The organism is Mycobacterium tilburgii, from assembly GCF_902168065.1.
GTDB classification, from domain to species: domain Bacteria; phylum Actinomycetota; class Actinomycetes; order Mycobacteriales; family Mycobacteriaceae; genus Mycobacterium; species Mycobacterium tilburgii.
In genome coordinates this window covers 1-57171 of sequence record NZ_LR655694.1, presented here as the reverse complement: position 1 = coordinate 57171, position 57171 = coordinate 1, and the positions used below count along the sequence as shown (strand labels likewise).

The 57171-nt window shown below is 64.6% G+C and carries 35 protein-coding genes, 1 tRNA gene and 38 pseudogenes (1 of these 74 only partly in view); 42 read left to right on the top strand and 32 right to left on the bottom strand.

Translation table 11 applies throughout. The features are described 5' to 3' along the window. On the bottom strand, nucleotides 1-742 hold the 5' portion of the coding sequence (locus FQ389_RS04045) for a phosphoribosylaminoimidazolesuccinocarboxamide synthase (RefSeq protein ID WP_144206120.1). The gene continues 164 nt to the left of window position 1, outside the view; only the first 742 of its 906 coding nucleotides appear in the window; the start codon lies at nucleotides 740-742; its stop codon lies off the left edge, out of view. A 62-nt stretch (nucleotides 743-804) separates the two neighbouring features. On the opposite strand from FQ389_RS04045, the pseudogene FQ389_RS04040 reads away from it, so the two are divergent. After that, nucleotides 805-1418, top strand: a pseudogene (locus FQ389_RS04040) (hypothetical protein). On the opposite strand, the pseudogene FQ389_RS04035 reads toward FQ389_RS04040, so the two are convergent. The 3 genes and pseudogenes from FQ389_RS04035 to purB form a co-directional block, all read right to left on the bottom strand. Then, nucleotides 1415-2391, bottom strand: a pseudogene (locus FQ389_RS04035) (tellurite resistance/C4-dicarboxylate transporter family protein). The pseudogenes FQ389_RS04040 and FQ389_RS04035 overlap by 4 nt on opposite strands. Then, nucleotides 2372-3370: pseudogene (locus FQ389_RS04030) on the bottom strand (cytochrome P450). Before FQ389_RS04030 ends, FQ389_RS04035 begins: the two co-directional pseudogenes overlap by 20 nt. Then, the gene (gene purB, locus FQ389_RS04025; protein WP_144206119.1) at nucleotides 3367-4785 is read right to left on the bottom strand and encodes an adenylosuccinate lyase; all 1419 of its coding nucleotides are present in this window, start codon (nucleotides 4783-4785) and stop codon (nucleotides 3367-3369) included. The pseudogene FQ389_RS04030 and the gene purB overlap by 4 nt, the downstream one beginning before the upstream one ends. A 92-nt stretch (nucleotides 4786-4877) precedes the next feature. On the opposite strand from purB, the pseudogene FQ389_RS21120 reads away from it, so the two are divergent. Further along, nucleotides 4878-5708: pseudogene (locus FQ389_RS21120) on the top strand (DUF429 domain-containing protein); the annotation flags it as partial. 6 nt (nucleotides 5709-5714) lie between these two features. On the opposite strand, the pseudogene FQ389_RS18980 reads toward FQ389_RS21120, so the two are convergent. Further along, nucleotides 5715-6123 (bottom strand): annotated as a pseudogene (locus FQ389_RS18980) (TetR family transcriptional regulator); the annotation flags it as partial. Between FQ389_RS18980 and FQ389_RS04015 the strand changes: the two are divergent. Together FQ389_RS04015 and FQ389_RS04010 are read left to right on the top strand one after the other, a co-directional pair. Further along, nucleotides 6123-6644, top strand: a pseudogene (locus FQ389_RS04015) (hypothetical protein); the annotation flags it as partial. The pseudogenes FQ389_RS18980 and FQ389_RS04015 sit on opposite strands and share 1 nt — an antisense overlap. After that, the gene (locus FQ389_RS04010) at nucleotides 6641-8224 is read left to right on the top strand and encodes a gamma-glutamyltransferase family protein (RefSeq protein ID WP_144206118.1); all 1584 of its coding nucleotides are present in this window, start codon (nucleotides 6641-6643) and stop codon (nucleotides 8222-8224) included. The pseudogene FQ389_RS04015 and the gene FQ389_RS04010, both read left to right, overlap by 4 nt. On the opposite strand, the gene purD is transcribed toward FQ389_RS04010, so the two are convergent. Then, entirely contained in the window at nucleotides 8221-9489 is a 1269-nt protein-coding gene (purD, locus tag FQ389_RS04005) for a phosphoribosylamine--glycine ligase (RefSeq protein ID WP_144206117.1), read from the bottom strand. The genes FQ389_RS04010 and purD overlap by 4 nt on opposite strands. A 198-nt stretch (nucleotides 9490-9687) precedes the next feature. Here purD and FQ389_RS04000 point away from each other — a divergent pair. From FQ389_RS04000 to FQ389_RS03990, 3 genes and pseudogenes are all read left to right on the top strand, one after another. Continuing rightward, nucleotides 9688-10000: pseudogene (locus tag FQ389_RS04000) on the top strand (alcohol dehydrogenase); the annotation flags it as partial. Between the two features lie 159 nt (nucleotides 10001-10159). Beyond that, nucleotides 10160-10581, top strand: a pseudogene (locus FQ389_RS03995) (ketosteroid isomerase family protein). 37 nt (nucleotides 10582-10618) lie between these two features. Continuing rightward, nucleotides 10619-11023, top strand: coding sequence for an HIT family protein (locus FQ389_RS03990; protein ID WP_144206116.1), 405 nt, complete (start codon nucleotides 10619-10621; stop codon nucleotides 11021-11023). A gap of 3 nt (nucleotides 11024-11026) precedes the next feature. Here FQ389_RS03990 and FQ389_RS03985 read toward each other — a convergent pair whose 3' ends face one another. Both FQ389_RS03985 and FQ389_RS03980 read right to left on the bottom strand, forming a co-directional pair. Next, nucleotides 11027-12478, bottom strand: coding sequence for a sensor histidine kinase (locus FQ389_RS03985; protein ID WP_260860481.1), 1452 nt, complete (start codon nucleotides 12476-12478; stop codon nucleotides 11027-11029). A gap of 35 nt (nucleotides 12479-12513) precedes the next feature. After that, complete coding sequence (locus FQ389_RS03980) at nucleotides 12514-13233, bottom strand: response regulator transcription factor (protein ID WP_144206153.1); 720 nt, start codon at nucleotides 13231-13233, stop codon at nucleotides 12514-12516. 156 nt (nucleotides 13234-13389) lie between these two features. Between FQ389_RS03980 and FQ389_RS03975 the strand changes: the two genes are divergently transcribed. From FQ389_RS03975 to FQ389_RS17710, 3 genes are all read left to right on the top strand, one after another. Then, nucleotides 13390-14112 (top strand): hypothetical protein, encoded by a 723-nt coding sequence (locus FQ389_RS03975; protein ID WP_144206115.1) that lies wholly within the window; start codon nucleotides 13390-13392, stop codon nucleotides 14110-14112. A gap of 28 nt (nucleotides 14113-14140) precedes the next feature. Beyond that, nucleotides 14141-14215 (top strand) — tRNA-Thr (locus FQ389_RS03970). A 317-nt stretch (nucleotides 14216-14532) separates the two neighbouring features. Further along, nucleotides 14533-14703: a hypothetical protein gene (locus tag FQ389_RS17710; protein WP_186296257.1), complete on the top strand. Its 171-nt coding sequence runs from the start codon at nucleotides 14533-14535 to the stop codon at nucleotides 14701-14703. A 48-nt stretch (nucleotides 14704-14751) separates the two neighbouring features. On the opposite strand, the pseudogene FQ389_RS03965 reads toward FQ389_RS17710, so the two are convergent. The 5 genes and pseudogenes from FQ389_RS03965 to FQ389_RS23045 form a co-directional block, all read right to left on the bottom strand. Continuing rightward, nucleotides 14752-15153 (bottom strand): annotated as a pseudogene (locus FQ389_RS03965) (amidase family protein); the annotation flags it as partial. A 427-nt stretch (nucleotides 15154-15580) separates the two neighbouring features. Further along, nucleotides 15581-16060, bottom strand: coding sequence for a Kelch repeat-containing protein (locus FQ389_RS22050; protein WP_186296264.1), 480 nt, complete (start codon nucleotides 16058-16060; stop codon nucleotides 15581-15583). Next, on the bottom strand, nucleotides 15976-16260 hold the full coding sequence (locus tag FQ389_RS22045) for a Kelch repeat-containing protein (RefSeq protein ID WP_144206112.1): 285 nt from the start codon (nucleotides 16258-16260) through the stop codon (nucleotides 15976-15978). Before FQ389_RS22045 ends, FQ389_RS22050 begins: the two co-directional genes overlap by 85 nt. 179 nt (nucleotides 16261-16439) lie before the next feature. Further along, complete coding sequence (locus FQ389_RS22040) at nucleotides 16440-16640, bottom strand: Kelch repeat-containing protein (protein ID WP_407662748.1); 201 nt, start codon at nucleotides 16638-16640, stop codon at nucleotides 16440-16442. Between the two features lie 492 nt (nucleotides 16641-17132). After that, nucleotides 17133-18052 (bottom strand): annotated as a pseudogene (locus tag FQ389_RS23045) (serine/threonine-protein kinase); the annotation flags it as partial. Nucleotides 18053-18339: 287 nt separating this feature from the next. Between FQ389_RS23045 and FQ389_RS03945 the strand changes: the two are divergent. Further along, the gene (locus FQ389_RS03945; protein WP_144206111.1) at nucleotides 18340-19170 is read left to right on the top strand and encodes an arylamine N-acetyltransferase family protein; all 831 of its coding nucleotides are present in this window, start codon (nucleotides 18340-18342) and stop codon (nucleotides 19168-19170) included. A 194-nt stretch (nucleotides 19171-19364) separates the two neighbouring features. Here the strand turns inward: FQ389_RS03945 and FQ389_RS03940 are convergent. From FQ389_RS03940 to FQ389_RS03930, 3 pseudogenes are all read right to left on the bottom strand, one after another. After that, a pseudogene (locus tag FQ389_RS03940) lies at nucleotides 19365-20593 on the bottom strand (pyridoxal phosphate-dependent aminotransferase). Further along, nucleotides 20590-21523, bottom strand: a pseudogene (gene ipdE2, locus FQ389_RS03935) (acyl-CoA dehydrogenase IpdE2). The pseudogenes FQ389_RS03940 and ipdE2 overlap by 4 nt, the downstream one beginning before the upstream one ends. 34 nt (nucleotides 21524-21557) lie before the next feature. After that, nucleotides 21558-21936 (bottom strand): annotated as a pseudogene (locus FQ389_RS03930) (acyl-CoA dehydrogenase family protein); the annotation flags it as partial. On the opposite strand from FQ389_RS03930, the pseudogene FQ389_RS03925 reads away from it, so the two are divergent. Continuing rightward, a pseudogene (locus FQ389_RS03925) lies at nucleotides 21924-22209 on the top strand (SDR family oxidoreductase); the annotation flags it as partial. The pseudogenes FQ389_RS03930 and FQ389_RS03925 overlap by 13 nt on opposite strands. 48 nt (nucleotides 22210-22257) lie before the next feature. On the opposite strand, the pseudogene ipdA reads toward FQ389_RS03925, so the two are convergent. After that, nucleotides 22258-22512, bottom strand: a pseudogene (gene ipdA, locus FQ389_RS03920) (cholesterol ring-cleaving hydrolase subunit IpdA); the annotation flags it as partial. A gap of 47 nt (nucleotides 22513-22559) precedes the next feature. Beyond that, nucleotides 22560-23320: pseudogene (gene echA20 / locus FQ389_RS03915) on the bottom strand ((7aS)-7a-methyl-1,5-dioxo-2,3,5,6,7,7a-hexahydro-1H-indene-carboxyl-CoA hydrolase). Nucleotides 23321-23422: 102 nt separating this feature from the next. On the opposite strand from echA20, the pseudogene FQ389_RS03910 reads away from it, so the two are divergent. Further along, nucleotides 23423-23744, top strand: a pseudogene (locus FQ389_RS03910) (SDR family NAD(P)-dependent oxidoreductase); the annotation flags it as partial. Nucleotides 23745-23769: 25 nt separating this feature from the next. Here FQ389_RS03910 and FQ389_RS03905 read toward each other — a convergent pair. Continuing rightward, complete coding sequence (locus tag FQ389_RS03905; protein ID WP_144206110.1) at nucleotides 23770-24156, bottom strand: hypothetical protein; 387 nt, start codon at nucleotides 24154-24156, stop codon at nucleotides 23770-23772. A 7-nt stretch (nucleotides 24157-24163) separates the two neighbouring features. Next, nucleotides 24164-25316, bottom strand: a pseudogene (locus FQ389_RS03900) (steroid 3-ketoacyl-CoA thiolase). Nucleotides 25317-25420: 104 nt separating this feature from the next. Between FQ389_RS03900 and FQ389_RS18970 the strand changes: the two are divergent. Further along, a pseudogene (locus FQ389_RS18970) lies at nucleotides 25421-25629 on the top strand (hypothetical protein); the annotation flags it as partial. Next, nucleotides 25622-26219 (top strand): annotated as a pseudogene (locus tag FQ389_RS03890) (thiolase C-terminal domain-containing protein); the annotation flags it as partial. The pseudogenes FQ389_RS18970 and FQ389_RS03890, both read left to right, overlap by 8 nt. A 298-nt stretch (nucleotides 26220-26517) precedes the next feature. Here the strand turns inward: FQ389_RS03890 and FQ389_RS18965 are convergent. Then, nucleotides 26518-26913 (bottom strand): LysR family transcriptional regulator, encoded by a 396-nt coding sequence (locus tag FQ389_RS18965; RefSeq protein ID WP_260860488.1) that lies wholly within the window; start codon nucleotides 26911-26913, stop codon nucleotides 26518-26520. A 39-nt stretch (nucleotides 26914-26952) separates the two neighbouring features. Between FQ389_RS18965 and FQ389_RS03880 the strand changes: the two are divergent. From FQ389_RS03880 to FQ389_RS03870, 3 pseudogenes are all read left to right on the top strand, one after another. Next, a pseudogene (locus FQ389_RS03880) lies at nucleotides 26953-27474 on the top strand (hypothetical protein); the annotation flags it as partial. Next, a pseudogene (locus FQ389_RS03875) lies at nucleotides 27468-28252 on the top strand (SDR family oxidoreductase). The pseudogenes FQ389_RS03880 and FQ389_RS03875, both read left to right, overlap by 7 nt. Further along, nucleotides 28252-29099: pseudogene (locus FQ389_RS03870) on the top strand (sulfotransferase family protein); the annotation flags it as partial. The pseudogenes FQ389_RS03875 and FQ389_RS03870, both read left to right, overlap by 1 nt. Nucleotides 29100-29105: 6 nt before the next feature. Here FQ389_RS03870 and FQ389_RS03865 read toward each other — a convergent pair. After that, nucleotides 29106-30108: pseudogene (locus FQ389_RS03865) on the bottom strand (Rieske 2Fe-2S domain-containing protein); the annotation flags it as partial. 114 nt (nucleotides 30109-30222) lie between these two features. On the opposite strand from FQ389_RS03865, the gene FQ389_RS03860 reads away from it, so the two are divergent. Beyond that, the gene (locus FQ389_RS03860) at nucleotides 30223-30747 is read left to right on the top strand and encodes a gamma carbonic anhydrase family protein (protein ID WP_144206109.1); all 525 of its coding nucleotides are present in this window, start codon (nucleotides 30223-30225) and stop codon (nucleotides 30745-30747) included. Here FQ389_RS03860 and FQ389_RS03855 read toward each other — a convergent pair. From FQ389_RS03855 to FQ389_RS03840, 4 genes and pseudogenes are all read right to left on the bottom strand, one after another. Continuing rightward, nucleotides 30744-31152 (bottom strand): annotated as a pseudogene (locus FQ389_RS03855) (nuclear transport factor 2 family protein). The gene FQ389_RS03860 and the pseudogene FQ389_RS03855 overlap by 4 nt on opposite strands. Further along, nucleotides 31152-32339: a thiolase domain-containing protein gene (locus tag FQ389_RS03850; RefSeq protein WP_144206108.1), complete on the bottom strand. Its 1188-nt coding sequence runs from the start codon at nucleotides 32337-32339 to the stop codon at nucleotides 31152-31154. Before FQ389_RS03850 ends, FQ389_RS03855 begins: the two are co-directional and overlap by 1 nt. Then, on the bottom strand, nucleotides 32339-33403 hold the full coding sequence (locus FQ389_RS03845; RefSeq protein ID WP_144206107.1) for a thiolase domain-containing protein: 1065 nt from the start codon (nucleotides 33401-33403) through the stop codon (nucleotides 32339-32341). Before FQ389_RS03845 ends, FQ389_RS03850 begins: the two co-directional genes overlap by 1 nt. A gap of 15 nt (nucleotides 33404-33418) precedes the next feature. Continuing rightward, nucleotides 33419-34417: a Zn-ribbon domain-containing OB-fold protein gene (locus tag FQ389_RS03840; RefSeq protein WP_144206106.1), complete on the bottom strand. Its 999-nt coding sequence runs from the start codon at nucleotides 34415-34417 to the stop codon at nucleotides 33419-33421. A 45-nt stretch (nucleotides 34418-34462) separates the two neighbouring features. Between FQ389_RS03840 and FQ389_RS22030 the strand changes: the two genes are divergently transcribed. From FQ389_RS22030 to FQ389_RS22015, 5 genes and pseudogenes are all read left to right on the top strand, one after another. After that, nucleotides 34463-34864, top strand: a complete 402-nt coding sequence (locus tag FQ389_RS22030; protein ID WP_407662745.1) for an LLM class flavin-dependent oxidoreductase — start codon at nucleotides 34463-34465, stop codon at nucleotides 34862-34864. Further along, nucleotides 34771-35100: an LLM class oxidoreductase gene (locus tag FQ389_RS22025; RefSeq protein WP_407662744.1), complete on the top strand. Its 330-nt coding sequence runs from the start codon at nucleotides 34771-34773 to the stop codon at nucleotides 35098-35100. Before FQ389_RS22030 ends, FQ389_RS22025 begins: the two co-directional genes overlap by 94 nt. Beyond that, nucleotides 35087-35212 carry a hypothetical protein gene (locus FQ389_RS22020; protein WP_407662743.1) on the top strand — a complete coding sequence of 42 codons (126 nt, stop codon included), beginning with the start codon at nucleotides 35087-35089 and terminating at the stop codon, nucleotides 35210-35212. The genes FQ389_RS22025 and FQ389_RS22020 overlap by 14 nt, the downstream gene beginning before the upstream one ends. A gap of 44 nt (nucleotides 35213-35256) precedes the next feature. Further along, nucleotides 35257-35977 (top strand): annotated as a pseudogene (locus tag FQ389_RS03830) (acetoacetate decarboxylase family protein). An 85-nt stretch (nucleotides 35978-36062) separates the two neighbouring features. Beyond that, nucleotides 36063-36998 (top strand): annotated as a pseudogene (locus FQ389_RS22015) (cytochrome P450); the annotation flags it as partial. Between the two features lie 33 nt (nucleotides 36999-37031). Here the strand turns inward: FQ389_RS22015 and FQ389_RS03820 are convergent. Continuing rightward, nucleotides 37032-37262 (bottom strand): annotated as a pseudogene (locus tag FQ389_RS03820) (enoyl-CoA hydratase-related protein); the annotation flags it as partial. Nucleotides 37263-37433: 171 nt separating this feature from the next. Between FQ389_RS03820 and FQ389_RS22010 the strand changes: the two are divergent. From FQ389_RS22010 to FQ389_RS03765, 13 genes and pseudogenes are all read left to right on the top strand, one after another. Then, nucleotides 37434-37574 (top strand): annotated as a pseudogene (locus tag FQ389_RS22010) (AMP-binding protein); the annotation flags it as partial. 122 nt (nucleotides 37575-37696) lie between these two features. Further along, nucleotides 37697-38016: pseudogene (locus FQ389_RS22005) on the top strand (AMP-binding enzyme); the annotation flags it as partial. Between the two features lie 58 nt (nucleotides 38017-38074). Beyond that, nucleotides 38075-38182, top strand: a pseudogene (locus tag FQ389_RS22000) (fructosamine kinase family protein); the annotation flags it as partial. 263 nt (nucleotides 38183-38445) lie between these two features. Further along, nucleotides 38446-39210 carry an MlaE family ABC transporter permease gene (locus tag FQ389_RS03810; RefSeq protein ID WP_144206105.1) on the top strand — a complete coding sequence of 255 codons (765 nt, stop codon included), beginning with the start codon at nucleotides 38446-38448 and terminating at the stop codon, nucleotides 39208-39210. A gap of 7 nt (nucleotides 39211-39217) precedes the next feature. Further along, nucleotides 39218-40060, top strand: coding sequence for an MlaE family ABC transporter permease (locus tag FQ389_RS03805; protein WP_144206104.1), 843 nt, complete (start codon nucleotides 39218-39220; stop codon nucleotides 40058-40060). Nucleotides 40061-40085: 25 nt separating this feature from the next. Continuing rightward, nucleotides 40086-41288, top strand: coding sequence for an MCE family protein (locus FQ389_RS03800; RefSeq protein ID WP_144206103.1), 1203 nt, complete (start codon nucleotides 40086-40088; stop codon nucleotides 41286-41288). Continuing rightward, the gene (locus tag FQ389_RS03795; RefSeq protein WP_144206102.1) at nucleotides 41288-42340 is read left to right on the top strand and encodes an MCE family protein; all 1053 of its coding nucleotides are present in this window, start codon (nucleotides 41288-41290) and stop codon (nucleotides 42338-42340) included. Before FQ389_RS03800 ends, FQ389_RS03795 begins: the two co-directional genes overlap by 1 nt. Beyond that, entirely contained in the window at nucleotides 42330-43394 is a 1065-nt protein-coding gene (locus tag FQ389_RS03790; RefSeq protein ID WP_144206101.1) for a virulence factor Mce family protein, read from the top strand. Before FQ389_RS03795 ends, FQ389_RS03790 begins: the two co-directional genes overlap by 11 nt. Nucleotides 43395-43407: 13 nt before the next feature. Further along, entirely contained in the window at nucleotides 43408-44811 is a 1404-nt protein-coding gene (locus FQ389_RS03785; protein ID WP_144206100.1) for a virulence factor Mce family protein, read from the top strand. Next, nucleotides 44808-45959 (top strand): virulence factor Mce family protein, encoded by a 1152-nt coding sequence (locus FQ389_RS03780; protein ID WP_144206099.1) that lies wholly within the window; start codon nucleotides 44808-44810, stop codon nucleotides 45957-45959. Before FQ389_RS03785 ends, FQ389_RS03780 begins: the two co-directional genes overlap by 4 nt. A gap of 12 nt (nucleotides 45960-45971) precedes the next feature. Continuing rightward, entirely contained in the window at nucleotides 45972-47639 is a 1668-nt protein-coding gene (locus tag FQ389_RS03775; protein ID WP_144206098.1) for a virulence factor Mce family protein, read from the top strand. Continuing rightward, the gene (locus FQ389_RS03770) at nucleotides 47636-48319 is read left to right on the top strand and encodes a mammalian cell entry protein (RefSeq protein ID WP_144206097.1); all 684 of its coding nucleotides are present in this window, start codon (nucleotides 47636-47638) and stop codon (nucleotides 48317-48319) included. The genes FQ389_RS03775 and FQ389_RS03770 overlap by 4 nt, the downstream gene beginning before the upstream one ends. Continuing rightward, nucleotides 48319-48810: a mammalian cell entry protein gene (locus tag FQ389_RS03765; RefSeq protein ID WP_144206096.1), complete on the top strand. Its 492-nt coding sequence runs from the start codon at nucleotides 48319-48321 to the stop codon at nucleotides 48808-48810. The genes FQ389_RS03770 and FQ389_RS03765 overlap by 1 nt, the downstream gene beginning before the upstream one ends. A 33-nt stretch (nucleotides 48811-48843) precedes the next feature. Here FQ389_RS03765 and FQ389_RS03760 read toward each other — a convergent pair. The 3 genes and pseudogenes from FQ389_RS03760 to FQ389_RS03750 form a co-directional block, all read right to left on the bottom strand. Next, nucleotides 48844-49316, bottom strand: a pseudogene (locus FQ389_RS03760) (hypothetical protein); the annotation flags it as partial. Nucleotides 49317-49405: 89 nt separating this feature from the next. After that, nucleotides 49406-50899: an alpha,alpha-trehalose-phosphate synthase (UDP-forming) gene (locus tag FQ389_RS03755; protein ID WP_144206095.1), complete on the bottom strand. Its 1494-nt coding sequence runs from the start codon at nucleotides 50897-50899 to the stop codon at nucleotides 49406-49408. Next, on the bottom strand, nucleotides 50900-51064 hold the full coding sequence (locus FQ389_RS03750) for a hypothetical protein (protein WP_144206094.1): 165 nt from the start codon (nucleotides 51062-51064) through the stop codon (nucleotides 50900-50902). A 66-nt stretch (nucleotides 51065-51130) separates the two neighbouring features. Between FQ389_RS03750 and FQ389_RS03745 the strand changes: the two are divergent. Together FQ389_RS03745 and FQ389_RS03740 are read left to right on the top strand one after the other, a co-directional pair. Next, nucleotides 51131-51747 (top strand): annotated as a pseudogene (locus tag FQ389_RS03745) (SDR family oxidoreductase); the annotation flags it as partial. Nucleotides 51748-51761: 14 nt separating this feature from the next. Next, nucleotides 51762-52544 (top strand): annotated as a pseudogene (locus FQ389_RS03740) (SDR family NAD(P)-dependent oxidoreductase). Between the two features lie 17 nt (nucleotides 52545-52561). Here the strand turns inward: FQ389_RS03740 and FQ389_RS03735 are convergent. Together FQ389_RS03735 and FQ389_RS18950 are read right to left on the bottom strand one after the other, a co-directional pair. After that, complete coding sequence (locus tag FQ389_RS03735) at nucleotides 52562-54136, bottom strand: LCP family protein (protein ID WP_144206093.1); 1575 nt, start codon at nucleotides 54134-54136, stop codon at nucleotides 52562-52564. Nucleotides 54137-54510: 374 nt separating this feature from the next. Next, a pseudogene (locus FQ389_RS18950) lies at nucleotides 54511-54780 on the bottom strand (hypothetical protein). Nucleotides 54781-54839: 59 nt separating this feature from the next. Here FQ389_RS18950 and FQ389_RS03725 point away from each other — a divergent pair. From FQ389_RS03725 to FQ389_RS03715, 3 pseudogenes are all read left to right on the top strand, one after another. Further along, a pseudogene (locus tag FQ389_RS03725) lies at nucleotides 54840-55548 on the top strand (SLAC1 family transporter); the annotation flags it as partial. Nucleotides 55549-56241: 693 nt separating this feature from the next. Next, nucleotides 56242-56602, top strand: a pseudogene (locus FQ389_RS03720) (DUF732 domain-containing protein); the annotation flags it as partial. 156 nt (nucleotides 56603-56758) lie between these two features. Next, nucleotides 56759-57171, top strand: a pseudogene (locus FQ389_RS03715) (FAD-binding oxidoreductase); the annotation flags it as partial.

Here is a 57171-nt window from a genome sequence, read left to right as displayed (position 1 = left end):
GGACGAATTGCTTGTCGAAACTGGTCTGCACCACGCCGACTCGGTAATCCTCGGCCGGCCAGTACCGCGACGAGTCCGGAGTGAAGATCTCGTCGGCCAGCAACAGATTGCCGTCCTTATCGGTGCCGAATTCGAACTTGGTATCGGCGATGATGATTCCCCTCGTCAATGCGTGCTCGGCGGCGTGGACATAGATCTGCAGCGTGCGGTCCCGCAGCTGATTGGCACGATGCTCACCCACCAGCTCGATCACCCGGCCAAAGGTGATGTTCTCGTCGTGGTCGCCCAACGCGGCCTTGGTGGCCGGCGTGAACAGTGGCTCGGCGAACTTGCTGGCCTCGACCAGGCCGGACGGTAGCTCGATGCCGCAGACCCGTCCGGTCGCCTGGTAGTCTAACAACCCGGAGCCGGTCAGATATCCGCGAGCCACGCATTCGACTGGCATCATCTCGAGCTGCCGTACCACCAGCGCGCGGCCCAGCACCTCGTCGGGGATGCGCGGATCATCCGGCGGTCCGACCAGGTGATTGGGGACGTCCGTACGTCCAGCGACGAGGCCGAAAAAGAACACGCTCATCGCGGTCAGGATGCGTCCCTTGTCCGGGATGGTGCTGTCCAGGACTAAGTCGTACGCGGAGATCCGGTCGCTGGATACCAGCAACAGATGGTCGTCATCGACGCGATAGAGCTCACGGACCTTGCCCCTGGCCAAGTGCTGATAGTCGGACAGTGCAGGGCGCATCGGGCCAGCCTATCGGGCGTCGCCACGACCGCCGGGGCGGGAGCTGTGCTGGGATCGAGGTCATGAAATCGCGCTTTCTGTCCTACGCCACCACGCCGGTCAGGGGCTGCTGGCCCAGTTGCTCAGCGACCGCCGTCATCGTCGTGTGGACGGCGATCTGGTTGCTGGTCGGCACCGCCGTTATGACGCCATCTCGACCATCGCCGACGCGGGCCGGCAAGTCGAGAACGGTGCCCACACCATCGCGGACAACCTGAGCTCGGCAGGCCGTGGCGCGCAACATACTCCGGTCGTCGGAGACACCGTCGGCAAGCCGCTCGACACGGTCGGCCAGGCCGCCGTCGACGGCGCCCTGCACGAGCTGGAAACCACGGCCAGCTGGCTGGTGGTGCTGCTCGCTCTCGCCGTCGTCGCGGCACTGATCCTGGTAGCGGCCGTGCCGTGGCTTTATCTGCGGCTGCGCTTTTCCGGCGCAAGTTGACGGTCACGGCCCTGGTCGTGACCCCGGCGTGTGAACGGCTCCTGGCCTTGCTCGCACTGACCAATCGCTCACCGGCCAAGCTGACCGCGGTCAGCTTGGCCGGTGAGCGATTGGCGTCGCGAGGATCCCGTTACGATCCGCGCGTTGGCGGCTCTGGAACTACGCGCAGCCGGCATCGCACTTCGCGCGCGCTAACCGCTGGACAGTACAACGCGACGCACCCGCAGCAGGCCGGCGACCACCACAATCAGCCACGCCGCCAACGCGTCCCAGAAGAAAACGAGCGACAACGTGACCAGCGATCGATCTCCGAGTTCTGCCGCCATCGTGTAGCTCGCCGTCGAGTACATGCCCAGCGGGAAGACGAAGGTCCACCACACACCGGCGAAGTGCAGCATTTCAGGGCGACGACGGATGCGGTGCAAGCCGAAGTAGATCAGCGGCGGTATCCACAGCGTGGCCGCCGCCCACGTCGCCACGGTGACTACAACGACCGGCCCCACCAGCCAGCCCGGTGCCTGCAGGTAAATGTTCTCACCGGCCAGCGTCGCAATCGCCGACCCGCCCATCAAGATCCAGGTGTCAGGCTCGAATCCGTCCCGGTCCTGGCGCTCCGTCACGGTGCGCCACAGGATGAGCCAGGTCATCAATCCGTAGACGCACAATGCCGTCGCCCACACCGGCACCGCTATCCCGAACCACCAACTCTGCGATGTGGACCGAGCGACCTTAAGACGACGATCGCCAGACCAGAGGTTCCGACGCTGGCCAATTCCCACGCGTCGTGCGCCTGGTCCCGCAACACCGGCCACGGGCGCGCGGAAAAATTGCGCACGCTGAAGGCGACCAGTAGCAGCCAGGACGTCAATGCCGCTGTCCCCAGCACCCATACCAGGACAGGGTGGGTTGCCAGCCGACTGTCCAGCACCGCACAGGCGGTGACAAGGGCGAACAGCCGCAACGTGACATCGGGATCGCGCAGGTTCCACCGCGCCAGTCGCCGAGTCACGATGACCAGTGCCACCAGCCCCACCGACGCGAGGGCGCCCAGCGCTTGGCTGAGCCTCCAGTAGTGGTGGTTGGCCGCAGCGATGGACAGGATCCCGGTCGCCATCACCGCGGCGAACACATCGGGTGATGGCTCGAGGTCAGCGAGCCGCAACCTCACCGGTCCTCGAGGAGTTCCACAATGAGGTGCGGATGCCGGTGTGGCGATTGCTTCGCGTCCATTCGACGGGGCCGACCACTCGAACGGCGCCGAACCGAGACAGCAGCTCCTCGAACAGGACCCGCAGCTCCAGACGCGCCAGATTGGCGCCCAGGCAGTAGTGCACTCATTGGCCGAAACCCAAGTGCGGGTTGGGTTTCCGGCGAATATCGAACTCGTTTGCACGGTCGAACACGGGCGCAGGCACTGAACAGCAGGCTGAAGAAAAGGTACAGCTCGAGATCCGACGACGCGGGCGTGTCCGCGTCGTCGAGGACGGCGTTGGCCACGACCGACAGCATGTCGTCGGTGGGCTCGGCGCGCTTGGCCGCGATCAGCTCCTGGCCGTAGGCGTACATCCGCGACCCGGCGTCCTACACCGACAGCTGCGTCAACGCGGCCTTGCGCGAGCCACCGAAGTCGAGCTGTGGCTCGGTAGCCTGGAATAGCCAATGTCGTTCGGATTCCGGCACTCCCAGCAAAATGCAGATCATCTGCATGGGCAGCTCTGCGGCGATGTCGACCAGGAAGTCGAACGGCTCACCGGGAACCACGTCGTCGAGCAGCCGGCGCGCCCGCATCCGCAGATCGTGTTCCACCAAACCGTTCATGCGCGGCGTGAGCCCGGAGCTGACCAGCCGCCGGATCCGGGAATGCCGGGGGTCGTCCATCATGTTGAGCACCTGGCCCGCGGTGGACAGGTCCTGCAGCAATGTCCCGCCGAACGGTCGCGCGCCGCCGGTCACCGACTAGTACGTGACCGTATCCTTCAGCACCGCAAGGGTTTCGGCATACGTCGCGACGGACCAAAAGCCCTCACCGTCGGGGGTGTTGTCGGTGGGCTCGTGCCAATAGACCGGCGATGCACGGCGAACAACCCGTCGGCGAAGTTGTCCAAATCGGTGAAGTCGATCCGCGACAACGGCAATGCGAGCGTCACAGGATCGCCCCCGGCGTGTATTTGGCGGCATCCGGGTAGCTGCTGACCAGCGTGTCGACCGCCGCCGCCACTTCATCGACCTGATCGGCGGCCGCACCGGTGAACGCCTGCTTGTCGGCCAGCGCGGCGTCCAGCGCGGCGCGGTCCAGCGGCAGCCGCTCGTCGGCAGCCAGCCGGTCCAGCAGGTCGGACTCGGCGCCGTGTTCCCGCATCGCCAAAGCCGTTGCCACCGCGTGTTCCCGGATCACGTGGTGGGCGGCCTCGCGTCCCATGCCGGCGTGTACTGCCGCGATCAACACCTTGGTGGTGGCGAGGAACGGCAGGTAGCGATCCAACTCCCGTTCGATCACTGCCGGGTAGGCGCCGAACTCGTCAAGGACCGTCAGGAATGTCTCGATCTGGCCGTCGACCGCAAAGAAACTGTCCGGCAACGCGACCCGGCGCACCACCGAGCAGAACACGTCGCCCTCGTTCCACTGGGCACCGGCCAGTTCGGCGGCCATCAACGCGTAACCGCGCAGCACCACCTGCAGCCCGTTGACCCTTTCACAGCTGCGGGTGTTCATTTTGTGCGGCATCGCCGAGGATCCGACCTGGCCCGGTGCGAACCCTTCGGTGACCAGCTCGTGGCCGGCCATCAACCGAATGGTGTGCGCCATCGAGGACGGCCCGGCGCCCAGTTGAACCAGGGCGGAGAGCACATCGTGGTCCAGCGAACGCGGATACACCTGCCCGACGCTGGTCAAAACCGTTGTAAAGCCCAGGAATTCAGCAACCCGACGCTCAAGCTCGGCCAGCTTGACCGCGTCGCCGTCCAACAGGTCGAGCATGTCCTGCGCGGTACCCATCGGACCCTTGATACCGCGCAGCGGATAGCGGTCGATCAATTCGAGCAGCCGCGTCAACGCGATCAGCGTTTCCTGCGCCGCCGAGGCGAACCGCTTGCCCAGCGTGGTGGCCTGGGCAGCGACATTGTGGCTGCGCCCCGCCATCACCAGATCGCGATAGGTCACCGCGCGCTCAGCTAGCCGTGCGACGACGGCAACCCCGTGCGCGAACACCAGCTCCAGCGACCGCCGGATCTGCAGCTGTTCGACGTTCTCGGTGAGGTCGCGACTGGTCATCCCCTTGTGCACGTGCTCGTGCCCGGCCAGCGCATTGAATTCCTCGATGCGGGCCTTGACGTCGTGGCGCAGCGCGCGTTCCCGTTCCGCGATCGAGGCCAGGTCCACATTCTCGAGCACCCGCTCGTAGTCGGCGACCGCTTCCGCAGGCACCGCGACGCCGAGTTCCTCCTGGGCCCGCAACACGGCCAGCCATAAGTGGCGTTCGGCGACGACCTTGGCCTCGGGCGACCAGATCGCGACCATCTCGGCGCTGGCGTACCGGGCAGCCAGCACGTTTGGAATGCTCACCGGGTCAGCTTATCGACCGCGACACTGTGACTGGCAACGCGTTTCCCGAGTAGGCACGTCGGTAGTTGCAGCCTCGCGGGACACTGTGGCTCATGTACTTCGCCGGTGTCGACCTGGCCCGGGACGTCCGCAACCCGACCGACGTCGCGATCGTCGACTCCGACGGCCGCCTGGTGTGGAGCCCACGCGGTCCGCGACGACGACGAAATCCTCGACGAATTGCGGCCTTACCTGCACGGGCCACTGCGTGGTCGGATTCGACGCGCCGCTGGTGGTCACTAACCGCACGAGCACCCGCCCGGCCGAGGCCGCGCTCAACCGCGACTTTCGCCGGTTCGAGGCTGGCCGCCCATCCCGCCAACACCGGCAGACCCTAATTTGCCAACGGCCCGCGTGGGGGCCGAGCCTAAGCCGGGCATCCGACATGGCCATGCTGGTTCCGCTGATGGTGTTGTAGCGGGTGGCCGCGACGCTGGGCCTCGACCTGGATCCGCGCTCGCCCGGTCTACGGCGCGCAATCGAGGTCTACCCGCACGCCGCGACCGTCGCGCTATTCCGCCTGCACCTTGAAATACAAGCCAAGACCGGCCCGGCCGCTGGAGCGGCTCCGCTCCGAGCTGTTGCTGCTGGGCTGTTGCTGCTGATGGACGGTGTGGAGCGGCTCGCCGATGCCGAAGTTCGGCTGCACGTCGCCGATCACCGCGACTGGGGCGGGCTGCGCGCACAGGTCACGACCGCCCGGCACAAAAGCAAGCTGCGCCGCGCCGAGGATCCGGTCGATGCGGTGGTCTGCGCGTACGTGGCGCTGTACTCAGTGCGTTGCCCGGCGCGCGTCACGATCTAACGGCGACGCCGACACCGGGCACATCGTGACGTTGTCGCTGCCGCCCGAAACTACTCGGGCGGTGACGGATCAGAGCCGAGCCGGCCCGTTCGATGGGTGCCAGCACGTCGATGATGTCGATCACCGTGCCCATCGCCGCGGTACACGGATCGCAGCCCTCGGCCAGCGCCGAAACCACCAACCCGTCGACCGCACAGATCAGCTCGATCCGCACCACCCGGCCGGAGCGCTCAATCGCCTCCGCGACGGCGTCGGCACGCTGGCGCAGGCTGCGGCACATGGTCTCGCGCAGCGCGGTCAGCCGGGTGCACGCGATGTTTGCGCTCGTACCGCGAGATCAGCTGCTCGACGAGAGTCTGATCGGACAGATCGCCCACTAAAAGGTCGACCAACACCTCGGCGGTGGTCTCGGGTCCGCGGCGGCGGGACAGCGCATTGACGCGAGAGCGCAGCTAAGCCACCTCGATCATCGCGATGTGTTCGACCGCGCGGGCACAAGCGAGCTTCCGGCGCGGACTCCGGGGCGATGGTGCTCAACGAATTGCTGCCGATGCTCGACACCCAGCGGCCGGACACCTCGCGGGTGGCGGTGGCGTTCCTGGGGTGGTCGATGGGATACGGCGCCTTGCTGCTCGGCGGCCGGCTGGGCGCCGCGCTCACCGCGGCGATCTGCGCGGTGATCCCGACGCTGTGGCTGTCGTCGGGAGCGGCGGCGCCCGGCGCGTTCGACGGGCCCGGCGATTTCGCGGCGAATTCGGTATTCGGAATGCCTGCGTTGGCATCCATTCCGATCAGAATCGACTGCGGCGACAGCAATCCGTTCTACGACGCGACCAAACAATTCATCGCTCAGCTGCCCAATCCACCCACGGGCGGTTTCTCCCCCGGCGGCCAAAATCCCGCGTTCTGGAGTTCGCAGCTACCGGCCAAGTTGACTTGGCTGGCGCCGCTGCTTACGGTCCAGACCGGCACGGACCAGCCGAAATCGGCGGTAGCGCTACGCTCGCGTGCGTGAACGCACCTTTCGACTGGAACTTCCCTTACGCCTGGCCGCGCAAGCCTGTGCTGGGCGCCAACGTCGTGTGCACCTCGCAACCGCTCGCAGCCCAGGCCGGACTTCGGATGCTCGCTGAGGGCGGCAACGCGGCCGATGCCGCGGTCACCACCGCGATCGCGCTGACGTTGGTCGAGCCGGTGTCCAACGGCATCGGCTCGGATGCCTTCGCCATCGTGTGGGATGGCAAGCGGCTGCACGGCCTGAACGCCTCCGGCCGCTCCCCGGCAGCGTGGACACCAGAGTACTTCGGTGGCAACGCAATTCCGCTGGTCGGCTGGAATTCGGTGACGGTTCCGGGCGCGGTGTCGGCGTGGGTGGAGCTGCACGCCAAATTCGGCAAGCTGCCCTTCGAGAAACTTTTCGAGCCGACCATCGCCTATGGCCGAGACGGCTTCTTGGTCTCCCCGACCATCGCGCAGCAGTGGGCCGCGCAGGTTCCAATGTTCGAATCGCAGCCGGGATTCGCCGAGGCGTTCCTACCCGACGGGCGAGCACCGCGAGCCGGCGAGCGGTTCCGTTTGCCCGACCATGCGGCCACGCTGGAAAAGATCGCCACCACCGGCGGGGCGGCGTTCTATCGCGGAGAGCTGGCGGAACGACTCGAAGCGCACGCGACGGCGACCGGCGGCGCGATGAAGGTCAGTGACCTCGCCGCGCACCGCGCCGACTGGGTGGGCACGATCAACGGCGGGTACCGCGGTTACACCGTCCACGAGATACCGCCCAACGGTCAAGGCATCGTGGCGTTGATCGCGCTCGGCATTTTACAACACTTCGACATGGCTTCGCTGCCAATCAATTCCGCGGACAGCGTGCATCTGCAGATCGAAGCGCTCAAGCTGGCCTTCGCCGACGCACACGCCTGCGTCTCCGATATCGAGCACATGTCGGTCCGCCCCGAGGACCTGCTGGACGAGGGGTATCTGAAGCAACGGGCCGGGCTGATCGACCGCGACGAGGCCAACGCCGCGACGCCGGGCACCCCGGGCGGAGGCACCGTCTACCTCACCGCCGCCGACGCATCGGGCGTGATGGTGTCGATGATCCAGTCGAACTACATGGGCTTCGGGTCAGGCGTGGTGGTGCCAGGCACCGGGATCTCGCTGCAAAACCGCGGTGCGGGTTTCGTTGCCACACAGGGTCATCCGAATCAGATCGGAACCAACAAGCGGCCATTTCAGACGATAATCCCCGGCTTTGTCACCAAGGACGGCGCGCCGGTCATGAGCTTCGGGGTGATGGGCGGCCCGATGCAGCCCCAGGGCCACGTGCAGATGATGGTGCGCATCGCCGACCACGGCCAGAACCCGCAAACGGCCTGCGACGGACCGAGATTTCGCTGGGTGGACGGCTTGCAGATCAGCTGCGAGCAAGGGTTTCCGTCGTCGACGCTAGAGGAACTGCGTCGGCGCGGGCATGACCTGCTCACCGTTGACGACTACAACGCATTCGGCAGCTGCCAGGCAATCTGGCGTCTTCAGGACGGATACGTAGCGGCCAGCGATCCTCGTCGCGACGGTCAGGCCGTGGCGTTCTAGACCTGGATCTGGCCCTCTTGCGCCCGCAGTCCGATGTCGGTTCGGAAATGGCTGCCCGGCAACCGGATTGAATCCAAGATGTGGTAGGCATGCGCGCGCGCCGCGGCCAGGTCGGCGCCAGTGCCGACCACCGACAGCACCCGCCCCCCGGACGAGACGATGGCTCCGTCGTCGCGAACCGTCGTCCCGGCGTGTAGCACGCCCTCGGCCTCGGACCCGACTATGACGTCGCCCACCCGGGGCCGCCCCGGATAGTTCTCGGCAGCCAGCACCACCGCCACCGCGGCGCCGTCTCGCCAGCGCAGCTCACCGAAGTCGGCGAGCGTACCGTTCCCGGCCGCGTAGAGCAGCTGGCCGAGCGGCGTGTCCAGCAGGGCCAGCACAGCCTGGGTCTCGGGATCGCCGAATCGGCAGTTGAATTCGACGACAGCCGGCCCCTTTGCGGTGATGGCGAGCCCCGCATACAGCAGACCGGAGAACGGGCATCCGCGCCGGACCATCTCGGCCGCAACCGGTTCCACGATCCCTGTGAGCACCTCTCGGTACACCTGGTTGGGCAGCCACGGCAGCGGGGCGTAGGCCCCCATGCCGCCGGTGTTGGGACCGGTGTCGCCGTCGCCCACCCGCTTGAAGTCCTGCGCGGGCAGCAACGGCACCACCGTCGCACCGTCGACGATGCAGAACAGCGACACCTCGGGCCCGTCCAGGAACGATTCCAGCAAGACCGGATGCCCCGACTCGAGCAGGCCGGCGGCGTGGGCCCGGGCGGCGTCGCGATCCGGTGTCACCACCACGCCTTTACCGGCGGCCAGCAAATCGTCCTTGACCACCCACGCCGGGTCACCCGCCGGTGGGCCGAAGCGATCGAGCGCCGCATCCAAGTGCCCCGGATTGTCAATGATCTCGCTGGACGCCGTCCGAACCCCCGCGGCCGCCATGACCTCTTTGGCGAACGCCTTCGAACCCTCGATTTGGGCCGCGCCCTTGCTGGGCCCGAAGCAGACGATGCCCGCCGCCCGCACGGCATCGACCACGCCAAGCACCAACGGAACCTCGGGACCGATGACAACCAAGTCGGCGTCCACCGCGCGGGCCAGCGCAACGACGGCCTCACCGGAGGCGATGTCGACGTCGTGTTGCTCGGCGAGCCGACCGGTGCCGGCATTGCCCGGGGCGATCACCAACCCTGTGACCTGCGGATCCCGGCTCAGAGCCAGGAGCAAGGCATGCTCACGGGCACCGGAACCGATCACCAGAACGCGCACGACACGTCAGACTAGCCGCGCACCAACCGGACGCCTACGGCAGGTATGTGACGGTGGTCACGACGCCGCGATCCCCGCCCAGGCCGTCGCCGCGAAGTGTTTCCAACATGTTACGTAAGTGAGGTATACGATACGTCGACGTAATACATCAATAACCATTCAGCAACGACTGGTGAGTAGTCGGCATACAGTATTCAATACCTCAACATCACCCAAAAGGGCGGCACCTGCGTGCTGACCGCGACCGGCAGCCTGCTGGACACCAACGTCACCCTGAACCTGGCGATGCTGACGCTGATGCAGAAGAACCTGCAGGGCACCATCTTTGGCGGCGGTAACCCCGCAGTACGACATCCCGCAGCTGCTGTCGATGTACAAAGCCGGCAAGCTCAACCTGGACGACATGATCACGCGCCAATATCGGCTCGAGCAGATCAACGACGGCTACCAGGACATGCTGGACGGCAAGAACTTTCGCGGCATGATCCGCTACACCGACGCCGACCGGTAACCCTGCAGGCACGTCCATCAAGTGACATGGAGCCGAGGCAGGGCGTTGCGTTCGCGCCCGCTGGCGGGACAACCCGGGAACTGCCGGCCGACAGTGTCGTGATCGCCGGCGCGGTCCGGCCCGACACCGCGCGTTCGACGCATTGAAGGAGTGATGATCATGACCCAAACCGCTCAATCCCCGGCACTGACCGCGTCGCAGTCGTCGTGGCGATGCGCCCAGGCCAAAGACCGCGACGGGTGGCTGGCGCTGATGACCGACGACGTAGTCATCGAAGATCCCATCGGCAAGTCGGTCACCAACCCTGACGGCTCGGGGGTGCGCGGCAAGGCGGCCGTCGGCGAGTTCTTCGACAACAACATCGCCAAGAACCAGCTCACCATCACCTGTGAGAAGACCTTCTCTTCCAGCTCTCCCAATGAGATCGCTCATAATTTTGGTGTTGCAGAGCAGGTTTGAAGGCGGTATAAATAACAAGGTCCGCGGCGTGTTCCTCTATGAAGGTCAACGACGCGGGCCTGATCACCAACATGCGCGGGTACTGGAACCTCGACGTGATGGAGTTCGGCCAAGAGGACTGACGCAGGGTTGCCGGATCGTCGGCCCTATGCTGGGGCCATGCCGTCGATCTTCACCAAGATCATCACCCGTGAGCTACCCGGCCGATTCGTTTATGAGGACGACGACGTCGTCGCATTCCTCACCATCGAGCCGATGACGCAGGGGCACACTCTGGTGGTGCCCCGCGAGGAAATCGATCAGTGGCAAGACGTCGACAGCGCGGCCTTCGGCCGGGTGATGTCGGTGAGCCAGCTGATCGGCAAGGCCGTCTGCAAGGCATTTCGCGCCGAACGGGCCGGCCTGATCATCGCGGGGCTGGAGGTGCCACACCTGCATGTGCATGTCTTCCCCACCCGCAGCCTGAGTGACTTCGGCTTCGCCAACGTCGACCGCAATCCGTCGCCGGAATCTCTCGACCAGGCCCAGGCCCGCATCAAGGCAGCGTTGGAACAGCTGACCTGAGCTTCAGCTGACCTGAGCGACGACATCGCTGACCCGCGGCAGCGTGACGCGGAAGCAGCAGCCCTTGCCGGGCGCGGTTTCCACGGTCACGGTGCCGCCGTGAGCATGCACCAGCGATGCGACGATGGACAGGCCGAGCCCGGTCCCACCGCTGGCCCGGGCACGCGACGAGTCGGTGCGGTAGAACCGCTCGAAGATGCGCGACGCGTCCTCCTGACTCATGCCCGGCCCCGTGTCGGCCACCTCGATCACCGCGTCGTCGGCTGAGGTACCGACCCGGACAATGACGCCCGCGGCGGCGGGGGTGTGCTGCAAGGCGTTGGCCACCAGATTGCTCAACACCTGACGGATGCGTGGTTCGTCGCCGACGACCTCGGGGGTGCCGGGCCCGTCCAGGACTTCCATCGAAATGCTGCGCTTGGGATCGATCGCCTGCCCATCGTGCACGGCATCGCTGGCCAGCGCCAGCAGGTCGACCCGATGGTGTTCCAGTGGCCGTTGCACGTCGAGGCGTGCCAGCAGCAGCAGGTCGTCGACCAGGAGTCCCATTCGGCTGGCTTCGTTCTCGATGCGCGAGAGCAGCATGGCGACGTCGCGGGCGGCGCCCTGCCGATACAGTTCCGCGAAACCGCGGATGGTGGTGAGCGGGGTGCGCAGCTCGTGGCTGGCGTCGGTGATGAACCGGCGCATCCGATCTTCGGAACCCCGGGCCTTCTCGGCCGAAGACTCCGACGACGCCACCGCCTGCTGAATCTGCGTGAGCATACCGTTGAGCGCCAACGACAGCCGACCCACCTCGGTTCGCGGATCACGTTCTGGCACACGGCGATCCAGCTGCCCGGCGGCGATCGCCGCGGCGGTCTGCTCAACCTCGATCAACGGCTGCAGGCTGCGATGGACCACCGCGAAACCGACGATACCCACGACCACCAGCACCGCCACCCCGATGCCGACCTGCAACCACACCAGCGACCGCACCGTGTGATCAACGTCGGAGAGATCGATCGCCACGGTCGTCAGGCCGTTGGGTCCGCGCACCGAGACCGCCCGCCACTGAATGTTTGAACCGTTGACCGATTCCAGCGTTGTCGGATTCGGGCCGACGTCGTTGCCCGGTGGCAGGGCCGGCTCGGCGTTGCGGTCATTGATGGCGGTGAACGGCTTGCCGTCGGGACCGACACTGCGCACGTAGTACTTCGACGGCGGCCGCCCCGGATCCGGGCCCTCGTAGGGCGACGCCGGGACCTGCCGCCGCGGCGCGGACGCCCAGCCACGGGAGGCCTCCAGCAGCGTCTGGTCGATGCGGCTGATCAGGCTGTGCCGCAGAATCGAGGTGACCATGACACCCGAGGCCGCCAGACCGCAGGCCACCAACACCAGGGTCGCCGCGACCAGGCCCACCCGCAGGGGCAATCCGCGCCGAACCGGTGTAGGCGTCTCCGTAGTTTTCGCCACCGATCGCTACTTTCGCCGACTGGCAGAGGGTGTACTCAGCGCGGCTCCCGCAGGACGTAGCCCACTCCACGCAGAGTGTGCAGCAGCCGCTTCTCCCCAGTATCGATCTTGCGACGCAGATAGGACACATAAGACTCGACGACGTTGACGTCGCCGCCGAAGTCGTAATGCCAGACGTGGTCGAGGATTTTCGGTTTACTAAGCACCGTTCCCGCGTTGATCACGAAGTAACGCAGCAGGGTGAATTCGGTGGGAGACAACGACACCGGTACGCCGGCCTTCCACACTTCGTGGGTTTCCTCGTCGAGTTCGATGTCGGCGAATGTCAGCCGGGCGTTGTGTGCTTCCGTGGTGCCCTTGCCGGCACGGCGCAGGATGACGCGCAACCGGGCGACGACCTCCTCCAGGCTGAACGGCTTCGTCACATAGTCGTCGCCGCCCAGCGTCAATCCCGCGATCTTGTCCTGCAGCGAGTCACGGGCGGTCAGAAACAACGCGGGCGCATCGATGCCGTCCGCACGAAGGCGGCGCAGCACCCCGAACCCGTCCATCCCTGGCATCATGACGTCGAGAATCACGGCTTCGGGCCGGGTTTCGCGCGCACGTTCGAGGGCTTGGGCTCCGTTGGTCGCCGTGGCGACCTCAAAACCCTGGAACTTGAGGCTTACGGAGAGCAATTCGACGATGTTGTCCTCATCATCCACGACGAGAACACGTGCTTCCGGTTTGGTTTCGTTTACGGTCGGAGCTGTCATCTGCTTAACTTCCGCCTTGTTGTACGTTGCCTTGGCAATTATTGTGCAAATCCTGGTAATCAGTTGAAAATTCCCTGTTTGTATTCTGCCAGGAATCATCGCGTCGGCTTGGGCCGGTTCCCCTTTTGCAGGTCGTCCCGTACCTAGACTCGGTTTATGAATCTCGCCAAAAGCATGGTTTACGCGGCGACGGCGCCCGCGCGAGTAGGCCTTGCCGCCGCGGAGGCGAGCTTGAACCTTGCCACCGCGGCGGTTGCGGTGGCCAAGCGGTCGCTGGGTGAAGGGGAAACCGGAAACAACGCCGTGACATCCATGCTGGGGCTCGACGACGCCATCAACCGGGCCAATCGGCTGGCCCGGTTGATGTACGACGACGCGCCGCTGGGACGGGCGATGGCACCAGACGGGCCACTCGATCGGCTACTTCGCCCCGGTGGCATCGTCGACCTGCTGATGTCCGAGGACGGTCTGGTCGACCGGTTGACTGCCGAGGGCGGCGGCCTGTACCGGGCGCTGCAGCCCGGCGGCCTGGCCGATCAGCTACTAGCCGAAGACGGCTTGATCGAGCGCGTCCTCTCGGAGGATGGACTGGCCGAACGGCTGCTGTCCGAAGGCGGCCTGATCGACAAACTCACCGCCAAGAACGGTCCGCTCGACCAGCTTGCCGATGTCGCCGACACGTTGGCGCGGCTGACGCCCGGCATGGAGGCGCTCGAGCCGGCCATCGCGACGCTGCAAGACGCGGTGGTCGCGCTCACCATGGTCGTCAACCCGTTGAGCAGCATCGCCGATCGCATCCCGCTGCCCGGCCGGCGCACGGGGCGCCGTGCGCCGTCGCGTCCGGTGCCGTCGCAGCGCATCATCGAGGGCGAGGCGTGACCGGCTAAGCTGGCAGCCGACTTACCCGGCCTCCTTAGCTCAGTGGTAGAGCACTCGCCTTGTAAGCGAGCGGTCGTCAGTTCAATCCTGACAGGGGGCTCCACACACCGGCTCGGCGCCGTCCAACGCCGCTACAGCACATCGAAAGTGGGGCCTGGTTACCGGTTCTGCACAAGCTGTGGCACAACGTACTCGGACGGCAGCGCGGCAAGCAGTGCCAGGATGGTTTCGTTGGCGCCCAACCGGCCCCAGATCTGGATGCCCACGGGCAGGCCGGATCGGCCCAGCCCGGCAGGACCACCGAGATGGGAACACCGACCATGCTCGAGAGCGTCGACAGCGCCGGCGAGCCGGTGTTCGTAAGCGTTTTCGGCGGCGACGAGTCGCAGCGGGCATGATCAACGCATCGATCCGATCGAAATGGCTGTCCACCCGCGCCCGGATCTCGGCCACCGCCTTGGCTTCACGTTCCTCGACATCGGTCGTGTCGCGTCCGCGCTGCAGAATCTCGACGGTCTTGGGTCCAAGATGATCGATGAGATCGGGGGCGAGCAGGCCTTGATGCAGGCGATAGAGTTCCGGCGCCAATAATTCCATAATACGCATCAAATGTATTGGGCGCTAACACCTCTGGTAGGCTTACCGGCTCGACGGTGTGACCGGCTTCCGGAGTTGCCCGACGTAGGTGGTGAACAGTTCCAGCACCTCGTCGTCGACGTCAACCAGATCTTGCAGGTCGACGACGCCAAGGCGATAGCTGGAAAGGGCATCGGGCACCTGGAAGCCGCCGGCGACTTCCGCCAGTTTGATCACGGTCGCCGCGTCGCGGGCAAAGAACCCAGTGTGGTCGAAGGAATCACTGATCCGCGACATCCCGGTGATGTCGACCCGGTCGTGGCCTGCCTTGTACGCAAAGAGTCTGCAGTAGCTGGCGGGCCTGACCACCGAGACGTTGGTCTGGCTCCCGATCGCCGCGGTCACCATGTTGGCCGCGACGGCGGCAGCGGACCCACTCGAGGACCCGCCGGGTGTGTCGCCGAGACCATGCGGGTTTCACGTGAGAGTTGGCTGATACCAACAGAGTTCCGTAGATCTCGTCATACCCGAGACGATCGCGCCGGCGTCGCGCAGCAGCCGGATGAGGGGAGCGTCGTCCTCCGGGACTTTGCGCGGCAGCATGTCGAAAACCGCGCGATTCCCGTTGCCCGATGTGCGACCGCTCAGCTCGAAGACGTCTTTTACCCGAGCGTCACGCCGCGCAACGGCTAGTCGTCGACTCCGGAATCTTGTCCCTCCAAGAGCTCAGCCTGTGCCATCGCGTCATCGGCAAAAAACCTCTTCGAACGCCAGAACTTGTTCATCGAGCCGGCGGATCTCCGCCAACGATGTCGACACCGATGTCCGGACGTTGGGAGCCTGACTTGGTTCGCACAGGCTTGCCGTAATCAAGAGACAGACTACGGCCGATTCAAGGAACAGAAATCCGGCGGTGTACGTTCCGGTGACGGCGATCGTCCAACCGATCACGATGGGTAACACAAACCCGGCAATCTGGCCCGCGAAGTTGATCAATCCCGCCCGCGCCCATCAGTAAACTCGGCAGGAGTTGCATCAGCAGCGACCAGAACGGCCCGTATATGGCGGGCAGAAAGAAGCCGACGCCGACGACTGGCCGCCGGCTTGGCTGCGGTTTCTGGGCTGCAACCCGCGGCATCACAGCCTGGCCTTCATGCCCGGGCAGACCGCCAGCGGCCCCGACCGCACTCGATCCGCCGATCGCGTACACGAACTTCTTCACCGCCGCGACGGCCACGCCGTGCCGCGGGGTCGACATGTCCGGCAACTCGCCCAACGTCCTGGCCGTCAGGTCGAACACCGAGACGCTCTTAAGGACCTGGCCGCCGGACACGCCGCCCACGGCCACCAGCTGGCCGTCGACGATGGCCACGCCGAAATCGAGCGCGCCTGGGGAAGTGGGGGCAACGTCGTCCACGATTTGGCGACGGGGTCGTAGGCCTCGACGTTCAACTGGTCGGAGTCCCCGGTGGTGCCGCTGACGGTGTAGAGCAGCTTGCCGTCCGGGGCGCCGGCCAGCAGCTGTCGCGGTGTCGGGATGGTGCCCAGGCTCCACGAGTTGCCGTCGAACACCTAAGTGGTATTCAGCAGCGCGCCGTTGGCGTCCACGCCGCCGGTGACGATCAGACGGTCGCTGACCACCCCGCCACCGCTGCCGCGCGCGGCTGCAGCAGATGCGGCAGCTCCACCCAACGGCTGTTGACAACACGCCAAAACTAGTTTGTCGCAACATTTTTGGCGCCGACCTTCTTTCAGCCGCCGAGCACGACCGGGTTTCTCTGCCAGTTGACCGCCATCGCGCGCTGAACGCCGACGGGTAGGTCGTCGGCACCCTTCCAGCTGTCGATGACGGGGTCGTAACACTCCTGCAGTGCGGTGACCGCGCCGTCGCAGCGGATCCCGCTGAAGATCCAGATCGTGCTGTCGACCTGTGTCGTGGCCGTCTCGTGCACTACGCGGTCGTTCGTGATCGGCTTCCACACCACCGGGGCCGGCGGGGGCGGGCCCGGTGGTGTGTTTCTGGGCCTTGTCGGGGAAGAGGCCGAAGTACAGCCCGCTCACGACCAGCAGCACGACCACCACCGCGGCGCCGGCGACCAACGCCACGTGCTTGCGCTTCTGGCCCGGTTCCGCGAACCACTCCCGCGTCTTCACCAGCAACGACTTGCGCCAGCGGCGGGACCGACCCGGCTGCGGACGGCTGGCCGCAGGAGATGTTCGCGGCCTTGGAGAACTCGTCCGTCTCCGGCGGCCCCAGGCATGGGGAAGCGCCGCCGATGACGTCACTGCCCGCCTGGGTGGGGCCTGGGTCGGCCGCGGGCGACGGGGTTTGGGAACAGTCGAGGTGGTGCCGTCAGGCGTCGCGGCGACCGTGGCGGGCGAAGCGGCCGCCGGTGCGACGGTCGACGTCGGGCTCGCTGTCCGGGCCGGGTCCGGCGCAGGGCTGGTGATCACCATCGAATCGGGCCGTAAGCCGTTCAGACGCTGCGCGGACTGCAATTCGCGGCCGAATTCCGCCGCGGAGGACGGCCGGTCCGCCGGGTCGATCGCCATCGCATGCTCGATCGCGGCGCACACCGCGTCGGGGATTCCCCTCGGGCGCATGTCTGGGATCCGCGTCGTGCTTGATTCAGCAGGTACTGCGCGACCAGGTCTTCGTCTTTCTTGCGTTCGTGGGCGGCCCCGCCGGCGATCAGCGCATAGATGGTGGCGTCCAGTGAGTACAGGTTGGACGCGACCGTCGCCGGATTGCCGGTCATCATCTCGGGCGCGGCGTAGTCTATTGTTCCGGAGAAAACCGTCTATTGTTCCGGAGAAAACCCGGTCGCCGTCTCATAACCGCCTTCGATGTGGGCGATGCCGAAATCGCTGAGCAGCGGGTCACCGTAATCGCTGACCAAAACGTTGGCGGGCTAGATGTCGCGGTGCAAGGTGCCCGCTTTGGTGGGCCGTTTCCAATGCCCCGCAGAGCTTTACGCCGATTCGCAATGCCTCGGGCTAGGGGCCGGCCCTTCGCGGCGCAACCGGACCGCCAGAAAGTCTGAGGACATGTACGGCATCACGATGTATGGCCGGCCGCTCTCGGCGACCCTGACCCGCAGGATGTTGACGATGTTCGGATGTCTTGACAGGCCGTCCATCGCATAGCCTTCGCGCAGAAAGCGTTCCCGGCCCTCGTCGTCGATATGCGAGGGCAACAGCTTGATCGCGACGTTACGACCGAGCGTCGTTTCGTAGGCCAGTAGATAACTCCGGCCCCCGTCCCTGGCCACCTGACGTGCATCCTCAAGTCTGTCGCAGCCAACTCGGCGATGATGCCGCTCGGCGCCGGCGCCGACGCTTTGTAGGGGACCCCATCACCCATATTTGTGACGCTCTACTTCCCCGCGATTGTCGAATTCTCGAGTTCAAGAGTATCCCTCGGCAACTCTCCCGGGGCGCAATTCGACCACGATCAATGCGACGGTAAAATCGTGGTCGGTGCCGTTGCTGAGCGGAATTCGCGGATTGGGAGCGGCGGCCGTTGCCCACAGGACGATCTCCCGTCGACCGGGCATCCCGCGCCGCGACCGGGGTCGCGCCCGGGTCGTCGCCAAATGCCTTTGAACGCCGCGTATTTCCCGGGCACCGACCCTCGGTCACAATGGACACATGCGACTGGACCTGGCCAGCTACTTCGACCGCGTCGGCTACCGTGGTCCCGCCGAGCCGACGCTAGGGGTGCTGCAGGACCTGATGACCGCCCACATCGGGACCATCCCGTTTGAGAACCTCGACCCGGTGCTGGGCGTGCCGGTCGGCGACCTGGGGCCCGGGGCGCTGTTCGACAAGCTGGTGCGCCGGCGCCGCGGTGGTTACTGCTACGAACAGAACGGGCTGATGGGCTACGTGCTGACCGAGCTCGGGTTCCGGGTGCGCCGGCTGGCCGGGCGGGTAGTCTGGATGCTGCCGCCCGACGCGCCGGTGCCGCCGATGACCCACACCGCACTGGCGGTCACGTTCCCCGGCTCGCAGGGGTCGTACCTCGTCGACGTCGGTTTCGGCGGCCAGACCCTGACGTCGCCCATCCGCCTCGAAACCAGCACCGTCCAGCACACAACGCACGAACCCTACCGGTTGCAGGACCGCGGCGACGGCCTGGTGCTGCAGGCCCAGGTGCGCGATGAGTGGCAGTCGCTCTACGAATTCACCGCCCAGACCCAACCGCAGATCGACCTCACGGTCGGCAGTTGGTACGTCTCGACCAATCCCGGCTCGCACTTCGTGACCGGCCTGATCGCCGCGCTGGTCACCGAGGACGCCCGGATCAATCTTTCCGGCCGGCACCTGGCAATTCACCGCGCCGGCGGGACCGAGAAGGTCGTCCTCGACGATGCGGCCTCGGTCATCGACACCCTCGCCGGCCGGTTCGGCATCGACATCGACGGCGTCGCCCCCCGCGATCAGCTCGAGGCGCGGATCGCAAACGTGCTCGACGGTTGACCGGCCTGACGCGTTTGCCCGCCCGCCGCTCGCGGGGACGGGAAATGAGCCGAAAGTGCGCCCAAAATGGGAACTTGGCAAATCATTTCCCCAGCGCTCCACCGGATTTATCACGGCATGCGCAGCGCCGAAAGACCTCCGGGGTGATCTGCGCCATAGCGAACCGGTGCGGCAAATAAGACGTGCGCCTATGTCTACTCCTGTTCCACGACATGGGCCTGATGATGATCATGTTCACGGCGTTCTTCGGGGCGCACACGACGATCATGGATCCAATGGCCTTCCCGACGCAGGGCCTCTTCGATGTCGCGCGTTGGTCCGGCGAGGGAGAGCCGGACGAACTTGTGTCCCTGCCCGGTATAGAAGTCGATACACGGGGCTATCGCAACACCGGTGTCGGCTAACAACTTCGAGCAGAACGCCAGCGAGTCCTCGGTGTGCTCCGACACGTCGGCATAAACGTAGAACGCGCCGTCGGTGGGCGCCAGTCGGTCGAGGCCGATTCTGCGTAGGCCGTCCAGCAGCAACGTCCGGTTCACCGCATAGTGGTCCAGATTACCGTCGGCCTCCGCGGTCGCCTCCGGGGTGAAGGCGGCCACCGCGGCGATCTGGGAGAGCACCGGCGGGCAGATGGTGAAGTTCCCCGTCAGGCAATCCACCGCGTGGCGCAGCTCCGGCGGTACCAGCAGCCAGCCCAGCCTCCATCCGGTCATCGCGTAGTACTTCGAAAAGCTGTTGACCACCACGGCATTTCGCGAGGTATGCCAGGCGCAGCTGGTCTGCGGAGCGCCGTAGTAGACCAGGCCGTGGTAGACATCATCGCTTATCAACCGCACCCCGGAGGCGTCGCACCAGGACGCTATAGCCGCCAGTTCCTCCGGCGGTATTACCGTTCCGGTGGGGTTGGCCGGGCTGGCAACGACGACACCGCGTACCGGCGGGTCGAGTTCGGCGAACATCTGTGCGGTGGGCTGGAATCGGGTCTGCTCGCCGCAGAGGAGCTCGACCACCTCGCATCCCAACGCGGACAGGATGTTCCGGTAGCACGGGTAGCAGGGACTGGCCATCGCGACCCGATCGCCGACGTCGAAGCACGCCAGGAATGCCACAAGAACCCGCCCAACGAGCCGGTCGTGATGACCACCGTGTCGGGGTCGACGGAAATTCCGTGTACTCGTTGATAATGCATGGAAATAGCGGCGCGCAGCTCGAGTATGCCCAAGGCTACGGTATAGCCCAGCTGGTTGCGCTGCAGGGCGGCGGCCGCGGTCGCGCGCACGGGTTCGGACGCGCCCACATTGGGCTGGCCGGCGGACAGGTTGACCAGATCGCCGTGGCTGCGTTGACGTTCAGCAGCCGCCAGCCAGACGTCCATCACGTGGAACGGCGGGATGCCGGCGCGCAGTGCGACGGAGTCGTTCACGAGGTTTGGAACACCTCGGATTCCAGTCGGCGCAGCATGTCTCGGGGTGTGCCGAGCAGCTGGGCGCTTTCGTGCGCGCGTTTGAAATACAAGTGCACGTCGTGCCCCCAGGTAATCGCGATGCCCCCATGCAGCTGAATGCCCTCGCCCGCCTCAGTACACAGCGCCTCGGTGGCGGCCAGCCGAGCGGTGGCCGCGGTGGTGGGGGTGGGGTCGGTGCAGGCCTCCGACACCACGGCCTTGGCGCCAGCGGGCATGACGTACAGGTCGGCCGTCCGGTGTTTGAGCGCCTGGAAACTACCGATAGGCCTGTCGAATTGCACACGGCTCTTGGTGTAATTCGACGGTCAGCTGCAGGCAGTGCTCGGCGCCAGCAGGATCGCCGCGGTGTCGGCCAGCCCGGGGGTCGGGGCCCAGCGCTACGGTGCCCTGCGGCCGCAGGGCGGCCAGCCGGCAGGTGGGGTCCACCGTCGCCGCAGGCTGGGCGCTGAACTGGGTCCACCGGCTCAACCGCCCGTCTTCGGCGGCGGCGACAAAGTCGGCGGTGTCGCCGTTGACCACATAGTCGGTATAGAGCACGAGCGCCCCGATCGAGGTTCCGGCGGCCAAAGATTCCAGCGTTTCGGTGTCCGGCTCCGGCGCGGCCAACAACGTCAGCTCCGCCCACGTGGTACCCAGCAGCGGCGAGGGCCCCAGGGACCGGCCGATATCCTGCAAAACCGTTGCGGCATAATATAATTCACCGACAGCGACGCCCAGTTCCTCGGGAATCACCAGGGCGGCGGCGCCGACCTGCTCACACAGCAGGTGTTACAGCCCGTCGTCGTAGCCGCGCTCGGATTCCATTGCCGCGCGGACCGCGGCCGGGTTGGCGTGTTTGGCGACCAGCGCGGCGACGGTCTCGCGCAACAGTTCCCGTTCGTCGGTCATCAGCGCCGCTCCTCCGCATCGTAGACCCCGCGGTTCACAGTGCCTCCAGCACCCGGCGCTTGTGCGCTTCCTGCGTGCCCCAGGCCGATCGCAGCGCCTGTACCCGCAGCAGCCACAAAGAGAGGTCGAGTTCCTGGGTGAACCCGATGGCGCCGTGGGTCTGCAACGCCGCACGAGCGGCCAGCAGGCCGGCGTCGGCGGCCGCGGCCTTGGCCGCGCTGACGTAGCGCGTCGCGGCGCCCCGGATCGTCAGCCAGCGCCAGCGCCGCGCCGTACACCAGCGGGCGTGCCAGTTCGACGGCGATGTGCACGTCGGCCAGCTTATGTTTAATCGCCTGGTACGAGCCGACGACCAGGCCGAACTGGATGCGCTGCTTGGCGTAGGCGACGGTGTCGGTCAATGGCGCTGACCCGTTGCAGCGCAATCGAAGCCGCCGAATACGGGGTCCGTATCAACGCGGTGTCACCGAGCATCGCGGCACAAGTTTCTGGAAAAGACGTCGTCGGCCGAACTGCTGGTCCCGTTGGCCGCCGGGGAGGCCTTCGGTCGCGCCGCCGAGCCGTGGGGAGTCGCGGCCACCATCGCGTTCCTGGCCAGTGAGTACTCGAGTTACCTCACCGGCGAGGTAATCTCGGTGTCCAGCCAGCACTCGCTATCCCAACTAGCCAAGCAATCGCTTGGTTGATATTCTGATCGGATGGACCGTGTGACCGGTCAGGTCAATAGCCGACGCCCACGGGTCGTAGAAGGGTGGCGAATCCAGCGAGACGAAGCCGTAGTAGACCCGCTTGACCTTGCCCACCGCGCACAGCAGGCCGAGGTCCGGACCGCTGTAAGTGACCACGGTGAGGTCTTTGACGTCGGTGCGCAGGATGGCGTGCACGAACGCCATCGGCTTGCGCCGGGATCCCCAGCCCCCGATGCCGATGGTCATGCCGCTGCGCAATTGCGCGACGGCCTCGTCGAGAGTGGTCCTCTTGTCGGCCACTAGGCGCCTCTCCTCTTCATCACTTCGGTCTGCATCGTTGCAGGCGGCTAGGACTTCTCACCCTTCGCCGTGCCGGCGAAGGCGTCTCGGTGCTCGTCGAACACCCCGGCGAGGTTCAGTTCGAACGTAAAGCCTTGTTCCATGCGGTAACTCGAGTTGACGCGCTGCACGTCGATGAAGTTCAGCGCTTCCTTGGCGGCTCAGATGAACCGGGTGTCTTTCGCGGCGATGTCCTGGGCAACCCGAAGTGCGGCCTCGTCGAGCTCGTCGCGCGGCACCACCTCGTGCACCGAACCGAAGTGGTGCCGGGTCACGGCATCCACGGTGGCGGCGGTGAAGAACAACCGGCGCATCATGTGCTGCGGCACCAGCCGCGACAAATGCGTTGCCGCGCCGAGCGCGCCGCGTTACACCTCCGGTAACCCGAAGGTGGCGTCGTCGGAGGCCGACGATTACGTCGGCATTGCCGACCAGGCCGATACCGCCGCCGACACCAGAAACCGTTCACCGCCGCGATGACGGGCACGGCGCATTCGTAGACGGCGCGAAAGGCGGCGAAGCAACTTCGGTTGGCGTCGATCAGCGCGGTGAAATTTTCGGTGCGCTGCATCTCCCTGATGTCGACGCCGGCGTTGAACCCGCGGCCCTCCGCCCGCAGAATCACGGCGTGCGTCTCGGGATTGGCGCCCGCAGCCGTGATCGCGGCGGCGAGTTAGAACCAGCCCTGCGACGGGATGGCGTTGACGGGTGGATAGTCGACGGTGACCGCGACTATGCCCGGCTCGGTGCTTGTGTATGTGATCGTCAATTGGCACTTCCTGGAGAAATCGCGGCCGACTACCTAAGCAATCATTTGCTTGGTACATTAGCACAGTGACTCGCGCCGAGGCAGGCTCCCTGTCGGGGGGCCATCAATCTGGGACTGGCCGGGCGGGTCGTTTTGGTGACCGGCGGGGTCGGCATCGGCATCAGCGCGGTTTTCGCGCAGCAAGGCGCGACCGTGATCGCCTGCGCCCGGCGCGCGGTTCGAGGGACTGCCGTTGAGTTTCTGCGATGTTCGCGACGAGGAAGCCGTCAAGACGCTGATCGACACGATCGTTGAGAGGCACGGTCGGCTCGACGTTGTGGTCAACAACGCCGGCGGCTCGCCGTACGTGTTGACCGCGGAGTCCAGCCCGAAGTTCAACCGCAAGCTTATCGAGCTTAACCTCATTGGCGCACTGCTGGTTTCTGGGATTTTCCATGAATTGCGGCTTTCTAGCGCTGAATGAACGGATAAAACCGAACCTTGATGTGCTGGATTTCGGCTTGCCCGGTTGGGCTTTCGGCGGGGATCAGAAATGTCTCGTCGACCCGGGCGGCCAGCCGACGGCCGCCGGACGCCGCCTTGGTCAGCACCACGTAGTCGGCGCGCACCTCGTCGCCGACGATGGAATAGTCCGGCGGTGTCGTCTCGGCGATCACGCGATACTGCGGACCGCGATTAAGGCTGCGCCGCAGGTGATTTCCGCAGAACCCGTTCTTGATACCCTGCTCGACCCGGGTGCAGCCGGGAGCGAACGGGACCGCGTCGCCGTCGTGGCTGACCAGCGCGTCGATATAGGCCTGCGCGGCGGCGATGCGGTCTGTTTCGGAGACGATCACCGAGCGGTTAGATGCGTTCGATAATGGTGCCGGTGGACAGCGCGCCGCCGACGCACATCGTGATCAGCACAGTGGTTTGGTCGGTGCGTTCCAGCTCGTGCAGCGCGGTGGTGATCAACCGGCTGACGGTGCTGCCCACCGGGTGGTCCAACGCGATCGCGCCGCCCTTGACGTTCACCTTGTCCATGTCCGGGTTGTGCACTCGCGCCCACGACAGCACCACCGACGCGAGGGCCTCGTTGATCTCGGTGATGTCGATGTCGCCCATCTTCATACCAGCCTTCTCGAGCACCTTGGCGGTGGATTGCGCCGGGCCGTCCAGGTGGTAGGACGGCTCCGCGCCGACCAGCGCCTGGCTGATGATGCGGGCGCGGGGCCGCAGCCCCAGCGCCTTGGCCTTGTCCTCGTCCATCCACAACACCGTGGCGGCACCGTCTGAGATCTGCGATGACGTGCCCGCGGTGTGGATTCCGCCCTCGATCACCGGTTTCAGCGACGCCAGACCCTCGAGGGTGGTGTCGCGCAGGCCCTGGTCCTTGGTGACGACGTGACGTTCGCTGGTGGGCCGCTTGTTCTCGTCGAGCACCGACGCTTCGATGCCGCTGATCTCGCGGTCGAACCGGCCCTCGGCCCAAGCCTGCTTGGCCTTGCGCTGGGAGTCGAAGCCGAACTGATCGATGTCCTCGCGCGTGATGCCGCGCCGCTTGGCGATGCGCTCGGCGGCGGTGAACTGGTCCGGCAGGTCGATGTCCCACGACGCGGGCCGCAGGATGCTGTGGTCCGGGCCGGCGTTGGCGCCCAGCCCGACGCGACTCATCGCCTCGATGCCGACGCCGATGGCGCCCGCGGCGATCAGGCCGGCGACCAGACCGTTGGCCTGCTGACTGCTGCCGCACTGGCAGTCGACGGTCATCGCACCGACGTGGTCGGGCAGGCCGGCCACGAGCCAGCTGACACGGGTGATGTTGTTGGACTGCTCGCCGAACTGCGTGACGCAGCCGCCGACGATTTACTCGACCATGCCGGGGGTCGATACCGGCCTTGTCGACGAGCGCCTTCTGCGTGGCCCCCAGCAACTCGGTGGCGTGCAGACCGGACAGCCATCCGTTCCGTTTGCCGATGGGACTGCGTGTGGCTTCAACGATGACAGGCTTACCCATTCTTTCAGGCTAGAACACGTTTCATTACTCTGACAAGCGACGATGTTAACCTGCTTTTATCTGCTCAAGAGCCGTGTTTTACTGGCACTAGAACATGTTGCAATTTGTGTTGTAAAAGGAGCGCACTCAGATGGCACCCCCCAAACATTCCCGCAGACTTCGATTTTCTCGACCCCGACGTGAACCTGGCGGGGCTGCCCATTGCAGAGCTAGCCGAGCTGCGCAAGGCGAGCCCATTCCCTGGGTCGACATTCCGGGCGGCACCGGTGGCTTCGAGGACCACGGCTACTGGATCGTCACCAAGCACCACGAGCCGGGATTTCGGCGCCATCTCGGTGGCCGACCGCAAGCACGTCGCCAAGAACCCGAAACCTTATTTCTAAAAAGCTTATAGCCATTGAGGATAACCAAAATTCGCGGTGGATCACCGAGCCGTTGCGGATGCTCGATTGCTTCCAGGAGACTGACGGTGCGGTCGCGATCGTGGTGACCTCGGTGGATCGGGCGTGCGGCATCAAGCAGCAGCCAGTTGTCATCGAGGCGGCGTCACAGGGTCACAGTTCCGACCAGTACACGATGGTCAGCTATTACCGTGACGAACTGGGTTTGCCTGAGATGGGTTTGGTGGGTCGTCAGCTGTGGGCGCAGTCGAGGTTGTCGCCGGCCGACATTCAGACCGCCGTCATCTACGACCATTTCACGAAGTTAACGCTGATTCAGTTGGAGGAGTTGGGATTCTGCGCCAAGGGTGAGGTCAAAGACTTCATCGCCGATGGTGCAATGGAAATCGGCGGGCGGCTGCCCATCAACACGCACGGCGGGCAACTGGGTGAGGCCTACATCCACGGCATGAACGGCATCGCCGATGGGGTGCGGCAGTTGCGCGGAACGTCGGTGAACCCGGGGCACCACCGTGGCCAGCGGTGCGTGGCGAACTAGCTCGGCGATCTACTGAATGGAGTTGGCCTCCATCATGATGCGCGGCGTGATGCGGTGCTCGGCAAAGTTGGCGTCGATGTGGCCGCGGGTGTCGAAGTCGGGTGTGAGCAGAACCAGCGGAGCCGGCCGATGCTGTGACGGGTCAGTGGTTCGGTTGGAGTGGCGGGGCTTGTGACGACGAGTGTTTCCGCGAAGAGCGGCGCGACGGTGATGGCGGGAAGGTGCGGTTGTTCGAAAGCGATTCCGATATCGAGTTCGTCTGTCAGCAACCGGGTTTAGAAGTGGTTCTGGTTGGCTTCCAACACTTGACGGTGATGCCGGGGTGCCGGTTGTGCAGTTCGGCGATCAGCGACCCGATCAGATAGGTGGCGAACATCGGAGTCACGGCCAGGCGGAGCTCGCTGCGGGACAGGTCGTTGACGTCGTTGACCGAGCGCTCGCCTGCGGCCAGTTCACGCAGAGCGCGTCGCGCGTGCGCGAGGTAGGCGTCACCGGCATCGGTGAGACGCACCGAGCGGCAGCTGCGGTCAAGAAGCTGCGCGCCGACGCCGCGTTCCAGTCGGCAGATCTGTTGGGAAAGCGTGGGTTGGGAGACGTGCAGGTCCTGCTCGGCGCGGGTGAAATTCCCGTGATCGGCTACTGCCTGTAGATATCCCAGATGGCGAAGCTCCGGCAGTACAGATTAACTATAGATGGTTTCTATCTGGACATCCCGGTCAACACAATGGTGCCGCCGCGGCTGACGCCGGGCGGCCTGGCCACCCAGTACTCATCGGTCGGGCACTTCGATCTGCGGCCGGATCAGGCGATGGTGATCACGATCCCGATGTCGGATGCGCCCTATCTCGGTTTCCAACTGGGCAGCCTCTGGTACATCTCGCTGGACTACATCAACCATCAGACCTCCCTGAACAACACTCAGGCGCAAGTGGATCCGGACGGCATGGTGCGCATCGTGGTGGCCGACCAAAGCCCGGGAGTGACGAACTGGGTCGAGACGCTGGGCCATCGTCGGGGCTTCCTGCAGTTCCGCTAGCAGCGGGTGTCCCGTGAGCTCACCGACGCCGACGGTCCGACCGTCGCGATCGTCGACATCGACAAGGTGCCGCCCGTGCTGCCGTATTTCGATCACAACAAGATCTCCGAGGACGCTTGGCTAGATCGAATTTCGCTGCGTTACCAACAAATTCAAGCAAGGATGCTGGGGCGACCATGCTAGGGATGCTCAACAAGAAGGTAGTCATCATCAGCGGTGTCGGCTCTGGCATCGGTGCCAACGCTGGCGCACCGATGTGCGCGCGACTGGGTCGGACCTGGTGCTTGCGGCCCGCACCGCCGAGCGGCTCGAGGACGTCGCCCAGCAGATCAAAGATGTCGGCCACCAGGCGTTGGCGGTGTGTACTGACATCACCGACGATGATCAGGTGAACAACCTCGTCGAGCAGACCATGGCCACCTACGGCAAAGCCGACGTGCTGATCAACAACGCGTTCCGGGTGCCGTCGATGAAACCATTGGCCAGTACCACGTTTCAGCACATCCGCGATGCCATCGAGTTGAGCGCGCTGGGAACATTGCGGTTGATCCAGGCCTTCACCCCGGCACTGGCCGCGTCGCACGGGTCGGTGGTCAACGTCAACTCCATGGTGCTGCGGCACTCGCAGGCGAAGTACGGCGCCTACAAGATGGCCAAATCCGCGCTGATGTCCATGTCACACTCGCTGGCCACCGAGCTGGGAGACCAGGGAATTCACGTCAATTCGGTTGCGCCCGGCTATGTCTGGGGTTACACGTTACAGTCTTACTTCAACCACCAGGCGGGCAAGTACGGCACCATGGCCGAACAGATCTACCAGGCGACCGCGGAGAACTCCGACCTCAAGCGGCTGCCCACCGAAGACGAGGTCGCCTCGGCGATCCTGTTTTTGGCCAGCGATCTGTCCAACGGCATCACCGGCCAGACCCTGGACGTCAACTGCGAGGAGTGCCACACCTGATTCCTGACCTAGCCGGCCGGACAGATATAGGCGCCGTCGAGGACCTGCACGCGTCGGCGACCAAACTCGTCGGACTGGACGACTTCGGCCCCGACGACGGGCAACCGTGAAGCACTCGGGGTACTGCTGGACTCCTACCAGCGCGACGCCAATCTAACCCCGTTGGTCAGCAAGATGAATCGGTTCTTCCTGCGTGGCGCCCTGGTGTGGCCCGGCTGCTCTCCGAAGCCGCATGGAAGCAGTACCCGGCGCACGCCGACGTAGCCATCGAACGACCGATTTTCGTCACCGGGTTGCCACGCACCGGCACCACGATCTTGCACCACCTGCTGGGTGCGGACCCCGCCATCAGGGTCTGCACCTGCTGCTGGCCGATTTCCCGCAGCCGCGTCCGCCACGCGAGACCTGGGACTCCAACCCGTGGTACCGGCAGTTGGACACGCAGTTCACCCAGCATCACCGGGAAAACCCGGATTACACCGGATTGCATTTCATGGCCGCCTATGAACTGGAGGATTGCTGGCAGCTGCTGCGGCATTCGCTGCATTCGGTGTCGTACGAGACCCTGGCACACCTAACCCGCTACTCAACAGTGGTTGTCGCAGCAGGATTGGACGCCGTCCTACCGGTGGCACCATCGCAACCTGAAACTCGTCGGTCTCAACGACGACGAAAAGCGTTGGGTGCTCAAGAATCCCAGCCACCTCTTCGCGCTGGATGCGTTGCTGGACACCTATCCCGACGCGTTGGTGATCCAGACCCATCGGCTGGTGGAGACCATTCTGGCATCGATGTGCTCGCGGCGCAGCACACCGCCGAAGGGTTGTCCACGACCTTCCACGGCGCACTGCTAATACCAGCGGCGCAACTGGTAAACAGCACCGTCTTCCTCGACCAGCAGTGGGGGGGGTGTCGATCCGGGTCTTGTGCTTCCAGATCTCGACGTCTTGCAGGAAACCCTTGCTGACGCCTTCGGTAAACGCGCGCGACAGCTTGTCGGTCGTCTCTTCGTCCATGCCCTTGGGCTTTTCGACGATCACGCCCCATTGCAGGACGAACGAGTTCCGTGTCACCGGGTAGTGGCAGTTGATGAGGATCAACTTGGGCCCTGTATCCGCCGTAGCTGTTGTGCAGCCAGTTGATCATGAACGACGGCCCGAAGTAGGACGCCTCGGAGTCCAGATGCGCTTCACGTAAGAAGTTCCGAGATCGTTGACGTCCGGCCGCCCCACGTTATGCAGGTACTGCGAGGCGATGTGACCCTCGAAGACGTTCTTGAAGTAGGTCGGCAAGCTGAAGTGGATGTAAAAGAAGTGCGCCATGTCGGTGACGTTGTCGATGATGTCCCGGCAGTTGGATCCCTCGATGAGGATGCGGTTCCATCGCCAATCGGTCCACTCGTCCGAGTGGGCTTCGGGAATCTCGGGGATGCGCACCGCGGGGTCCGGCGGATTTCCATCGTGGTTGTGCCAGACGAACGACAGGCCGCCACGGACGTCGGTGGTCCAGGCGCGGGTGCGGGCGGTTTTGGGCGTGCGTTTGGTGTAGGGCACCAACTTGCAGCGGTCGTCGCCGGCCCAGCGCCAGTTGTGAAACGGGTAGGCAACCTCGTCGCCCTTGATGGTGCCCTCGGACAAGTCGCCACCCATGTGACGGCAGTGGCCGTCGAGGACCTTGATGTCGCCGTGCGAATCGGCGAACACCACCAGCTTGGTGCCGAACGCCTGGATCGAGTGCGGCTAGCCGTCCTGGAAGTCTTTCGCGACGCCCAGGCAATGCCCGCCCCGAGCGGGCCTGGTCGGCAAGGCGCCGGGATCGATCTCCCGGATGCCGACCGCTTTGGTGTCGGTAATCACCAGTCACCTCCGATGTTGTGCCCTCTAACTAGAACACGTTACATTTTTGTGGCGCGGCCGCGCAACGACAGTGGCCATAACCACGGCATATTCCGACTGGGGTATATCTAGACGATGCCGCTGTTTGCTTTCGAAGGTTGCGTGCCGCGGATCGATCCGACGGCGTTCGTGGCGTCGACCGCGACTCTGATCGGCGATGTCACGGTCGAAGCCGGCGCGTCGGTGTGGTTCAACGCCGTCCTGCGCGGTGACTTTGGGCCGATCGTGGTGCGCGAGGGCGCCAATGTGCAGGATGGTTCGGTGTTGCACGCGCCGCCCGGGATCCCCGTCGATATCGGGCCGGGCGCGACGGTCGCCCACCTGTGCGTCGTGCACGGGGCACACGTCGGCGCCGAGGCGTTGATCGCCAACCACGCCACCGTGCTGGACGGGGCGGTGATCGGGGCGCGCAGCTTGATCGCGGCGCACTCGCTGGTGACGGCCGGCACCCAGATTCCCTCCGGCGTTCTCGTCGTGGGGGCGCCGGCTCAGATCAAGGGCCCGATCGCTGGAACGGGTGCGGAGATGTGGGTCAAACTCAACCCGCAGACCTACCGCGACCTGGCGCAGCGGCACCTCGACGGGCTGGAGCCGATCTAGATCTTGCGCATGTTGGCGGCGGCGCGCTCCATCTCCCAATATGCGCGCAGCGCCACCAACTTGCTGTCGTCGTTGGCCTTGTAGGAGAACACGCCTTCGGCGGTCGTCTGGTAGTCGTCCGTCGTGATGAGAATGTGCCCGACGTTGGCTTCCTCATTGCCGCACTGATTAGGTGTCGCTGAAAACTAACTCGATCTTCGTCGTCGGGGCAATCGCCTTGTCCCAGAACGCCGCGATCGCGCCGCGGCCCCGGTGCCCGACGCCTTCGGAGGCGAACACCGAGGGCCCGATGGGGTCCTCGACGATGGCGTCGTCGGCGAACACCACCAGCCACGCCTACTTGTCCCTGGCCATCACGACCTCAAGAGAGCGCCGGCCTGCCTCGTGCGCGGGATGCCCGGCCATCACACGCCGACCCCTTCGGGCTTGTCGGCGCCCACAACCCACATCGAAAAGTACTGCGAACCGCCACCGTAGGCGTGGCCCAACGCCTTTCGAGCGTTGGGCACCTGATGGTCGCCGGCCTTACCCATCACCTGGATCGCCGACTCCGCGAACCGGATCAATCCCGAGGCGCCGATCGGGTTCGAGGACAACACCCCACCGGAGGGATTCACCGGCAGCCATCCCCCGATCTTGGTCTCGTTGGCCTCGGTGAGTTTCCATCCCTCACCCTCGGCGGCAAAACCCAGGTTTTCCAACCACATCGGCTCGAACCAGGACAACGGCACGTAGATCTCGGCGGCATCGATCTCGTCGATCGGGCTCTTAATCCCGGCCGCGGCCCACAGCGCGGCCGCCGCGTCGCGGCCGGCCTGCGGACTGACCTGGTCGCGACCAGAGAATTGCAACGGCTCGGTGCGCAGCGCGGTGGCGTGAATCCAGGCCACCGGATGTCCTTGCGCCAGGCGTGCATCGGCGATTTCCTCGTTGCCGATGACGACCGCGGCCGCACCATCGGAGGACGGGCAGGTCTCGTCGTAGCGGATCGGGTCCCACAGCATGGGGGACTCCATCACCTTTTCCACGGTGATGTCGGGCTGGTGCAAGTGGGCCAGCGGGTTGCGGGCCCCGTTGAGCCGGTCCTTGACGGCGACCATGGCACCGATGTTCAGCGGTGCGCCCGACCGGCGGATGTAGGACCGCACTTGCGGGGCGAAGTAACCGCCCGCGCCCACCGGATTGATGAATGGAATCGGAATCGACAACGCCCACATGGCATTTGATTCCGACTGCTTCTCCCAGGCCATCGCCAGCACGCGACGATACTTACCGGACTGCACCAGGCTGGCGGCGACAATGGCGGTGGATCCGCCGACCGAACCGGCGTTGTGCACCCGGATCAGCGGCTTGCCGGTGGCGCCCATCGCGTCGGCCATGAACAACTCCGGCATCATCACGCCCTCGAAGAAATCCGGCGCCTTCCCGACCGCCACGGCGTCGATGTCGTCGAAGGTCGAACCAGAGTCCTCCAGCGCACGGTCGATCGCCTCACGCACCAGGCCGTTCATCGACACGTCTTTGCGCTTGGCTACATACTTGGTCTGCCCGGTACCCAGTACCGCGGCGAGCTGCGCGCCGGCGTTGGCCATCAGTTCTTTCCTTCCATGACCGCGACCAGGTTCTGTTGCAGCGCAGGCCCACTGGTGGCGTGCGCGAGGACCCGGTTTGCAGAACCATTCCAGATGTGTTGTGCGGCAAATCCGATGCGTTCCAGTCCGGCGGTGAACATGGGATTGGCCGACAGTGCGCCGCCGGACGGATTGACTTTCGTCTTTCCAGGAATCCTGATGGCTTCCATCAAGATCAGGTGCTGGTGGGTGAACGGGGCGTAGATCTCGGCGACGTCGATGTTCGCGGTGGTGCCGCCGGTGGCCGCCTTGGTCGCGGCCTTAGCCGACGGCGACTCGGTGAGATCGCGCGCGCCCAGCACTCCGGTTTCGATCCGATGGTCTATTCCGGTTATCCAGGCCGGGTTTTCGCGTAATTCACGGGCGCGGTCGTCGGCGGCGAGCACGATTGCAGCGGCGCCGTCGGTGATCGGTGCGATGTCGTGGCGTCGCAGCGGATCGGCGAAGAAGGGGCGGTCGAGAAGTGCCTCGACATTGACCGGCGGCTCCACCCGGTCGACGCGGCTGGCGTTGGCGAAGGAATCGAAGGCGACGCGGGCCATCTGGATGTCGCTCCACTTGCCGCTTTCCAGTCCCATCCGGGCCTGCAGTCCGGCCAGCGAAATCGAGTCCGCCCACAGCGGCGCGACGGTGTGGGGATCGGTCTGGCGTGACAGGATCTGCCGTAGCACCCCTGCCGAAGATTTGCCGAACCCGTACACCAGCGCGGTGTCGACCTCACCAGTCAGGATCTTGATGTAGGCCTCGTATAGCGCCCAGGCGGCGTCCATCCCGACGTGTGACTCGTTGATCGGCGGCACGGCGCCAATCGAGTCGATCGCGAAGATGAACGAAAAGGCGCGTCCGGCAAGGTAATCGGAAGACCCGGAACACCAGAATCCGATGTCGGTTCTGGTGATGCCCAGGTCCTTGTACAGCTGGGCGAAGCAGGGAATCAACATCTCGACACCGTTGGTGGTGCCGTCGGTGCGGCGGACATGCGGGGCGTGGGCAAAGCCGACGACCGCAACGTTGCGTTCGCTCATGTGCAGTGGGGCCTTTTACAGGTGGTGCTTGTAGGTGTCGTAGTCGGCGTCCGACTCACCGGTAGGCCGGAAGTACTCGATGTTGTCGATGCCAAATCCCCACTCCTCGCGGGGTTTCCACACCGCCTCCACCCGCATGCCCACCCGCACCTTGTCGGCGTCGATGTCGGCGACCAGATGCAGGAAGGGGATGTCGGCGCCGTCGAGCAGCACGTAGGCCGCCACATAGGGCGGCTTGATGCGCTGGCCCTGAAACGGGATGTTGATGATCGCGAACGTCGTCACGGTGCCCTTGTCCGGCAGTTCGACGAAGTTGGTGATGGGCAGGCCGGTCGCGGGGTCGGCGCTGGGCGGCGGGAAGTACACCTTGCCGTTTTCGCCTGTCTTGGCACCCAGCAGTCTGCCCTCGGCGATGGCGCGCAGATACGCGCTCTCCTCGTGAGATGCGGTGTGCTGGATCGTCAGGGAGATCGGCGTGACGATCATCGTGACCGGGTCTTTGTCGCTCGCTGCGTCCGCGGGGCCCTCGGGCTCGGTGTCCTCGCCGAGGGCGAAGTACGCGATGTCGGTGATCGCGCCGACGGTTTCGTCGGCCCAATGTGCGTGCACCCGCGTGCCGGTCTTGATCTTGGCGGGTTCGCCGGCATCCACCGCGTGCAGCAGCGGGGTGTCGGCTCCGTCGAGCTTAATCAGCGCCCACGCGAAGGGCCGGTCCAGCGGCTGGCTTTGCAGCGGCTCGGGCTGCCAGGTCCAGGAGACCACGGTGCCGACCGGCGAGACCGGTACCATTTCATCCAGCGGTTCATAGGTCACCGGGTCGTATTCGGCCGGCGGCACATGCACCCGGCCATCCGATCCGCGCACCCCGAGGATGCGGTGCTCACGCAGTGCGGTGAAGAACTTGCCGAGCGTAGAACCCACCGAACGGGTGTAGTTGAAGGCCAGGGTCAACGGCGCTGAAAGAGGCGGCTCGGAGTGATCGGTCGTGGTCGGGCCGCTCGAAGTGGCTGTCACACCTTAAAGTAGAACAGGTTCTAAGAATCGTTTCAAATATTTCTTTTGGATGGAATCCATCACGGCCGGTACGGCCAGCCCGCTCCCAAGCCGCTGGCCCGCACCCGCGAATACATCAACATCCGGCAGGTCTGGGCCCGCGAAAAGCCGGTGACCAGTGACGGACCCCACTACCCGCTGCCTCGGACCGGTGAGGGAACCACGGGCCTGGGCAAGCCGCTCAAGCAGATCACCCATCCGCTGCGGGCCGACATTCCGATCATGCTGGGCGCCGAGGGGCCGAAGAACGTCGCGCTGGCACCGAGATCTGCGATGGGTGGCTGCCGATCTTCTACACGCCGCGGATGGCCGACATGTACAACGAATGGCTCGACGAGGGCTTCGCCCGGCCCGGCGCCCGCCGCACCCGTGCGGACTTCGAGATCTGCGCGACCGCCCAATTCGTAGTCACCGACGACCGGGCCGCCGCCCACGCGGCGATCAAGCCGCACCTGGCGCTGTACATGGGCGGCATGGGCGCCAAGGACACCAACTTCCACGCCGACGTCTACCGCCGGATGGGCTACGAGCAGGTGGTCGAGGACGTCACCAAGCTATTCCGCAGTGGACGCAAGGACGGCAAAGAACGAGCCGCCGAGATCATCCCGGACGAGCCTCGTCGACGACTCAATGATCGTCGGTGACATCGACTACGTCCGTAAGCAGATCGCGGCCTGGGAAGCCGCCGGGGTCACGATGATGGTGGTGTCGGGCCGCACTCCGCAGCAGGTAAGGGACCTCGCCGCGCTGATCTAAGGTAGGGCTTGCCCCGTAAATAGAACGGGTTCTAGATTGACCGGATGACAGCCGCGCAGCACATCATCGGCACCGCGGTCACCATGCCGGTGCAGATCCGCAGGGCAAAGCAGCACATGGCGATGTTCTCGGTGGACGCCGACGCCGCTCAGCAGCTGATCGACTACAGCGGCCTGCAGGTCTGCCGGTATCTGCCCGGTCGCGCGGTGGTGGTCCTGATGCTTCGCGCGGTGGTGGTCCTGATGCTGATGCATTACATCGACGGCGACCTGGGGCAGTACCACGAGTTCGGCACCAGCGTCATGGTCAACCCGCCCGGGTCGACCGCCGGCGGGCCCCGGGCGCTGCGGTCGGCCGGAGCGTTCATCCACCATCTGCCCGTCGATCAACCATTCACGCTCGAGGCCGGCACGAAGATCTGGGGCTATCCGAAAGTCATGGCGGACTTCACGATTCGGGACGGCCGCCAATTCGGCTTCGACTGCACCGTCGACGGGTAACTGGTGATCGGCATGGACTTCCGGCCCGGGCTGCCGATCCGGCTGATGCCCCGCACCCAGGCGCAGCGCAGCTACTCGCACCGCGACGGGATCACCCGCGAGACGGCGTTCGATCACACGCTCGACGGGGTGCGAACCCGGCTCGACGGGGTGCGCGTCGGGCTGGGCGATAACCCCTATGCGAAAGAGCTTGTCTCGCTAGGCCTTGTCCAGCTCGGCAAACCATGTACGGATAACATTCGGCGACGCCCAGGAGATCTCATGATCCTTCCCGCTCTGAAGACCAACCCGACGTCGACCTGACCGACGGGACGTTCTACGCTGGTGACTCGCGGTCGGTCTACAAGTGGATGCGTGAGAACGAGCCGGTCTTCCGGTACCGTAACGGGCTGGCCGCGGCGTCGACCTACCAGGCCGTGATCGACGCCGAACGCAAACCGGAGCTGTTCTCGAATGCCGGCGGCATCCGCCCCGACCAGCCCGGCGTCGAGATGATGATCGAAATGGACGATCCGCAGCACTTGTTGCGCCGCAAGCTCGTCAACTCCGGCTTTACCCGCAAACGGGTCAAAGACCTGGAATCCAAGATCACCTCGCTGTGCGAAACGCTGATCGACGCCGTGTGCGAACGCGGCAGGTGCCTTCGTCTGGGACCTGGCCGCGCCGCTGCCGATGGCGGTCATCGGCGACATGCTCGGCGTGCTGCCCGAGGAACGCGAGATGTCCTCAAATGGTCCGACGATCTGGTCGCCGCGTTGAGCAGCACCGCTGCCGAGGCCGATGTCCAGGTCACGATCGACGCCTTCGCCGCCTACCCCGAGTACATGATGGGCATGATCGAGGCGCGCAAAAACTCCGACCGATGATCTGGTCAGCGTTCTCGTGCACGCGGAGGTCGAAGGCTCCCGGCTGGAGGACCACCAGATCGTCACCGAGGTGCTGCTGTTGTTTGATCGGCGGTGACGAGGCCACCCGACACACGCTGTCCGGCGGCACCCGGCAACTGCTCTTGCATCCGGATCAGCACCGGCGGCTGGCACGCGATTTGAGCTTGTTGTCCAACGCGATTGAAGAGATGTTGCGCTGGACCGCGCCGGTGAAGAACATAGCCCGCACGGTCACCGCGGACACCGAGTTCCACGGCACGCAGTTGCGCGAGGACGAGAAGACGATCCTGCTGTTCGAGTCGGCCAATTTCGACGAGAAGGTTTTCGACGAGCCGGAGAAGTTCAACTATCGAGCGCTACTCGAACAACCACCTCGCGTTCGGTTTCGGGACGCACTTTGGAGTTCCGTCGCGTGGGCGAGCGCGTCGATTGCTTTTGCGTTGCTGTCTTCAGGTCCATCCCCGCGCAGAAGTAGCCACCGGCGCCGGTGAGGATACAGCAGCGGATGTCGTCGTCGTTGTCGACGCGATCCCACACTTGCACCATGATGTCCATCATTTCCGTGCTCAACGCGTTGCGCCGGTGCGGCAGGTTCATCGTCACGATCAAGGTGTGGCCGCGTTGCTCCACCAGCGCGTCTGCCTCCTGAGGACTGGATTCCACCTTTGCTTGCGCTTGACCGTTATCAGGGGCCACGGCTCCCGCCTTTCCCTCCACATCGACCATGAACTTGTCAAGAAATGTAACACGTTCTAATTTGGTGGCCGTGGCCCTGAATATTGCCGATCTTGCCGAGCACGCCATCGACGCCGTGCCTGACCGTGTCGCCCTCATATGCGGCTCACCTACGCCGGGCTCGAAGAGCAGGCCAACCGCTTCACGCACTATCTCATCGAACAGGGCGTGAAGAAAGACGACAAAGTCGGACTCTACTACCGCAACCGCATTGAAATTGTCATTGCGATGCTCGGCATCGTCAAGGCCGACGCGATCCTGGTGAACGTCAAATACAGGGCAACCAGTACGACCTGTCGTCGCTGTTCATGCTCGCCTCCACCGCCGCCCTGTTTTCGCCGAGCATTAAGGAGAAGCTCTCGAAGATCTATCCCGAAGAGGTCGAGGCCGCCCTTAAAGGTCACCCGGACGTCTTCATGCGTTGGTGGTCGGCGTGCCCGACCCCCGCTACGGCCAGCATGTCGCGGCCGTGGTGCAGGCCCGTCCCGGTACGCGGCCTTCGCTGGCGGAGCTTGACGCGTTCGTGCGGTCCGAGATCGCGGGATACAAAGTGCCACGCAGCCTTTGGCTGGTCGACGAGGTGAAGCGCTCACCCGCCGGGAAACCGGACTACCGCTGGGCCAAGGAGCAGACCGAGGCCCGGCCCGCCGACGACGTGCACGCTGCGCACGTGACCGCTTGACCGACTTCGTCAAACGCAATCCGAACGTGCCGGCCGGGTACTTCACCTGGGAGATGCCGGCCACCGGGAATCCGACCCGGCGATGCTCGCGCTGTTCGGCTGCCCGCATTACGACGACGCCGGCGACATTAGTCAGCGCGCCCTAACGCAACTTTTCCGCCAGCGCTTTAATGGAGCATAGCGGCATATTTTCTCTATAGGGTTTTCTTGGGGACGGTTTCTGCTAGTAGAACGTGTGTCAGATTAATTGTGCATAAAAGTATCTGAACAGGTTAAATTGACGGTTTAGGCAGAGGGAACCTGTTCATTGACAACGGTGAACTTCTTCTGAGTTAATATCATCTGACTCACACGGAGCCAGGGTGCGACCGAAGATCAAGCATTGGCGACGCACGCGCTTCGCCGTGAGCAGCAAAGGGGGATGTCGGGTTGATCCCACAACTCGCTGTCCCGGTCCGTGCTGTCGGCGGGTTCTTCGAGATGATGATCGACACCGCCCGCGCCAGCGTTCGTCGTCCCTTTCAGTTCCGCGAGTTCCTGGATCAGACGTGGATGATCGCCCGCGTGTCGTTGGTCTCGACGCTGCTGGTGTCCATCCCGTTCACCGTGCTGGTCGCCTTCACCCTCAATATCCTGCTGCGCGAAATCGGCGCGGCCGACCTGTCCGGTGCGGGGACGGCGTTCGGCACCATCACCCAGTTGGGTCCGGTGGTGACCGTACTTGTCGTCGCCGGGGCCGGTGCCACCGCCATCTGCGCCGATCTGGGTGCCCGCACCATCCGGGAAGAGATCGATGCGATGCGGGTACTGGGCATAGACCCGATCCACCGGCTAGTGGTCCCGCGCGTGTTGGCTTCCACCGTTGTCGCGCTGCTGCTGAACGGTTTGGTGTGCGCGATCGGTTTATCGGGTGGGTACGTGTTCTCTGTCTTCCTCCAGGGCGTCAACCCGGGTGCGTTTATCAACGGCCTGACTGTGTTGACCGGACTACGTGAGTTGGTGCTTGCCGAAGTGAAGGCGCTGCTGTTCGGCGTGATGGCCGGCCTCGTCGGGTGTTACCGCGGCTTCACCGTCAAGGGTGGGCCGAAGGGTGTCGGTAACGCCGTCAACGAAACGGTCGTCTACGCGTTCATCTGCCTGTTCGTCATCAATGTGGTGATGACCGCCATCGGCGTGCGGTTCTCGACAAAGTGAGCACCCGATGAGCTACGACCTCACGTACCGGTTTCGCACGTTCGCGGCGCGATTACAGGGTCCGGTCGACGACTTCGGCGAGCAGGCCCTGTTCTACGGCCAAACCATGCGCTACGTCCCCAACGCGCTGACCCGGTACCGCAAAGAGACGATCCGGCTCGTCGCTGAAATGACGCTGGGCGCGGGGGCACTGGTGATGATCGGCGGCACGGTGGGTGTCGCCGCGTTCCTGACCCTGGCCTTCGGCGGCGTCATCGCAGTCCAGGGTTACTCCTCCCTAGGCAACATCGGTATCGAGGCGCTGACCGGTTTCTTGTCCGCGTTCCTGAACGTCCGCGTCGTCGCGCCTGTGATCGCCGGGATCGCACTGGCGGCGACGATCGGCGCCGGCGCGACCGCTCAACTGGGCGCGATGCGGGTGTCCGAGGAAATCGACGTCGTCGAATGCATGGCGGTGCACTCGGTGTCCTACCTGGTGTCGACTCGGCTAATCGCCGGGCTCGTGGCGATCGTCCCGCTCTACTCGTTGTCGGTGCTCGCGGCGTTCTTTGCGGCGCGCTTCACCACGGTGTTCATCAACGGCCAGTCGGCCGGCCTCTACGACCACTACTTCAATACCTTCATGATCCCGTCGGATCTGCTGTGGTCGTTCCTGCAAGCCATCGTGATGTCCATCGCGGTGATGCTCGTGCATACCTATTACGGATACAACGCCAGCGGAGGGCCGGTCGGTGTGGGCATCGCGGTCGGTCAGGCGGTGCGGACGTCCCTGATCGTCGTCGTCGTCATTACCTTGTTCATCTCGCTGGCCGTCTACGGCGCGTACGGTAACCTCAACCTCTCCGGGTAAGGGGGACGACCCGCTCAGATCCACAATGGCAGACACCGATCCGCGACGAACAACGGTACGGCTGGCAGCGGCGCTGCTGGCCAGTTTGTTGGTGGCGTTCACGGTGCTGACCTACCTCTCGTACACGGCTGCTTTCGCCTCCGTCGACACGGTCACCGTCGCCACCCCACGGGCGGGGCTGGTGATGGACAAGGGTGCCAAGGTTAAGTACCGCGGCATCCAGATCGGCAAGGTCACCGACATCAGCTACGGGGACGACCAGGCGCTGCTGACCCTGGCCATCAACAACGACGACATGCATTACGTGCCGTCCAACGCGGCGGTACACATCGCAGGCAACACGATCTTCGGCGCCAAGTCGGTCGAATTCATTCCGCCCCGAACGCCCTCACCAACGTCGCTGCACCCCAATGCGCATGTCGAAGCCTCCCCGGTGCAGCTGGAAGTCAATACGTTGTTCCAATCGCTGATCGACCTGCTGCACAAGGTGGACCCGGTCGAATTGAACGGGACGCTGAGCGCCTTCGCCGAGGGCCTGCGTGGTAACGGCGACAACCTGGGCGCGCTGCTGTCGGGCCTGAACACCCTTACCGAACAAGCGAATCCGAAGCTGTCCACCCTGCAGGACGACTTCCGTAAGACCGCCGTCGCCACTGGGATCTACGCCGACGCCGCGCCGGACCTGAACACGATCTTCGACAACCTGCCCGCCGTCAACAAGACCGTCGTCGACGAGCAGAAAGACCTCAACGACACGTTGCTGGCAACGATCGGTCTGTCCAACAACGCCTACGACACCTTGGCGCCGGCCGAGCAGGACCTGATCGCCGCCATCAACCGGCTGCGGGCACCGGTCAAGGTGGCCGCCGACTATTCGCCCGAATTTGGTTGCCTGTTCGCAGGTATCGACCGCGGTATCAAGGAGTTCGCCCCGCTGCTCGGTGTGCGCAAGGCCGGACTGTTCACCTCGTCGAGCTTCGTGTTGGGCGCACCGTCCTACACCTTCCCCGAGTCGCTGCCGATCGTGAACGCCTCCGGCGGACCGAACTGCCGAGGGTTGCCGGACATTCCGACCAAGCAGAACGGGGGGTCGTTCTACCGGGTGCCGTTCCTGGTCACCGACAACGCCAACATCCCGTACGAGCCATTCACCGAACTTCAGGTCGACGCGCCCTCGACGCTGCAGTTCCTGTTCCACGGCGCCTTCGCGGAACGGGACGACTTCTGATGGCCGGCTCGGAAATGCCTTCGCACCGGTCGATGGTGATCAAGGTCAGTGTCTTCACTGTCGCCATGCTGCTGGTCGCCGTGGGCCTGGTGGTGGTCTTCGGCGACTTCCGCTTCGGTACCGAAAATACCTACCATGCAACGTTTCTCGATGCGTCTCGGTTGAAGGCGGGCCAGAAAGTTCGGATCTCCGGGGTGCCGGTCGGCTCGGTGACGGGCGTCAAACTCAACTCGGACAACACCGTCGACGTCGCTTTCGACATCGACAGTCGTTACACGCTGTACTCCTCGACCCGCGCGGTCGTCCGCTACGAAAACCTGGTCGGGGACCGCTTTTTGGAGATCACCTCCGGGCCGGGGGAATTACGCAAGTTGCCGCATGGCGGAACAATCAACGCCCAACACACCCAGCCGGCCCTGGATTTGGATGCGTTGCTGGGTGGACTCAAGCCGGTGCTCAAGGGTCTGGATGCCGACAAGGTCAACACGATCAGCAGCGCCGTCATTGAGTTGCTGCAGGGTCAAGGCGGAGCGCTGTCGGATGTGCTGGCCAACACCAGTGCCTTCTCGACGGCGCTGGGTCAGCGTGACCAGCTCATCGGTGACGCGATCACCAACCTGAACACGGTGTTGGGCACCATCGATCAGAAGAGCGCCCAATTCTCTGCCAGCGTGGACCAGCTGCAACAACTGATCAGCGCGTTGGCCAAAAACAAGGATTCGATCGCGGGCTCCATATTACCGCTGTCGTCGACGACGACGGATCTGACTGAGCTGCTGCAGAAGTCACGCCGGCCATTGCAGGGGGTCCTGGAAAACACCCGACCGCTGGCCACCGAAATCGACAAACGCAAGGCCGAGGTCAACAACGACATCGAGCAGTTGGGCGAGGATTATCTGCGCCTGGCCGCGCTCGGCGCCTACGGGTCGTTCTTCAACATCTACTTCTGCTCCGTGACCATCAAGATCAACGGACTAGCCGGCAGCGACATCCTGCTGCCCCTCGGTGGTCAGGTGGATCCCAGCCAGGGGAGGTGCGCTTTTGTCAAGTAACCCAAAGCATGAGCGGGATCCGCTGCGCACCGGGGTGTTCGGGGTCGTGCTGGTCGTCTGTGTGGTGCTGCTCGCCTTCGGCTATGCCAGCCTGCCGTTCTACCCGCAGGGCAAGATGTACGACGCTTACTTCAGTGACGCTGGCGGGATCACGCCCGGCAACTCCGTCTACGTCTCCGGCGTTAAGGTGGGCAAGGTGCAGGACGTCGGCCTGGCCGGCGACAGCGCCAAGGTGACGTTCTCGGTGGATCGCCACATCGCCATCGGCGACCAGTCACTGGCCGCGATCCGCACCGACACCATCCTGGGCGAGCGCTCGATCGCGGTCACCCCGGCGGGTCATGGCAAGGCCACCAGCATTCCGCGCAGCCGCACGACCACGCCGTACACCCTGGTCGGCGCCCTCGAGGATCTCGGGCAGAACGCCAACAATCTGGACAAGCCGCAATTCGAGCGGGCGTTGAACGTGCTCACCAATACGCTGCAGGACGCCACCCCGGAACTGCGCGGCGCGTTGGACGGGGTCACCTCACTGTCGCGCACCCTGAATCGCCGTGACGAGGCACTGCAAAACCTGCTGGCACACGCGAAGTCGGTGACCGCGGTGTTGTCCGACCGTGCCAATCAGGTCAACAAGCTGGTGAACGACGGCAACGAGTTGTTCGCCGCGCTCAACGAGCGGCGAGATGCACTGGCCCAACTGATTTCGGGAATCGGCGGCTTGTCGGCGCAGATCTCCGGTTTCGTCGCCGACAACCGCAAGGAATTCGAGCCGGCCCTGAGCAGACTCAACGATGTGTTGAGCAACCTCAATGAGCGCCGCGACTACATCGCCGAGGCACTGAAGCGGCTCCCCACCTACGCGACCGAGCTCGGTGAGGTGGTGGGATCCGGGCCGGGATTCAATGTGAACGTCTACGGGGTGATCCCGGCACCGCTGCTGGCCGCGACGTTCGACTTCTTCTACCAGCCGGGCAAGTTGCCGGCCAGCCTCTCCGATTACCTGCGCGGGCTGATTCAAGAGCGCTGGACCATCAAGCCGAAGTCACCATGATGCGGGGATTGTCCTGATGAACAGGATCGCCAGCAGCCGCGGGCTGCGTTACTTCACCATCACCGCGCTGGTCGCGGTGCTGGTGGGTGGCGTGTATGTGCTGACGTCGCAAGGGAATAACCGAACCATCGTCGGCTATTTCACCTCCGCGGTCGGTCTGTACCCCGGCGATCAGGTACGCATCCTCGGGGTGCCGGTGGGCACGATCGACTCGATCGAACCCCGACCCTCCGACGTCAAGATCACCATGACGGTACCCAAGGACGTGAAGATCCCCAAGGATGCCAGGGCCGTCGTCATGTCGCCGAATCTGGTGGCGGCCCGCTTCATTCAGCTCGCCCCGGCATACACCGGCGGGGCGGTGCTGTCCGACGGCGGCAGCATCGACCTGAACCGCACCGCGGTCCCGGTGGAGTGGGACGAGGTCAAGAAAGCGCTGACCCAGTTGTCGGTGTCGCTCGGACCGACGAACGGCTCGATGCAGGGTCCGTTGGGTGCCGCGATCAACCAGGCCGCCAGCACCTTCGACGGCAAGGGCGAATCGTTTCACAATGCGTTGCGGGAGCTTGCGCAGGTCGCCGGCCGGTTGGGTGATTCGCGTAGCGACATCTTTGGCACCGTCAAGAACTTGCAGAATCTGCTCAACGCGTTGTCGGAGAGCAACGAGCAGATCGTGCAGTTCGCTGGGAACGTCGCCTCGGTCTCCCAGGTGCTCGCCGACAGCTCGCGACACCTGGACAACACCTTGGGCACCCTCAACCAGGCGCTCTCTGACATTCGCGGCTTCTTGCACGAGAACAACTCGTCGCTGATCGATACCGTTAATCAGCTCAATGATTTCAGCAAGACCTTGAGCGACCAGAGCGACAACATCGAACAGGTATTGCATGTCGCGGGACCCGGTATCGCCAACTTCTACAACATCTACGACCCGGCGCAGGGCACGCTGAACGGCCTGCTGTCGATCCCCGAGTTCGCCAACCCGGTGCAGTTCATCTGCGGTGGATCCTTCGAAACCGCCGGGGGTCCAAGGGCTCCCGACTATTACCGGCGCGCGGAGCTGTGCCGCGAACGGCTCGGTCCGGTGCTGCGCCGGCTCGCGGTGAACTACCCGCCTATCATGTTCCACCCGCTCAACACCATCACCGCGTACAAGGGGCAGATCATCTACGACACCCCCGAAACGCAAGCCAAGGCTCAGACGCCGATCCCGGAATTGACGTGGGTCCCTGCCAACGGCGCGCCGTCTGCTCCGAAGGATCCGACCGATCTACATGCGCTGTTGGTGCCGACCCCGAAGGCCGCCGCGCCGCCGGGTGCCCCGGGCCCCGGCAACGCACCCGCGCCGGCTCCGAACTCAGCGCCTGCCCCAGGCCCTTCGGCGGGCCTGCAGAACGGCGAGGGGTCGGGAGGATGAGACGAATCTTGTTCCGCGGCAGTGCATTGGTGACGGGCGGCGTACTGCTGGCCGGTTGCCAGTTCAATGGCCTGAACTCGCTGGCGATGCCGGGGACCGCCGGTCACGGCAGCGGCGCATTCACGGTCACCGTCGAGATGGTCGACGTGGCGACGCTGCCGCAGAATTCCCCGGTGATGATCGATGATGTCACCGTCGGCAGTGTCGCCGACATCTCAGCCGAGCAGCGCGGCGACGGATCGTTCTACGCCGCGGTGAAGTTGGCGTTGGACAAGAACGTCGTCCTGCCGGCGAACGCGACCGCCACCGTCGCGCAGACCTCACTGCTGGGTTCGTTGCACATCGATCTGGTCGCGCCGAAGGGCAAGCCAGCGGCCGGGCGGCTGGTCAACGGATCCAAGATCGCGGAGTCCAACACCGGTCGCTTCCCGACCACCGAGGAAATTTTCTCGGCTCTCGGTGTCGTGGTCAACAAGGGTAATCTCGGTGCCCTGGAAGAGATCACGGACGAGACCTACCAAGCGGTGGCCGGTCGCCAGGACCAGTTCAAGGGTCTGCTGCCCAGGATGGCGGAGTTGACATCCGGACTCAGCCGGCAGGTCGGTGACATCCTCGACGCGATCGACGGCCTGAATCGGTTCTCCGCGACGCTGGCCCGGGACAAGGAAAACCTGAGCCGGACGCTGGACACGCTGCCGGACGCGTTGCGCGTGCTCAACAAGAACCGCGATCACATCGTCGAGGCATTCGCCACGCTGAAGAAGCTGGCGACGGTCACCTCGCACGTGCTGTCCAAGACGAAGGAGGACTTCGCCGAGGACCTCAAGGGACTGTACTCGGTTGTCAAGGCGCTCAATGACAACCGGAAAAACTTCGTCACCTCGCTGCAGCTGTTGCTGACCTTCCCGTTCCCGAACTTCGGCATCAAGCAGGCCGTCCGGGGCGACTACCTCAACGTGTTCACCACGTTCGACCTCACCCTGCGGCGGCTGGGTGAAACGTTCTTCACCACCGCCTATTTCGACCCGAACATGGCGCACATGTCCGAGATCCTCAATCCGCCCGATTTCTTGATCGGTGAAATGGCCAACCTGTCCGGACAGGCTGCCGACCCGTTCAAGATCCCGCCCGGCACGGCAACACAGTGAGGGCCGGCGCAGATGATTGACAGACTTACCCGGATTCAGCTCTGGATATTCGCCGTGATCACCGCGATCACGATCACCATCATGGCGATCTTCTATCTGCGTCTGCCCGCCACGTTCGGCATCGGGACTTACGAGGTGAGTGCCGATTTCGTTGCGGGCGGCGGCCTGTACAAGAGCGCCAACGTCACCTACCGCGGTGTCGCAGTAGGCAGGGTGGACTCGATCGGGTTGAACCCCAACGGCGTCACCGCCGAAATGCGGCTCAACAGCGGCATTCCCATTCCGTCCAACGTCATCGCCACGGTCAAGAGTGTGTCCGCGGTCGGTGAGCAGTACATCGACCTGGTTCCGCCGAGCAACCCCGCGACGACCAAGTTGCACAATGGATCTCGAATCGAGCGGGCCAACACCCGGATCGGCCAAAATGTCTCCGATCTGTTGAAGAAGGCGGAGGCGCTGGTCAACAGCCTCGGTGACACCAGGCTGCGGGAGCTGCTGCACGAGACGTTCCAGTCGGCCAACGGCTCGGGTCCCGAACTGGCCCGGCTGCTGAAATCGGCCCTGCTACTGGTGGACGAGGCCAACGCGGACTATCCGCAGGTCTCGCAGCTGATCGATCAGGCCGGCCTGTTGCTGGATTCCCAGATTCGCGCCGGTGCTGACATAAAGTCGCTGTCCGATGGGCTGGCCCGGTTCACGTACCGAGGTGCATCGGCTGATCCGCAGCTGCGCTCGACGCTGGCCAACGCACCCGGCGCGACTGACGAAGGCAGCACCGCGTTCTCCGGCATACGCCCGTCGTTTTCCGCCCTGGCCGCCAATCTGGCCAACCTGGGCCGGGTGGGCGTGATCTACCACAAGTCGATCGAACAACTCCTGGTGGTCTTGCCCGCACTGTTTGCGGCGATCGTCACGGCCGCGGGCGGTGCACCCCAGGACGAGGGTGCCAAGCTGGACTTCAAGCTCGATCTCAACGACCCGCCACCGTGCGCCGTCGGCTTCCTGCCGCCGCCGCTGATGCGTACCCCCGCCGACGAGACGCTGCGCGAACTGCCGAGCGACCTGTACTGCAAGGTCGCCCAGAACGACCCGAGTACGGTGCGGGGCGCGCGTAACTATCCATGCCAGGAGTTCCCCGGTAAGCGGGCCCCGACCATTCAGCTGTGCCGCGACCCCAAGGGGTTTGTGCCGGTCGGCCGCAACCCGTGGCGCGGGCCTCCGGTGCCGTACAACACGCCGCAGACCAATGGGCTGAACACGTTGCCGCCCAACAAGTTCCCCTACATCCCCCCGGAGGCCGAGCCGGACCCCGGCACGCCCATCGTTGGACCGCCACCGCCGGGTGTGGTGCCGGGGCCGGGGCCGCTGCCCAACCACCAACCCGCCTACTCTCCGCCGCCCAACGACAACGGACCGCCACCGCCGTTCACGTCGTGGCAGCCGCCCGGCGTGCCGCCGGTGCCTCCGCAGCTTCTGTATCCGAAGTGGCTGCCGCCACCGGCACCTCCGGAAGCGCCCGAACCGGACCCGCAGGCCAGCGGCCGCGCGTATACCACCTATGACCCGGACACCGGCGCCTTTAGGGACCCGGCAGGTGGCACTGGTATTTTCGCGGCCGGTGGAAACACGTCCAAAGCCGAGAATTGGGTGGACCTGATGCTTGACCCGAGGCCGATATAGTGGCTTCTCCGACACCACGGGTGCGTCGGCGGGCGTCGCGGGCGGCGGGTCCGGCGAAGCTCGACTCGAACGCGGCCGTGACGACGGCCGTCGAAGCCCCGGCGGAGCCGAAGAAGGACGCCCCGAAACGCACCAAGACGGTCAAGCCGCCGCCGCGGCGCAGGCCGAACCGCCGCATGGTCGGCTGGATTTCGTTCGCGGCCGCATTGCTGGCGATTGGCGGGCTTGCCGCCGGTCTGACCATCCTCGTCGTCCAACAGCGGCACGCCCAAGCCACACAGGACCGCGACCAGCGCTTCGTCGACACCGCCACCCAGACGGTGGTCAACATGTTCAGCTACAAGCAGGATAACATCGACGACAGCGTGAATCGGTTCTACAACGGCACCAGCGGTCCGTTGCGTGGCATGCTCGGCGCCAACAACAACATCGAGAACCTCAAGGCGCTGTTCCGTTCCACGAATGCGACGTCCGAAGCGGTGATCAACGGCGCGGCGCTGGAAGGCATTGACACGGTGACCGATAACGCCTCGGTGCTGGTGTCGGTACGCGTCACGGTGGCCGACATCGACGGGGTGCACAAGCCGTCCACGCCCTACCGACTGCGAGTCATCGTGCACGAGGACGAGCAGGGTCGCATGACGGGCTACGACTTGAAGTATCCCGATGGGGGCAACTGATGCGGTTGTGGCGCGGGCTAATTACCGCATCGGTGTACCTGGCGATCGCGGCCGTCGTCGGGTTATCCGCGGCAGCCGGCTGGTTCTACTGGGAGCGGGTGCAGACTCGCGGCGAGCAGGCAGCCCGGGCGCTGCTGCCGCAGTTGGCGGCCAAGGAAGTTCCCGAGGTGTTCGCCTACGACTACCAGACCGTCGAACGCAGTCTCGATGCAGCGTATCCGCTGCTGACGCCCGATTATCGCCAGGAATTCCAGAAGAGCGCCAATACGCAGATCATTCCCGAGGCCAAGAAGCGCGAGGTGGTCGTGCAGGCCAACGTCGTTGGCGTAGGCGTGATGTCAGCCAAGCGCGAGTCGGCCTCGGTGATGGTCTACATGAACCGCACAGTGACCGACAAGTCACGGCAGCCGCTTTACGACGGCAGCCGGCTACGGGTGGACTTCAAGAAAATCGGCAACAAGTGGCTGATCAGCTACATCACGCCTATCTGACCCACCGCGCTCAGGATATCTGACCCACCGCGCTCAGGAGCACATTGCAATGCCGTTGCAGTACAACGGATAACGCTGGATCGGGCTGGGATGGCCCGATCATCTGCAGCGAGAACGGTTGCTTTTTCATCGACGGCTCCAACCCGCAGACGGCGCCGTGGATGACGGTGTGGGTGCCGCTCACCGTTTCGTAACTGAACGCCCAGCTCTCGGTGGTCGGAGCGTGCCGCCGCCCAGGCACGCGACGCCGTCGGCTTTTCGACTTTGAAAGTCCACAGCATGCTTGACATCCGGGCCCGGCCGGTGAAGTTCTGCAACTTGTCGGCGGCGCTGATCTTCTCGTCGGTGAAGCTCACGATGTTGAGCGCACATTGCATGGCGAACACGATCGGATCGGAGTAGTCGTTCATGTTCCGCGTTCCGGACGGCTGATCGCACAATGCGGTGACGATCCAGGTAACCCCCGAGACCCCTGCCTTGTTGTATGCGTAATTGCCATACGGCGGCCAGCATCCAACGTGACCTTCACGATGCCCTCCCTCTTGCATCGAGTATCACAGCCTTTCGGCGCCAACACCATGGGTCGGCGCCGCCGTCAGGTGGTTTCCGGTGGATTTGCCTCGGCGAGCGCATCGAGAAATGACCGTGCCCAGCGGTCCACATCATGGGCCAGTACATGCCGCCGCAACGAGCGCATTCGTCGGCGGCCTTCTTCCACCGACTGATTCAGCGCGGCCTCGATCATGTCCTTGACCCCTTCGAGGTCGTGTGGATTGACCAGGTATGCTTGCCGTAATTCGGCTGCGGCGCCGGTGAATTCGGATAACACGAGAGCACCGCCGAGGTCGCTGCGGCAGGCGACGTACTCCTTGGCCACCAAGTTCATCCCGTCCCGCAGCGGGGTGACCAACATTACGTCTGCCGCCACGAAAAACGCGATGAGTTCGTCGCGGGGGACGGGGCGATGAATGTAGTGCACCACGGCATGACCGACCTCGGCGTATTCGCCGTTGATATGGCCGACTTGACGCTCAATGTCGTTGCGCGGCAGGCGATAGCTGTCCACCCGCTCGCGGCTCGGAGTCGCCAGCTGAATCAGCACGGTGTCATCGCGTTTCGCGCGGCCCTCGGCGAGCAACTCCGAAAACGCCTTGAGCCGAACATCGATGCCTTTGGTGTAGTCCAGTCGGTCGACACCGAGCATGATCTTGCGAGGATTACCCAACTCGGCCCGGATCTCGCGGGCCCGGCGCCTGACATTGCGATCGCGGGCGGCCTGGTCGAGCGCTCCCGAGTCGATGGAGATGGGAAACGCTCCCACTCGGACTCTGCGGTCCCCCACCTCGACCTCGCCTAATCGGGAGCGCACCCCGACCTCTCCCCGCGAGGTGTTGGCGCCGACCAGCCGCCGGGACAGGATCAGGAAGTTCTGGGCGCCGCCCACCAGATGAAAGCCCACCAGGTCGGCCCCGAGCAGGCCCTCGATGATCTCGGCGCGCCACGGCATCTGCATGAACAGCTCCACCGGCGGGAACGGGATGTGTAAAAAGAAGCCGATGGTCAAATCCGGCCGCAGCTCGCGCAGCATTTTCGGGACCAGCTGTAGATGGTAATCCTGCACCCACACGGTCGCGCCCCGCGCGGCCGCTCGTGACGCTGCTTCGGCGAAGCGATGGTTGACATCGACGTAGCGGTCCCACCATTCCCGGTGGTAGATCGGCTTGACGATGACGTCATGGTACAGCGGCCACAGCGTGGCGTTGGAGAATCCCTCGTAGTATTCCGCGACGTCGTTGGCGGACAGCCCGACCGGGTGCGGCTGAAGGTCGTCCTGCTCGGTCGGCTCCGCACCGATGTCGACCTCGTCGTCGGTGATGCCCGGCCAGCCGACCCAGGCGCCGCTGCGGCGACGCAGCAACGGTTCCAGCGCGGTCACCAGCCCGCCAGGACTTCGCTTCCAGGTCGTGGTGCCGTCGGGTGACCGCTCCAAATCGATCGGCAGACGGTTGGCTACCACCACGAAGTCGGAGTCCCCGAGAGTCTGGGCGCCTGACGCCTTGTTGGCGGATCGGTCCGGGCCGGGGGCCATTTATGCGTCGAGTTTCGCCGGTCCAATACCGAGCATGGACAGGAAGACGCGGCATTCGTCGGCGTCGTTGGCGTAAGCGGCGACGACCCGCCTGGCCTGGTTCGCGGTACTGTCGGCCAGCGGTTCAACGTCCCCGATTTCGCCAGGATCAGATTTTGTAGACATGACATAACTCTATGCGACGTCGCGATTCGCTCGCAGCGGTCTCGCGCAGCGGCCAACCCTGACACGCGTGCGGTCGATGCCGCAACGGCGTGGCACGGCCGGCTGAGCGGCGCGGTGCACTGCGCGGGTGGTTCGCTGACCGTCGGGCCCATCACCCACACAGACTCGGCGGCCTGGCGCAACACCGTCGACCTCAACGTCAACGGCACCATGTACGTGCTCAAGCATGTCTGCCGGGAACTGGTGCGCGCCGGCGGTGCCTCGTTCGTCGGGATTTCGTCGATCGCGGCAGCAACACCCACCGCTGGTTCGGGCCGTACGGTGTCACCAAGTCGGCCATCGATCACATGATGATGGTGGCCGCCGACGAGCTCGGGCCGTCGTAGGTGCGGGTCAACAGCATTCGTCCGGGTCTTATTCGCACCGATCTCGTCGACGCGAGCGTCATTCAGTCGCCGGAGATCAGCGGCGACTATGCGCTGTGTACGCCGCTGCCCCGAGTAGGTGAGGGTGGGGTCGAGGACGTCGCGAACCTGGCTCTGTTCCTGCTCAGCGACGCGGCCACCTGGATCACCGGACAATGCATCAACGTCGACGGCGGCCACATCTTGCGTCGCGGCCCGGACTACTCCTCGATGATGGTGCAGATGTTCGGGCAGGACGCGCTACGCGGCATGGTCTAAGCTGGGAACGGAAAATGAAACGACTTGAGGGACAACGGATTCTGATGACCGGTGCCGGGTCGGACATCAGGCAAGGCCACGGCGCTGCGGTTGCTCGGCGAGGGCGCCTGCGTGGCGGCCGCCGACATCTCGACCAACGGGTTGAGCGCGACTCGGGCGGACGCCGAGAAGGCCGGCACCGGTGAGCGCCTCAGCACGACGCCGATCGATGTGAGCAGTGAGGATCGCCGACGGTGTGAGCGCGGCGGTCGGCCGGCTCGGCGGGCTGGACTCCCTGGTCAACGCGGCGGGTGTGCTGCGGTCGTGGCATACCCACCAAATGACCCTCGACCATGGAACCAGATCATCGCCGTCAACCTGACCGGCACCTTCCTGGTGGTGCGGGAGGCATTGCCGGCGCTGCTAGCAAATCCACGCAGCGCGGTCGTGAACTTCAGCTCGACGTCGGCGTTGTTCGCCCCCGTACATGGCGGCCTACGCCGCGAGCAAGGGCGGGATCCAGGCCTTCCACTCGTTCCCTAGACGCGAAGGACGGCCTGTGCGCCACCTGCGTGGCGCCGGCGCCGGGCAGCATCAAGACCGCGATCACCGATGCCACCGCCGGATACATCCCGAAGGACGCGGACTGGTCGCTGTTTCCCCGGTTGATGCCGGTCCTGCCGACGACGGCGACATCCAGCGGGGCGGGGATGGCCGAACCCGACGCCGTTGCCGGCGTGATTGCCATGCTTGTGTCCGACAACGGGGCCTGGATCACCGGCACCGAAATCCGGATGGATGGCGGCACCCACGCCTGAGTCGTGCCGCGCCGCAGCTAGTTGACGCAGGGCACGCCGCCGCCGTCGATCGGCTTGCCCTGATCGGGTGTGGGGTAGGTGCTGGTGGCGTAGCCATACCCGCTGCTGCTCTTGCTCGTCGTCGTGGTGGTCGACGACGTGGACGAGTACGACTCGTCCATGGATTCATCGGGTGTCGGCATCGAGAAGCTGCTGTCCACCGTCACCCGGACGTGTCCGGGCGCGAGGCCGGGAGCGGGTTGCTTCGGCGCGTCCAGACCAAGCAGGTTCGCCAGGGCTTGGGCGTCGGTCTCGGCGCCCACACCGTATTGGATGGTGCTGGCCGGCGGGTCGAACCAGGTGCGGTCGCGGACCTGGCCCGGCGTGTAGCCGTACTTCTTCAGTGATCGCGACACCTGGCTGGCCAGACCGCTCATGCTGCCGGCGTTGACCACGTCGACCACGGTCGACGGATTAGGTTTGGCAGGTGTCGTCGGCGATAAACTCGTCGAGGTGTCGGCGCCGATCGCCGACGCGATTTCAGCCCGGATGGCAACCGGGTCGATGATGTTGACGTCCTGGCCGTCGATGGTGTCGTAGCGGACCACCGGCAGCGTCCGGAATTCGACCTGGTTTGCCGCGGCACCGCCGGCAATCTCACCCAGCCGGCGGAACATGTTCTCGTCCCACCCGGCCGACAGCACGACGTCCTTGCGGGCCACCGCCATCAGGCTCTTCATTTTGTCCAGATTGGTGAAGGTGCCCGAATCCTGCAGTTCGCGCATCACCGACGAAATGAACGCTTGCTGGCGATGGGTCCGGTCCAGGTCGCCGTTGTCCAGGCCATGACGCTGCCGGACGAAAGCCAGCGCCTCGGACGCGTCCAGCCGCTGCGGCCCGGCGGGGAAATCGGCGCCGGAGTAGGAGTCGTAGACGGCGTGGTTCAGGCACACGTTCACCCCGCCCAGGCTTTGCGCCAGATCGTAAAAGCCCGCCAGGTTGACCTCGGCGAAGTAGTCGATCGGAACCCCGGTCAGGCTGCGCACCGCGCGCAACGTCGCCGCCCGGGCGGCTTCGCGACCCTTGGTCTCGAGTTCCTTCTGGCTGGTCACACCCTGGTTGACGAGCTTCTGCGCGACGTACTGCTTGGTCAGCCCGTACGCTTCTTTGATCTTGATGTGGTTGTAGCCCGGAACCCCGTTGAACGGCACCCAGTCATCGCGGGGGATCGAGAAGGCCACCACCTTGTTGTCGGCGCCGACATGCACGAGTATTAGCGTGTTGGTGTTGTAGCCGCCGTCATCGGAATCGCCCGCGTGCAGCTGCTTGAGAATCGAATTGGGCAGATCGTTGCCGTTCTGGTCTTTACGGGAGTCCAGGCCGATCAGCAAGATGTTCATGTTGTCGCCGGTGGACCGCGGATCGTCGGGGCTCAACGCGTCCGAGACGGTGATTCCGCCTAGCGCCCCGTGCGCCACGTAATAGCCCGCCCCGGTCATCAGTACCGCGGCCGTCGACACCAGCGTCATGCACGCCCGCGATACCCCGCGGCGCAGGGCCGAGGGTTGCCGAACCGCCCGATGGCGGCGATGCGCGCCGCCGGAGCGTGCCATCAATGACTCCCGCCCGTAACCCGCGCATCACCGCACACCGCCGGGGCGGTATGCGGTGATGACGCGAAAAGCATGAGGCCAAGTATGCGGTAGCTTGCTGTGAAGCCCCCAATAAAGACGACCCGAAATGGTCGACTGTGGCCCTTGCCACCACCGACGGACGGCCAACTCGCCGACCGTAATCGCGCCCCTACCTGCGTGTTTTGGTTACCAACCGCCGTCCCGGGGCGCTGTGGCCGTCGCAGACGAGGTTCCGGGGAATTCATGGCTGACCAAACCGATTCCGACTCGTCGCCGGACGGAGACAAACCGAGGCGCGACGGCGCCCGCTGCAGTGTGTCATGGAGTTTGCTGTCGGTACTCGCCGTGGTGTGCTACCGAACTTTCTCGAGTTCTTCGCCCGAGTAGTAAAAGAGACGAATGTTCGACCCGGTGATCATCTCCGCGAGTTACACACCAACCGGTTCGACCTCGTAATAACGGTGAACGGAGCCGCGAGTGTCCAAAGTGGTGGCACAGGTGAGGCCCGGCCCGCCGCACCTCTGCTTGGTCGACAAAGCGAGTACGGCGATTGCCAGCGACAGCACGATTCCGATCAAGGTGGGCGCTTTGGTCACTGGATGCCTCGTGTGCACGGAATACATAACCGAAGGAGTCTAAGCACAACCTCCGGCAAATCCGGGGAAAGTAGGGTCACACAGCTATGACGCGTGTACCCGCCGCCGTCGTACACCCGAGTGGAGTGGAGGTGCTCGGCAACATCGGGCCCAACTGGTTCGCTTCGGTCATGGGCACCGGAATCGTGGCGATCGGCGGTGCCACGCTGCCGGTGCACCTGTGGGGGTTACGCGCCTTTGCCGAGTTCGTCTGGGTTATCGCAGCACTGCTGCTTGTCCTGTTGATCGCCTTGGTCGGCGGTCACTGGCTGCGGCACCTCCACCGTGGCGCGCGGGTCATGCGCGCAACCTGCAGATGGCGCATTTCTACGGGGCGTCGCCGATGGCGCTGATGACCGTCGGCGGTGGCGCCGTGGTGGTCGGCCGGGACCTCATAGGCGCGTGTCGCGGTCGCCCTCGATTGGGTGCTGTGGACCGCGGGGACGCTGGGAGGCTTGTTCTACCGCGGTGAGCATCCTGTTTCTGATGTTAACCCAGTACGACGTCGTACCCGACGCCGCATTCGGCGGTTGGCTGATGTCGGTGGTGTCGGCTGCGATGGGTGCGCTGCTGCTTCCGCACACGGCGGCCGGTGTCGGACGCGAAACCCTGCTCTACGGCTGCCACGCCATGTGCGGGTTGTCGTTGGTGGCTTCGCTGAACATCATCGCGATGATCTGGAGCCGACTGGTGATGTACGGCACCTCGGGCACCGCGCGAGTGCCGACGCTGTAGATCGTGTTGGGTCCGCTGGGCTAATCCATCACCGCTGCAGTGCTTTTCGGCTCTGTGGCCGGGTTGGCCGTCGTTCCTGACCGGAGAGCCGCAGCAGCACATGCGGGCATTTCTCTCGCGGAAGCACGGCACGAAGCAGTTCGGTCCCGGTCTGGCCCGTCGGCGGGCGCGGCGTGGTTGCGGTCCAGCACGCTCACCCGGCTCGACCTCGCATTCTCCCGGGACGGCTCCGCGTGCGACGCGAAACAGTATGTGCAACAGCGTATGTGGGATAATTCGCCGAAAATTAACGTGGCTGCAAGACGGCGCACATGTGCCGTCTACTGATCGTCGGCGGTCAGGTAGCCCGAAGCAGCAAGGTCAGCAGGAGACGCGCGCCAGGATGGTTTGCAGACAGGTCAATTCACTGTGGTGGGCGCATTCGGATTACGCTACGCTCGAAATCGTTGATGCTGATCATCTTTCACCGATTGCAGCTGCCACGGGGCATTGGCTCGCGACGCCGTTCATCGGCGGCCCGTCGCCACGCGCAAGACTGTGGCTGGTCAGATGGTGGTGAATGCTTTGCCGTCCTGCACGGTCCCGACGATGTTCACGACATTACTGACCATAAAATTCGAAGTGGCGGTGCCGGATTGGCTCCCGCTCCGCGTGATCACGGTAGTCTCCTGGGTGAGAAAGTAGGTGCGGGTGAATCCACTGGCACCTGTCGCGCCCCACCCCGTCGTGCCGAAAGCTTCCGAGCCGCGCACCGACGCCACCGACAAGGTGTTCGTCGCGGCATTGACGCACCAAGGCGTGCCGGTACCCAGCCAGGAATACGTCGTGACACAGGGACACGCCGGCTGCGACTACCTGTCCCAGCACCGCAATTTCGCCGACACGGTGGGATTCATGCAGCGCTCGTCGATCTGGGACGCCAATCAAAGCGCCCAGGTCACCGCAGGCGCCATCATCTCGTACTGCCCGCAGTCTCAACCGTCCATGATCAACGAGTTGCAGCCGGCCTACCCAGAACGCCCTTTCCGATTTGCAGGCCATTGAAGAGAAGCTGCAAGGCATCCAGGACGATATGCACGTTTACCTCCTGGGCCGGACTACTCAACTGGGTTTAAACAGCAGAATAGAACATGTTCTGATTTGTGTCGAGCAGGGTATTCCTGCGGCTGGTAGCGATATGAATTAGGTTTTCTGTAACGTGTTATAGTTGTATTGAAAGGAAGGGCGGGTCTTGACGGAAGCAGATCTGGACGAGCCGCTGGGAGACCACGTCCTTGAGCTGCAGATCGCCGAGGTCGTCGACGAGACCGACGATGCGCGCTCCCTGGTGTTTCGCGGTGCCGGATACGTCGGGTGATCCCGCGATTCCGCCCGAGCGGCTGCGCTACGCACCGGGCCAATTCCTGACGCTGCGGGTGCCCAGCGACCGCACCGGTTCGGTGACGCGGTGTTACTCGTTGTGCAGCTCGCCGTTCACCGACGAGGCGCTCACCGTCATGGTGAAACACACCGCGGACGGTTATGCGTCCAACTGGCTGTGCGACAACGCGAAGACCGACATGCGGATCCACGTGCTGGCTCCCTCGGGCAACTTCGTCCCCAAGACGCTCGACGACGATTTTCTACTGCTCACCGCGGGCATCG

What these genes read in the sequence shown, in the direction of transcription:
- FQ389_RS03990 (WP_144206116.1), top strand. Translation starts at nt 10,619, where the DNA reads ATGCCGTCGATCTTCACCAAGATCATCACCCGTGAGCTACCCGGCCGA.
- FQ389_RS03980 (WP_144206153.1), bottom strand. Translation starts at nt 13,233, where the DNA reads ATGACAGCTCCGACCGTAAACGAAACCAAACCGGAAGCACGTGTTCTC.
- FQ389_RS03975 (WP_144206115.1), top strand. Translation starts at nt 13,390, where the DNA reads ATGAATCTCGCCAAAAGCATGGTTTACGCGGCGACGGCGCCCGCGCGA.
- FQ389_RS17710 (WP_186296257.1), top strand. Translation starts at nt 14,533, where the DNA reads ATGGCTGTCCACCCGCGCCCGGATCTCGGCCACCGCCTTGGCTTCACG.
- FQ389_RS03945 (WP_144206111.1), top strand. Translation starts at nt 18,340, where the DNA reads ATGCGACTGGACCTGGCCAGCTACTTCGACCGCGTCGGCTACCGTGGT.
- FQ389_RS03860 (WP_144206109.1), top strand. Translation starts at nt 30,223, where the DNA reads ATGCCGCTGTTTGCTTTCGAAGGTTGCGTGCCGCGGATCGATCCGACG.
- FQ389_RS03850 (WP_144206108.1), bottom strand. Translation starts at nt 32,339, where the DNA reads ATGGCCAACGCCGGCGCGCAGCTCGCCGCGGTACTGGGTACCGGGCAG.
- FQ389_RS03845 (WP_144206107.1), bottom strand. Translation starts at nt 33,403, where the DNA reads ATGAGCGAACGCAACGTTGCGGTCGTCGGCTTTGCCCACGCCCCGCAT.
- FQ389_RS22025 (WP_407662744.1), top strand. Translation starts at nt 34,771, where the DNA reads ATGTACAACGAATGGCTCGACGAGGGCTTCGCCCGGCCCGGCGCCCGC.
- FQ389_RS22020 (WP_407662743.1), top strand. Translation starts at nt 35,087, where the DNA reads ATGATCGTCGGTGACATCGACTACGTCCGTAAGCAGATCGCGGCCTGG.
- FQ389_RS03805 (WP_144206104.1), top strand. Translation starts at nt 39,218, where the DNA reads ATGAGCTACGACCTCACGTACCGGTTTCGCACGTTCGCGGCGCGATTA.
- FQ389_RS03800 (WP_144206103.1), top strand. Translation starts at nt 40,086, where the DNA reads ATGGCAGACACCGATCCGCGACGAACAACGGTACGGCTGGCAGCGGCG.
- FQ389_RS03795 (WP_144206102.1), top strand. Translation starts at nt 41,288, where the DNA reads ATGGCCGGCTCGGAAATGCCTTCGCACCGGTCGATGGTGATCAAGGTC.
- FQ389_RS03780 (WP_144206099.1), top strand. Translation starts at nt 44,808, where the DNA reads ATGAGACGAATCTTGTTCCGCGGCAGTGCATTGGTGACGGGCGGCGTA.
- FQ389_RS03775 (WP_144206098.1), top strand. Translation starts at nt 45,972, where the DNA reads ATGATTGACAGACTTACCCGGATTCAGCTCTGGATATTCGCCGTGATC.
- FQ389_RS03765 (WP_144206096.1), top strand. Translation starts at nt 48,319, where the DNA reads ATGCGGTTGTGGCGCGGGCTAATTACCGCATCGGTGTACCTGGCGATC.
- FQ389_RS03755 (WP_144206095.1), bottom strand. Translation starts at nt 50,899, where the DNA reads ATGGCCCCCGGCCCGGACCGATCCGCCAACAAGGCGTCAGGCGCCCAG.
- FQ389_RS03750 (WP_144206094.1), bottom strand. Translation starts at nt 51,064, where the DNA reads ATGTCTACAAAATCTGATCCTGGCGAAATCGGGGACGTTGAACCGCTG.
- FQ389_RS03735 (WP_144206093.1), bottom strand. Translation starts at nt 54,136, where the DNA reads ATGGCACGCTCCGGCGGCGCGCATCGCCGCCATCGGGCGGTTCGGCAA.